A 57671-nucleotide genomic window follows, 5' to 3' on the forward strand; every position below is an offset into this window, starting at 1 on the left:
AAATCAGCCCGTCCGGCGTTTGAGGAGCGGGGTTCGGGGGTTGGCCCCCCGGGGGGCGAGGAAACGCCCGGGGTCAGGCGGACGGTTCCGGGGCCGGGGCCGGGGAAGGGTCCGTGGCCCGGACCCGCCGGCGCCGGCGGCGCTTGAGGAGGGCCCAGGGTCCGCGCGGACCCGTGGGCATCGCGGCCGTGACCTCGGTGCCGGCCTCCGACGCGGCCTCCGCGGCGGCCCGGGCCACCGGAAGGAAGCCCTCGCGACGGGAGACGTCCGGACGCTCCTCCTCGGCCGGCCAGAGGCCGAGCGTCGCGCAGACCGTGGGCAGCACCGCCATGGCCGCGGTCGCATAGCCCTCCGCGGAGGGGTGGTAGTTGTCGGGGCCGAAGAGCTCTCGGGGGTTCGCCGCGAATTCAGGACCCAGCAGGTCACCGAGGGACACCGTCCGCCCTCCCTGCTCGACCGTCCCGATGGTCTGCGCCGCCGCGAGCTGCCGCGACGCCCGCCGGGCCAGCCAGCGCAACGGCTGCTGCACGGGCTCGATGGTCCCCAGGTCGGGACAGGTGCCGACGACCACCTCGGCGCCAGCGGTACGCAGACGGCGTACCGCTGCCGAGAGGTGACGGACCGAGCGCGTCGCGGGCATCCGATGCGTGACGTCATTCGCGCCCACCATGATCACGCATACGTCAGGGGCCCCGTCAGGGACCCCGAGAGCCAGCGTGACCTGACGGTCCAGGTCGTCCGACTGAGCGCCGGGCAACGCCACGTTCCGCAACCGCACCGGCCGCTCCGCCACCGCGGCGAGCCCGGACGCGAGCAGCGCCCCGGGGGTCTGACGAGCCCGGTGCACCCCCTGCCCCGCCGCCGTGGAATCCCCCAGCATCGTCAGGCGCAACGGTTCCTCTGCGCCGGCGTACACATACCCGTACAGCCCGTCCGCGCTCGGCGGATGGGGACTGTGTCCGTTGCCCACCGTCCGCTTCGCCAGCTGCACCTCGGCCAGCACCACGCCGACCGTCGCCGCGCCCAGCAACCCGATCCCGCCGCCGCCGTACGCCGCGCCCGCGGCGATCCGCCGCGCCACCCTCGCCCTCGACAACCTCGTCATGCGTAGCCGCCACCTCCTCGTACCCGTACAACCACTGCTTGCCCCGTAGGGACCGTCGGCCAATCTCAACGACACGTGCTGTGCCTTCCGAGGGATTTCCCCCGGCCCCCCGACCCGGTACGGGGCTTAGGCTGGCGGAACCACCCCGACCACCTCTTTTTCAGCTCCGGAGACAACGGTGCAATTCCACGACTCGATGATCAGTCTCGTCGGCAACACCCCGCTGGTGAGGCTCAACAGCGTGACCGCCGGCATCCAGGCGACCGTCCTCGCGAAGGTCGAGTACTTCAACCCCGGCGGCTCCGTGAAGGACCGCATCGCCCTGCGCATGATCGAGGCCGCCGAGCAGAGCGGCGCCCTCAAGCCGGGCGGCACGATCGTCGAGCCGACCAGTGGCAACACCGGTGTGGGCCTTGCCATCGTGGCCCAGCAGAAGGGCTACAAGTGCATCTTCGTGTGCCCCGACAAGGTGAGCACCGACAAGATCAACGTGCTGCGTGCGTACGGGGCCGAGGTCGTCGTATGCCCGACGGCGGTGGACCCCGAGCACCCCGACTCGTACTACAACGTCTCCGACCGGCTCGTGCGGGAGACCCCGGGCGCCTGGAAGCCCGACCAGTACTCCAACGCCAACAACCCCCTCTCGCACTATCACTCCACCGGCCCTGAGCTGTGGGATCAGACGGAGGGGCGGATCACCCACTTCGTGACGGGTGTGGGGACGGGCGGCACCATCTCCGGCACCGGGCGGTACCTGAAGGACGTCAGTGACGGGAAGGTCCAGGTGATCGGCGCCGACCCCGAGGGGTCCGTGTACTCCGGCGGGTCCGGGCGGCCGTATCTCGTGGAGGGGGTCGGCGAGGACTTCTGGCCGACGGCGTACGACCGGACGGTCGCGGACGAGATCGTCGCGGTCTCGGACAAGGACTCCTTCCAGATGACGCGGCGCCTCGCCAAGGAGGAAGGGCTCCTGGTGGGTGGTTCGTGCGGCATGGCCGTGGTGGCCGCGCTGCGCGTCGCCGAGCGACTGGGTCCTGACGACGTCGTGGTCGTGCTGCTGCCGGACAGCGGGCGCGGGTACCTCAGCAAGATCTTCAACGACGAGTGGATGGCCGACTACGGGTTCCTGGAGGACGCGGGTCCCAGTGCCCGTGTCGGGGATGTGCTGAGCGACAAGGCGGGCGGCTCCATGCCCTCGCTCGTCCACATGCACCCGGACGAGACGGTCGGCGAGGCCATCGAGGTGCTGCGGGAGTACGGCGTCTCGCAGATGCCGATCGTGAAGCCCGGCGCCGGGCACCCGGACGTGATGGCCGCCGAGGTCGTGGGGTCCGTGGTCGAACGGGAGCTGCTCGACGCGCTGTTCACCCAGCGGGCCTCGCTCTCCGACCCGCTGGAGAAGCACATGTCGGCGCCGCTGCCCCAGGTCGGCTCCGGTGAGCCGGTGGGCGACCTGATGTCCGTACTCGGCGCCGCCGACGCGGCGATCGTCCTCGTCGAGGGCAAGCCCACGGGTGTCGTCAGCCGGCAGGACCTGCTGTCCTTCCTTGCCAAGGGTGGACTGCAGTAGGACTTCCGGTGAACTGCGTTCTCCGGAGGGGAACTTCCGGGGTGAGTGATCACCGCAGAACTTCGTGGAAGTGGTACGAGCGCGTCACGTCCGCGCAGCACACGCTTAACACGGGTCCGGCACATTAGTGGATGTCGGCAAGGGCGGGAGCGGCTCCCCGCCCCGGTCGGCACCGAAAACGGCGCCAAGGACCTCCGGAGCGGCTCCCGGACCTCCATGGACGCCTAGGACGCGCAAGCCCGGCCCTGACCCGGCCCGCGTCCCTCGCGGGGACCGCCGTCGTCCCGCCCCCCGGTAACGGGGGTGCGGCGGTTCCCGCGCAAAGCTTGCGAAGGGCCCGTCACCTAGGTGACGGGCCCTTCGGCGCTACTTGTTGTGTCGCATGCTCTTCCAGTCACTCTTCCCAGTCCGACTCCGACTTGTTCTTGCGGCGGCCGAAGATGTTCGGCGTGTGGCGTGCGGCCTGGACGACGTTGACCCCCACGATGCCCGTCCAGGCGATCAGGAGGCCGGGCAGGTCCGCGACAGCGCCGCCGATGGCGGACAGAGGGATCGCGAGGACCAGCGAGACGATGCCGAAGCCGAAGCGCTCGCCCCAGGAATCGGAGGATCCCTGCGGGGCGCGCGAGCCCCGGGCCACCACCATCTGCTGTTCCGCGAGCTGTCGGCGTACCCGGCGGTCGACCGCCCCGTCCAGACGCTGCTCGACCTTCTCCAGGAACGAGTCGACCAGCGCGGACTCGTACTCTTCGCCCAGTTCCTTGCGTGCGTGCAAGGTGGCGTCGAGTTCCTTCTTGAGCTCCGCGTCACGGGCTTCCATACCGGTCATGGTGTCAACGGTAAGGAGCCGGAGCCCGCTTGGCACGGGGGTTAGCCCCCTTATCCGCGCTGGGCTGTTCCCCACCACTCCCTATCGCGTCAGGCCCTTCTCCTTCGCGTACGCGTTCGCCACGTCCTCCGGGTCCTTCTTGTCCTTGTCGACCTTGCGGTTGAGTTCGGTGAGGTCCGCCGTGGTGAGGACGTTGCCCAGCTGGGCGAGGGCCTTGCGGACCGTCGAGTCGGCCTTGCGGTCGGCGATGAGGGGGACGACGTGCTGGCCGGGGATGAGGTTCTTGGGGTCGGTCAGGACAACCCACCTGTTGGCTTGGATGTCGGTGTCGGTGGTGAAGAGATTGGCCACGTCCACGTCACCCTTCTTCAGGGCGCCCTTCACCAACGGGCCCGAGGAGTCGAGGGACTTGAACTCCTTGAACTCCACCCCGTACACGTCCTTCAGCCCGACCACCCCGACCTCGCGCTTCTTCACCTCGGGTGCGGCGCCGATGACGAGCCTGCCGTTCTGCTTCCTCAGGTCGGCGAGGGTGGCCAGACCGTACCTGTCGGCCGTCTCCCGGGTGACCGCGAACGCGTCGGAGTCCTCGGCCATGCCGTACGGCAGCACCTGGAGGCCGACGGGCAGGGACATCGCGAGGGCGTTCTGCATCTCGCCCTCCTCCGTCGCCTCCGCCTTGGGGTCGATGTAGTGGAGCAGGGCGCCCTGGTACTCGGGGAGCAGGCCGATGTCGCCGCCCCTGAGCGCGGGGATGAGGATCTCGCGGGTGCCGAGGTTCGGGCGGACCTTCGTCTGCACTCCGGCGGCTTCGAGTACCGCCGCGTAGAGGAAGCCGAGGACCTGGTTCTCGGTGAAGTTGGCGGTACCGATGGTGACGCCGTCCTTGCTGGACCCGCCACCACCACTCGCACCGCCCTCGCCGTCGAGCGAGGTGATACCACTGCTGCACGCGGCGAGCGCGGGAACGGATGCGGCGGCGAAGAGCCCGCCGAGGAGAGTACGACGATTCATGAGTGAAAGCTCCTGGGTGGGAGTTGCAGAGATCGGGGGCGCCCCGTAAGGGGCGCGGGGAACTGCGCGACCAGCCACAACGGACCCGCAGATTCGGAACTGCAGCCGGCGCGGAGCGCCTACGCGGGGCGATGACGGAACAGCACCCGCTGCAGGCCGCTCAAGGCGAGGTCGAGAACAACGGCAACCACGGCCACAAGCACCGCACCCCCCAGCACCTGCACAAGGTCCCGCTGAGCAAGCCCGTCGAACACATACCGCCCAAGCCCGCCAAAAGACACGTACGCGGCGATCGTGGCCGTCGCCACCACCTGGATCAGCGCGAGACGCAGGCCCGTCATGATCAGGGGGAGCGCGAGAGGCAGCTCGACCTGGAACAGGACTTGGTGCCAGCGCATGCCCTGGCCGCGGGCGGCGTCCTTCACGTCCGGGTCGACGGCGTTCATGCCCGCGTACGTGTTCGTGACGATCGCCGGGACCGCGAGGGCGACCAGCGCGACGTACACCGGCCACATCGACAGGCCGCTGGCCAGGAAGACGAGCACGACCAGGCCGACGGTCGGCAGGGCGCGGCCGAAGGACGCGAGGTTGATGGCGAGGAACGCGCCGCGGCCGGTGTGGCCGATCAGCAGGCCCAGCGGGAGGGCGATCGCGGCCGCCACGAGGGTGGCGAGGAGCGAGTACTGGAGGTGTTCGGCGAGGCGGTGGCCGATGCCGTCGGGGCCGGTCCACTGCTCGCCGCTGACCAGCCAGTCGCCGAGGTTCTTGAAGAGTTCGTACATGTCAGGCTCGCCGCCTCGTCCACGGGGTGAGTACGTACTGAACGGCGACCAGCAGCGCGTCCGCGACCAGGGCCAGCAGGAGCGTCAGGACCACGCCGACGATCACCGGGGTCGGGAAGTTGCGCTGGAAGCCGTCCGTGAAGAGCTGGCCGAGGCCGCCGTCGCCGATGTACGTCGCCACGGAGACCAGGGAGATCGACATGACCGTGGCGATACGGACGCCCGCCATGATCACGGGGAGTGCGAGGGGGAGCTCGACGGTGAGGAGGGCGCGCAGGGGGCGCGTGCCCATGGCCTTCGCCGCTTCCTTCGTCTTCGCGGGGACCGAGTCGAGGCCCTCGACCGTGTTCCGGAGGAGGACGACGAGGGTGTAGATCGTCAGACCGATGACCGTGGTGGTGCGGGTCAGGCCGGAGACCGGCAGGAGCAGCACGAAGACGGCGATCGACGGGATTGTGAAGAGGACGTTCGAGAGGCCCAGGAGGAGGCCCCGAAGGGGGCGGATCCGGTGCGCGACCACGGCCAGCGGGAGGGAGATCAGCAGGCCGAAGAGGACGGCGGAGAGGGCCGCCTGGAGGTGGGAGAAGGTGAGGGTGGTCAGGTCGTCGGTGTGGTCGCCTATCCACGACCAGTCGATGGTCATCAGGCGACCCGGGCTTCCGCGTGGGCCAGGCCGGCGTGCTCGTGGATCTCGTCGCGCGACGTCACGCCGGTGAGGGCGCCGTCGGCGTCGACGCGGGCCACGAGTCCGGTCGGGGAGGCGATGGACTCGTTGAGGGCGGCGAGCAGGGAGTCGGCGTCGCTCAGCGGCCGTACGGGGAGTTCGGTGTCCTCGGTGCGCCAGTGCAGGGGCCTGCGGGCGCCGTCCAGGACCAGTTCCCAGGTGCCGCCCTCGGGGGCCGGTGCCTGCGGTATGCCCTTGAGCGGCGTCAGCGACAGGAGCTTCAGGCCGCGCTCGGCGCCCAGGAAGTCCGCGACGAAGTCGTCCGCCGGGCGGGCCAGCAGCTCCGACGGGGTCGCGCACTGGACGAGATGGCCGCCCGTGCGGAAGATCGCGATCTGGTCGCCGAGCCGGACCGCCTCGTCGATGTCGTGCGTGACGAAGACGATCGTCTTGCTCAACTCCTTCTGGAGCCGGAGCAGTTCGTCCTGGAGCTGGGTGCGCACGACCGGGTCGACCGCGCCGAAGGGCTCGTCCATCAGGAGCACCGGCGGGTCGGCGGCGAGCGCACGGGCCACACCGACGCGCTGTTGCTGGCCGCCGGAGAGCTGGTGCGGGTAGCGCTTCCCGGACTCGGCCGTCAGGCCGACCGTCTCCAGGAGCTCCGCCGCCCGGGCCCGCGCCTTCCGGCGGCCATGGCCGAGGAGCAGCGGTACGGTCGCGATGTTGTCGAGGACCGTGCGGTGCGGGAAGAGGCCCGACTGCTGGATGACGTAACCGATGGAGCGGCGGAGGTCCGCGGCGTCCTGGTCCAGCACGTCACGGCCGCCGACCCGGATGGTTCCGGAGGTCGGGTCGACCATTCGGTTGATCATTCGCAGTGTCGTCGTCTTGCCGCAACCGGAAGATCCCACGAGGACGGTCACACCGCCTTCCGGCATCTCCAGGGAGAGGTCGTGGACCGCTGTCGTGCCGTTCGGGAAGCGCTTGTGGACCGCGTCGAACTGGATCATGAGGTGTCCCTTGCCCGGCTGCATATCGTCATGCAGAGTTCTCTGTATCTGAATAGCTTGTCAACGGCCCGGTGTTAATCGCTGGTTACTTATGGCCGCCAGGCAAGATCCGACGTCCGGATTGAGAGGAGTTCGCGCTCTATGTCGTCTCAGGATGTGGACGTACCGGGTGCGGTGACGACCGGCCTCGTGGTGCTGGACGGGTACAGCACCCGCGTCGCCGACGTCGTACGCCTCGCCGACGGGCTCGCGCGGCCCGTCCCCGGCACCGACGCGATGAAACGCGTCGAGGAATCCTGGGACGCGGCCCGGCTGATCGCCGCGACCGGCCGCGTGTACGGCCGCTCCACCGGCGTCGGCGCCAACCGGAACGAGGATGTGCCGACCGAGGCGGCCGCCGAGCACGGTCTGCGCCTGCTGCGCAGTCACGCCGGCGCCATCGGCGAGGAACTGCCCGCCCGGCAGGTCCGGGCGATGCTCGCCGTCCGCGCGAACCAGCTCCTCGCGGGCGGGGCGGGCCTGCGGCCCACCGTCGTCACGGCGCTGTGCGAGGCGCTGGAGACCGGGGCGTACCCCGTCGTGAACGAGTTCGGCTCGGTCGGGACCGGGGACATCGCGGCGTTGTCGCAGGTGGGGCTGGCGCTGGCGGGCGAGCATCCGTGGCGAGGCGTGGGCGGTACGTCAGCGGGTGCGGGTGCGGGTACGAAGGGTGTGGGTGCGGGCGCTTCGGAGGGCTGGATCGCGGGTGCGGTGGAGGGTGTGGGCGCGCCCGAGCCCCAGCCGCTCGACAACAACGACGCCCTCGCGCTCATCAGCAGCAACGCCCTCACTCTCGGGCAGGCCGCGCTCGCGCTGCACGAGCTGCGGGGGCTCATCGGAGCCACGCAGGTCGTCGCCGCGCTGTCGCTGGTCGCGGTGGACGGGTCGCACGAGGCGTACGCGGCGCCCGTGCACGCCGCGCGTCCGCACCGCGGGTCGGCCGAAGTGGCCCGGCGGATGCGGGAGTTGGTCGGTGCGGCCGACCATCCGACGCCGCCGCTCGGCCGGATCCAGGACCCGTACGGATTCCGCTGCCTGCCGCAGATCCACGGGCCGGCGCACGACGCGGCCGATGCCCTGGAAGAGGTCCTCGCCGTCGAGATCAACGCGGCCGCCGAGAACCCGCTGATCTGCCCCGAGGACATGGCCGCCTACCACCACGGCGGCTTCTACCAGGCCCAACTCGCCCTCGCTCTCGACCACTTCAGGCTTTCCCTCACCCAGGTGGCCCGCCTGTCGACCTCCCGCCTCTCCACCCTGAACGAACCCGCCTACACCCGTCTGCGCCCCTTCCTCGCCGACCACGAGCCCGCCTCCTCCGGCGTGATGATCCTGGAGTACGCCGCCGGAGCCGCCCTCGGCGATCTGCGGGCCTTCTCCGCGCCCGCCTCGCTCGGCCACGCTGTACTCTCCCGGGGCGTCGAGGAGCAGGCGAGCTTCGCGTCGCTCGCCGCCCGTCAGACACTGCGCGCGTGCGATGCGTACCGTCTCGTCGTCGGCTGCGAACTCGTCGCCGCCGTACGGGCGTTGCGCCAGCGCGGCCTGCGGCCGGACCCGGAGCTGCCGGTCGCGCGGGCGCTGGAGCTCGCCGAGTCGGTGCTCGACGCGGACCCGGCCGACCGGCCGCTCACGGACGACGTGACGGCGGCGGCCGCACTGCTCGACCGGTTCACGGACATCTGGAGGGGGAGCACGGCATGAGCGTGGACGGGAGCAGGGACGTGAATACGGGCATGGACGTGAATACGGGCAGGGACGTGTTTACGGGCGAGGAATCGAACGGTGACGGGAAGACGAGCGTGGACGGGAGTACGGGCGTGACCGACAGTCCTGCCGGGCGCCTGCAGGCGCTCTTCGAGGGGCACCGGCTGACCCCCACCCAGCGGCGCATCGCGCACAGCATGGTGCGGCGGGCCGCGGAGGTGCCGTTCCTGTCGAGCGTGGAGCTCGCCGAGCTCGCCGGTGTCAGCCAGCCGTCCGTCACCCGCTTCGCCGTGGCCCTCGGCTTCGACGGCTACCCGGCCCTGCGCAAGCATCTGCGCGAGGTCGCGCCGGCCGAACCCGCGGCGGACACGGGCTCGTACAACGAGTACCAGCAGGCCGTCGAGGCCGAGATCGAGAACCTCCGCCATCTCGCCTCCGTGCTCGCGGATCCGCGCCCCGTGGAGCGGGCGGGGCGGCTGCTCGCCGCCTCGCGGCCGCTGCCGGTGCTCGGACTGCGGGCGGCCGCGTCTCAGGCGTACGGGTTCGCGTACTTCGCCGCCAAGGTCCATCCGGACGTACGGCTGCTGCACGAGGGCGGGACGATGGTCCACGACCGGATCGACGCGGCCGTGCGGGCCGGGGCCAGCACCTTGCTGTGCTTCGCGCTGCCCCGGCATCCGCGGGAGGTCGTGGACACGCTGGCATACGCGAAGGAGGCCGGGCTGACCGTCGTCACGGTCGCGGACTCGGCGTTCGCACCGGTGGCGAAGGTGTCGGACCTGCTGTTGCCGGCAGCCGTCGGGACCGGGCTCGCCTTCGACACGGCCTGTGCGCCGATGCTGCTCGGGCGGGTGCTGCTGGAGGCGATGTGCGACGGGCTGCCGGATGCGCAGGCGCGGCTGGAGGAGTTCGATGCGCGGGCCGCTGCGCGCGGGCTGTTCGTCGAGTAACGGTCGGTCGGGGAGCCGAGGAGCCGAGTAACAGTCTGTCTAGTAACGGTCTGGGGTCGCTCTAAGACTCGTCTCACCTTTGCTCGCTAACCTGCATGCCCAAAAGATGCGTCGGCGAGTCTGTGAGGAGGCGGAACGTGACGCGCGGAGGGCAGGGACTGGCTCGGGTGGCCGTCGTAGTGCGGGCCGGGGCGGCACCGTTGTGGTGGCTCGGAGTGATCTCGGCGGGTGTCGGGATGCTCGTGCCGGGGGTTACCGGGCGGCGGATCGGGGTGCTGGCCGGGGCCGCGCTCCTTCTGATCACGGTGGCCGTGGTGGTCCTGGTGCGGCGGAAGCGGTACGCGGAGCTTGTCCGTGGCGCGGCCCGGGCCGGAAAGCACGATGTGCTCCAGGACCGGGCGGTGACGGTACGGAACTGGCGGCGGGGGCATCGGTGGTGGTTGCTGCTCGCGTTCGTGGCCGCGCTGGGGTCCGCGTTCGCCGTGCCGGCGGCCGGGGGGATGCTCCTTGCGGGCGTCGGAGTCGGGCTTCGTCTCAAGGCGGTCTGGATCGGGCGGCTCGAGCGGGCGGCCGAGTCGCTCGTGTGGGTCCGTGTCGACTGGCTCGGCCGCGGGGCGGGTGTTCCGGCGGGCAAGCGGGTCAAGGCCTACCGGTCCACGGGTATCGCGGCGGGCGACGCCGCGCCTGGTGGGGCGCGGCGTCGGGGGGACGTGCTGGTGTAGTGGGCGGGTGCGGGTTGTGGGTGGTTGTCTTTCCCGCCCGCACCGCCCGTAAGGCGCATCTTGGACCGTGCGGGTTTCCCGTGGGGGTTCCCGCCGTTGGCGGCTGCGGGTGGGGGATCAGACCTCCTGGTCCGCCTCGAATTTTCTTCAGGTGGTGCATTTCTTCAGGTGGTGCCTGGCCTTTCGAGACTCTGTCGTCTCAGTCCTCGTGCTGTACCCGGAGCACCAGCTTGTTGACCGCCCACAGGCCGACGCCGATGGCGAGGAGCACTGCCGCGCGGATGTAGACGTCCGCCGGGCGGTCGGCCAACGGGCTGGCGAGGATCAGGGCCGTCACCGCGCCGAGCACCGGGAGCGCGGTCGGCGTACGGAAGTGCTCGTGGTCGACGGGGTCGCGGCGGAGTACCAGGACCGTGACGTTGACCACGGCGAACACGCACAGCAGCAGGAACGCCGTGGTGTCGCCCAGGCCCTCGATCTCGCCCGTGGAGACCAGGCCGATCGCGAGGACCGTCACGAAGATGATCCCGACCACGGGTGTGCGGCGGCGGCGCAGGACGCGGCCCATACCGCGCGGCAGGATGCGTTCGTTGGCCATGCCGTAGCAGAGGCGCGAGGCCATCATGATGTTGATCAGCGCGGAGTTGGTGACGGCGAACAGGGCGATGAGCGCGAAGAGTTTGTGCGGGAAGTCGACGCCGCCGGCCTTCACGACCTCGAGGAGCGGGCCGCTCGAACCCTCCAGCACCTTGTAGTCCACGAGGAGTGACGAGACCAGCGCCACGAGCACGTAGATCGTGCCCGTCACCGCCACGCCGATGAAGATCGCCCGCGGGAAGGTGCGGACGGGATCCTTCGTCTCCTCGGCCATGTTCACCGAGTCCTCGAAGCCCACGAACGCGAAGAAGCCCAGTGCCGTCGCGCCCAACACCCCGGTGATCAGGGCGTATCCGGTGCCGCTCGCCTCGAACTCGCCCAGCCTGGACGGCTCCCCGTCGCCCGTCAGCACCGCGTACGCGCCGATCGCGAGGATGATCAGCAGACCCGTCAGCTCGACCAGCGTCAGGATCACGTTCGTCTTCACGGACTCCGACACGCCCCGCAGGTTCAGCGACGCGAGGGCGAGGATGAAGCAGATCGCGATGAGCGTGGGCGGCAGCGCGTCGCCCGTCAACTCGGCCAGATAGTCGCCGCTGAACGCGCGGGCCGCCGCGCTCGCGGACGACAGGCCCGAGCACATCACCATGAACGCGATGATGAAGGTGAGGAAGGGGACCTTGAACGCCTTCTGCGTGTAGAGGGCCGCTCCGGCCGCCTGTGGATACTTGCCGACGAGTTCGACGTACGACGCCGCCGTCAGGATCGCCACGACGAAGCCGATGACGAAGGGCAGCCACAGCGCCCCGCCGACCTTCCCGGCGACGCTGCCGGTGGTGGCGTAGATGCCGGTCCCGAGAATGTCGCCGATCACGAAGAGGATCAGCAGCTTGGGGCCGATGGCCCGCTTGAGCCCCGGTTCCTCGGCGGGTGCCGGGGTGCCTGCGGTGGTTTCGGTGGTGGACAAGAGAACCTCCCCCGATCGGTGATCCGTCCGGGGGAGTTCTTCCCGATGGTGCGCCGGGGATGCCTGTGCGGCCGCGTCTCAGAGCTTCATCAGAGCTTCACCCCGGCGCGGGCCCGTCAGAACGTGTCCGTCAACGCCCCCGCGTGCGCCCCTCCCGACTCCGCCACGATCTCGTCGAGCGTCTGCGGCGTCCGGACCACGGCGAACCGCACCCCGCCCGCCCCGTCCGGACCGAACCCGTAGATCCCGGGCCGCGCGAGCGAGTTGTACGTGTAGTGGTGCGCGAAGTAGTACGCCCCCGTGTCCAACGCGGCCGCGTAGTCGCCCTGTTCGAGCAGCGGCATCGACCGCCCCTCCGCCAGCAGGTCACCCGCGAAGCACGCCGGACCCGCCACGTCCTGCACCACGTCGGGTCCCGTCTTCGGCCGCCCCTTCGTGTCGTACGCGGCCACCCGCAGCGGCCAGGACACCGGCGCGTACACCGTACGGGCCGCCACCTGCACTCCCGCGTGCGTCACCGCGATCGCCCGCCCGCCGGCCGACTTCGCGTACTCGACCCGTGCCAACACCACCCCGTGCTTGGCGAGCAGCGACCGGCCGAACTCCGTGACCAGCCCGTACCGCCCGTCGAAGAGCCCCGGCACGGTCGCCGCCAGCAGTCGCGCGTACTCCGCGTGCGTGGGGGTCTCGGTGTCCGACCCGAAGTTCACCGGCAGCCCGCCGCCGATGTCGAGCGTGTCGATCTGCCGCCGCCCGGCGCGTTCGTTGATCTCCTCCGCGATCCCGTACGTCTCGGCCACCCCGCGTGCCATCAGTTCGAGCGGCATCCCCTGCGAACCGGAGTGCGCGTGCAGCCGGGTCAGCCACGGCCGGTCCAGATACGCCCGTACGACCCACTCGCGCGCCCCCTCGTCCCGCAGCGCGACCCCGAACTTCGAGGTTGCCGTCGCCGTCGACAGCGCGCTGATCGAACCCCCGCCGACCTGCGGATTCACTCGGATCCCCAGAGGTGAGCGGGTCGACGCCGAGCGCACGAGCCCGTCGATGCGGTCCAGCTCCTGCGGGTTGTCGGCGTTGACCGCGATGCCCAGCGCGAGCGCCTCCCGCAGCTCGGCCGGGGTCTTGGCGGGTGAGTCGAGGACCGTGCGGGCCGGGGGCACCCCGGCCGCCCGGGCGAGAGCCAGCTCGCCCGGGCTCGCGACCTCGGCGCCTATGCCCTCCCGGTGCAGCAGCCGCAGCACCGGCACCAGCGGGGTCGCCTTCACCGCGAACGCGTGCAGCACGGGCGTGCCCGGCGCCACCACCGTGTCGAAGGCCGCCCGCAGGGCCGCCGCCGAGGCCCGGATGCCGGTGATGTCGAGGAGTCCGATGATGGGGGTGGCGGGGCCGACGAGCCCCTGTTCCACGGCCGCGCGGACGGCCTCGTCCCGCCGCGCGCCCCCGTCCGGAACCCTGATGGGAGCCCCGTCCGGTTCTTCACCCGTCGTGTCCGCGTCGCCTGTGCCTGTGTATGCCGCCATACATCCAGCCAAACACCCGCGCCGGGCCCGCGCTGGCGCAAGAATGTATTGACTAGTTCTATTCAGGCAGCCAGGATGTGAATATCAGCTGCATGACCGGCACCGTCCCGGAGTACTCACCAGTCGCCAGGAGGCAGACCATGTCAGGACCCCGCCCTGTCCGAGCACCGCGAGGTACGGAACTGAGCGCCCTGGGATGGCAGCAGGAAGCCGCTCTGCGGATGCTGCAGAACAACCTCGACCCCGAGGTCGCCGAGCACCCCGACAAGCTCGTCGTCTACGGCGGCACCGGCAAGGCCGCCCGCGACTGGCGCTCCTTCGACGCCATGGTCCGTACGCTGCGGACGCTCAAGCAGGACGAGACGATGCTCGTCCAGTCCGGCCGGCCCGTCGGCGTCATGCAGACCCACGAGTGGGCACCGCGCGTCCTCATCGCCAGCTCCAACCTGGTGGGCGACTGGGCGAACTGGGAGGAGTTCCGGCGCCTGGAAGCCCTCGGCCTCACCATGTACGGGCAGATGACCGCCGGCTCGTGGATCTACATCGGCACGCAGGGCATCCTGCAGGGCACGTACGAGACCTTCGCCGCCGTCGCCGCGAAGAAGTTCGGCGGGACGCTCGCCGGGACCATCACCCTGACGGCCGGGCTCGGTGGCATGGGCGGTGCCCAGCCGCTCGCCGTCACCATGAACGACGGGGTCGCGATCTGCGTCGACTGCGACCCGCGCGCCATCGAGCGCCGCATCGAGCACCGGTACCTGGACGTGAAGGCCGACTCCCTGGAGCACGCCCTCCAACTCGCCGTCGAGGCCCGCGACGCCCGGCGGCCCCTGTCCATCGGGCTGCTCGGCAACGCGGCCGAGCTGCTGCCGCGCATGCTCGCCGAGGCCGCACCGATCGACATCGTGACCGACCAGACCTCGGCCCACGATCCGCTGGCCTACCTGCCCCTGGGCGTCGACTTCGACGACATGGCCTCGTACGCCGCGAAGGACCCGGCCGGGTTCACGACGCGTGCGCGGGAGTCCATGGCCCGGCATGTGGAGGCCATGGTCGGCTTCATGGATGCCGGGGCCGAGGTCTTCGACTACGGCAACTCCATCCGGGGCGAGGCCCAACTCGCCGGCTACGACCGGGCGTTCGCCTTTCCCGGCTTCGTGCCCGCCTATATCCGGCCGCTGTTCTGCGAGGGCAAGGGGCCCTTCCGCTGGGCCGCCCTGTCCGGTGAGGCCTCCGACATCGCCAAGACCGACAAGGCGATCCTCGATCTCTTCCCCGAGAACGAGTCGCTGCACCGTTGGATCAAGATGGCCGGTGAGCGGGTGCACTTCCAGGGGCTTCCGGCTCGGATCTGCTGGCTCGGGTACGGGGAGCGTGACAAGGCGGGGGAGCGGTTCAACGACATGGTGGCCTCGGGCGAGCTGGCGGCTCCCCTGGTCATCGGCCGCGACCACCTCGACGCCGGTTCCGTCGCATCCCCGTACCGCGAGACCGAGGCCATGCTCGACGGCTCGGACGCGATCGCCGACTGGCCGCTGCTGAACGCCATGGTGAACGTGGCCTCCGGGGCGTCCTGGGTCTCCATCCACCACGGTGGTGGTGTGGGGATGGGCCGCTCCATTCACGCCGGTCAGGTGACGGTGGCCGACGGCACGGCTCTCGCCGGCGAGAAGATCCGGCGTGTGCTGACCAATGACCCCGGCATGGGGGTCATCCGGCATGTGGACGCGGGGTACGACATCGCGGAGTCAGCGGCGGACGAGCGTGGTGTGCGGGTGCCCATGCGGGAGGGCGAGTGAGCCTGCCGTCCGGTGGGGAGCGGGATTCTTCCCCCACCCCACCCCTTCCCGCTGCATCAGACATGCGGCTGCCGCCGCGTGGCAGGGGCGCTGCCCCTGGGCCCCGCCGGGGGCAGCGCCCCCAGGCCTCCGATCGGCCTGAACGGCCTCGTCCTCAAGCGCCGGACGGGCTGGAAATGCCTGGACCGGGCTCGAAGGCTCAGCCACGTTCAGAGTCTCCCTCCTTTCATGAGATGTGGCGGCAGTTGGAGCCCATCGGGCGGCACCCCGACTCCGGCGGTTATCGGCGGTTCGCCTGGACCGGGGCCGATGCCGAGTGTCGGGCCTGGTTCGAGGAGCAGGCCCGGGCGCGCGGGCTGGCGTACGAGGTGGACCGGAACGGGAACCAGTGGGCCTGGCTCGGGGACCCCACCGCCGGGGATGCCGTGGTCACCGGGTCCCATCTCGACTCGGTGCCCGATGGCGGCGCCTTCGACGGTCCCCTCGGCGTCGTGTCCTCCTTCGCCGCGCTGGATGAACTGCGGAGCAGGAACGTGCAGTTCGGCAAGCCCCTCGCCATCGTGAACTTCGGTGACGAGGAAGGTGCCCGCTTCGGGCTGGCCTGTGTGGGGTCGCGGCTCGCGGCCGGGGAGCTCACCGTGGAGCAGGCGCATCGGCTCAGGGACGCCGACGGGGTCAGCCTGCCGGAGGCGATGGAGGCCGCCGGGTTCGACCCGGACGCCATCGGGGCGGACCCGGAGCGCCTGGCCCGTATCGGCGCGTTCGTCGAGCTGCATGTCGAGCAGGGGCGTGCCCTCGATCTGTCCGGCGACCGGGTCGGCATCGCCAGTGCCATCTGGCCGCACGGGCGGTGGCGGTTCGACTTCCGGGGTGAGGCCAACCACGCGGGGACCACTCGGCTCGTGGACCGCCGCGACCCCATGCTGTCGTACGCGCAGACCGTGCTCGCGGCCCGGCGGGAGGCGCAGCTCGCGGGGGCCGTGGCCACCTTCGGCAAGATCTCGGTCGAGCCGAACGGTGTGAACGCCATCCCCTCCCTCGTACGCGGCTGGCTCGACTCCCGTGCCGCCGACCAGGCGACCCTCGACACGGTGGTCTCCGGCATCGAGAAGGCGGCCCGCGAGTACGCCGACGCGCACGGCATCCAACTGGACGTCGTCCGCGAGTCGTTCACCCCTGTCGTCGAGTTCGAGCACGCCCTGCGGGACGAGATCGCCGGCATCCTGGGCAGGGAGAAGGAGGCCGGTCTGACGGTCCCCGTTCTGGGTACCGGGGCGGGACACGACGCCGGGATCCTGTCCGGCTCGATTCCCACCGCCATGCTGTTCGTACGCAACCCCACGGGCGTCTCGCACTCGCCGGCCGAGTACGCCGCCGAGGACGACTGCGTGGCCGGGGTGACCGCACTCGCCGACGTACTGGAAGGGCTGGCCCGCAAGTGAGCGCGCAGGGGAAGCACGGGAAGCAGGGGAACCAAGGCAACCGAGGGAAGACGTACTGGCTGGAGCATGCCTGGCTCGACTCCTTCGTCGAGCCGGGCGTGGCCCTCGACGTGGACGCCGACGGGCGGATCGCCGCCGTCCGCACGGGCGTCGACACCCCGCCCCCCGGCGCCGAGATTCTCCGCGGCCTGACGATCCCCGGCCTCGCCAACGCCCACAGCCACGCCTTCCACCGTGCCCTGCGCGGCACCGTCCAGGTCGGCTCCGGCACCTTCTGGACCTGGCGCGAGGTCATGTACTCCTTCGCGGACCGGCTGACCCCGGACACGTACCATGCGCTCGCCCGCGCGGTGTACGTCGAGATGGCCCTCGCCGGGGTCACGGCGGTCGGCGAGTTCCACTACGTCCACCACGCGCCGGGCGGCACCCCGTACGCCGACCCGAACGCCATGGGTGAGGCGCTCATCGAGGCCGCCGCGGAGGCGGGCATCCGCATCACGCTCCTCGACACCGCCTACCTCGCCGCCGGCATCCTGAACAAGAGCAGCGGGCAGCCGCCGAACCGGCACCAGCTCCGCTTCTCCGACGGCACGGCGGAGGCCTGGGCCGAACGCTGTTCAGTTCTCAAGGACCGGGATCACGCGCGGATCGGGGCGGCCATCCACTCCGTACGAGCCGTGCCCGCGAGGCAGTTGTCGACGGTGGCGCGGTGGGCCGAGGAGCGGCGGGCCCCGCTCCATGTGCATCTGTCCGAGCAGAAGGCGGAGAACGACGCCTGCCTGGAGGCGCACGGCTGCACGCCCACCCGGCTGCTCGCCGACCACGGGGTGCTCGGCCCGCGCACGACGGGCGTCCACAACACCCACCTCACCGACGAGGACATTTCCCTGCTCGGCGGCTCCACGACCGGCACGTGCATGTGCCCCACCACCGAACGCGATCTCGCCGACGGCATCGGACCGGCCGTCGCCCTTCAAGGTGCGGGCTCTCCGCTCTCCCTCGGCTCCGACAGCCACGCCGTCATCGACCTGCTCGAAGAGGCCCGCGCGATGGAGCTGAACGAGCGCCTGCGCACGCGCACCCGCGGCCACTGGACGGCGGCGGCGCTCCTGCGCGCCGCCTCCGCGGGCGGCCACGCGGCCCTCGGCTGGGACGACGTGGGCACGCTCGAACCCGGCGCGCTCGCCGACTTCACGACGATCGCGCTCGACTCGGTCAGGACAGCGGGGCCGCTGCCGCGGCTCGGCGCCGAGACGGCCGTATTCGCCGCGACAGCGGCGGATGTGCGCCACACGATCGTGGGCGGCCGACACGTCGTACGCGACGGGGCGCACACCCTCGTACCGAATGTGCCGCAAGCCCTCGCGGACGCCGTCGAAGCCCTGCGCGCCTGACCTCCGCCCCCGCTCCCGCCGCCCCGACCGCCCACGAGGACGCCATGACCAGCACCGGCAGCACCACCAACGGCACGACGACCGTCATCACCAACATCGCCAGTCTGGTCACCAATGACCCCTCCCTCGGTGACGGATCCCCTCTCGGTCTGATCCAGGACGCGGCCGTCGTCATCGACGGCGACCGCATCGCGTGGACCGGTGATTCAAGAGAAGCACCCGCCACTGACAATCGGGTCGACGCCGGTGGCCGGGCGGTGATCCCGGGCTTCGTCGACTCCCACTCGCACCTCGTCTTCGCGGGCGACCGCACCCAGGAGTTCAACGCCCGCATGTCCGGCCGGGCCTACAGCGCCGGCGGCATCCGTACGACGGTCGCCGCCACCCGCGCCGCGAGCGACGAGGAGCTGGAGCGCAATCTCACCCACTACCTGGCCGAGGCCCTCCGCCAGGGCACGACCACGTTCGAGACGAAGTCCGGGTACGGGCTCACGGTCGAGGACGAGGCGCGGGCGCTGCGTATCGCGTCCGCGCACACCGACGAGGTCACCTACCTCGGCGCGCACATCGTCTCCCCCGACTACGCCGACGACCCGGCCGCGTACGTCGCCCTCGTCACCGGCGAGATGCTCGACGCCTGTGCCCCGTACGCCCGTTGGGTCGACGTCTTCTGCGAGAAGGGCGCCTTCGACGGGGACCAGGCCCGCGCGATCCTCACGGCGGGCAAGGCGAAGGGCCTGCACCCGCGCGTCCACGCCAACCAGCTCTCGTACGGCCCCGGCGTCCAGCTTGCCGTCGAGCTCGACGCGGCGAGCGCCGACCACTGCACCCACCTCACGGACGCGGACGTCGACGCGCTGGCCAGTGGCAACACGGTCGCCACCCTTCTCCCCGGCGCAGAGTTCTCCACCCGTGCCGAATGGCCCGACGCCCGACGCCTTCTCGACGCGGGCGTCACCGTCGCCCTCTCCACCGACTGCAATCCGGGCTCGTCCTTCACGTCGTCCGTGCCCTTCTGCGTCGCCCTGGCGGTACGGGACATGCGGATGACACCGGACGAGGCGGTGTGGTCGGCCACGGCGGGGGGAGCGCGGGCCCTCCGCCGCACCGACATCGGCCGCATCGCCCCGGGCGCCTACGCGGACCTGGCTCTGCTGGACGCCCCGAGCCATGTCCACCTGGCGTACCGTCCGGGCGTACCGCTGGTCGGCGAGGTGTGGCGGCGGGGCGTACGCGTGGTCTGAGGCGAGCCGAGTGCCCAGCCAATCAGCCCGTCCGGGACCCGTACATCAGCCGGCGCAGCACCGCCTCGGCAGGACCCCGGCGTCCCGCGCGCTCCAGGGCGTACGCCCCGGCCACTGTGACCAGCCAGACGCCGATCGCGAAGAGTGCCATCGTCGCGCTGGACAGGTGCTCGCCGAGGCCGAGACCCCAGGCGGCCAGCAGTGGGGCGAAGATCAGTGAGTGCGTGAGGTAGCAGGACAGGGACCGCTTGCCGACCGCGGACACCGCCGACATCGCCGCGACGGCCGTGGCACCTCGACGGGCCTCCCTGTTCGTCCACCAGTGCGCGAACAGCGCGACGGCGGCCACATAACCGAGTCCGGCGGCGTTGCCGGTGATGTCCCGGAGCAGCGTGAGCGCTCCCGACTCGCTCTGGGCGTCGTCCGGTACGTCGAGGGCGCCGATGTGGGCGAGCGCGGCGGGCAGCGCACCGAGCCAGCCGACCGTGATGCCGATGACCGCCGTGCGGCGCAACAGAGTCCGATGGCGTCCGGGCTCCTCCAGGACGCGTCGGCGGGCCGCCCAGAAGCCGAGCAGGAAGACGACGTATCCGCCGCCGATCAGCGACAGCGCGGACGCCAGGAACGTGATGTACAGCCCCGTTTCCAGCCGGGTCTCCGCCGCCCCGAGCCAGCTCTCCTCCTGCGCGCCGTACGCCATGAAGCCGGGCTCCGCCCCCGCGTCGCCGAGCGTGCCCAACTCGCCCTGGAGCAGGGCCGATACGACGGGCTGAGCCGCGAAGAAGACGAGCAGCGCGGCACCGATGCAGATCCACCACTTCAGCGCGCGTTCGCCGCGCCGCAGGAAGACCAGGCCGAGGACGAGGCTCAGCACTCCGTAGTAGCCGACGATGTCGCCCGCCATCAGCAGAGTGGAGTGCGTCAGGCCGATGGCGATCAGCCAGAAGCTGCGCCGGCGCAGGATCCTGACCGCGTCCCGCTCGGAGGTGCCGGCGGTGGTCTGCCGGAGATAGAGCTGCATCATCCCGTAGCCGAACAGGAACGCGAAGAGCGGGTAGATCCGCAGGTCCAGCACGGTGATCATGGTGAACTGCACCGCGTGGTCGAGCCACGAGCCGTCCACGGGCTGCCATCCCGAGGGCCCGTGCCGGGCCGCCCAGAGATGGAAGGCGGTGTTGGAGAGGACGATGAGCAACAACATGATCCCGCGCGCGAAGTCCGGCGCGAGCGCCCGCTCCTCGGCCCGCACGCCCCCGCGCCGCAACGGTTTCTCTTTGCTCGTGATCGTCATGGCTCCACGCTAGGAAGCCCTGACCTGGCCGGACATCGGTCGGCGGTCGAGAGGCGGCAGACCAAGGGATGACGTGAACTCGAGGGACGCCGACCAAAGTTGATACGAGAGTCAGTGCGGGAGAGGCCTCAGGCCGGGCCCGCACCCGCCCGCCACCGCTGATCCGCCCGCGGCCCCGCGTCCGGGGCGAGGTCAAGGCCGTCGCCGTCGTGCGGTGTCACCGCGTGGTCCGGGGCGATGGCCGGGCGGAGCACGCCGTCGGCGGTGACCGCGAACCTCAGGTTCTTGCCGTTGGGACCGTCGACCGAGTCGCACTCCCAGATGCCCACGCCGTCGTCGGTCGCGCCGCGGCTGTCCAGGCAGAAGTCGGGGTCCGCGTAGGACTGGAGGACGTCCCGGCCGGCGTCGAAGCGCCAGCGCTGGGTGCGGGCCGTGGTGCAGGTGGCAGTGATGACGTCCGTGCCCTTCTCCATGTCACCGTTCAGGATGTCCAGACAGCGGCCGGAGGCGAGGTTGACCACCTGGGCGTAGGCACCGTTCGGCGGTGGAGCGGGGGCGGACGGCGTGTGGGACGGCCTCGGGGACGCCGACTTCGACGGGGTCGAACTACGCGTCGGGGACGGGGTCGGGGATGTGGCCGTGGCCGTGGGGGAGGGCGACGGGGACGTCGGGACCGTGGCCGTCACCGTGACCGCCGGTGGGCGTACCGGAGTACCCGAGCTTCCCGCCTCCTCGGGCTGTGAGCCGCCCGAGGACAGGAGGAAGAGCAGCAAGGGGGCCAGCGCCACCCCGAGCGCCGCCGAGGCCAGGACGAAGCGGCGGGACGGCGGCCAAGTCCCCAGGACTCCCCAAGTGCCCGACTCCGCATGGGAGTTGGCGCGCGAGTGGGATGCGGTGCCGGTGCCGTATGCCGTGCCGCCCCACGGCAGCAGGCCCTCGGCCAGTGCCGTGCGCGGGTCGTCCCGCAGGGCGGACAGCTCCTCGTACGCGGTGGCGCAGTGCGCGCACTCGGCCATGTGGGCGCGCAGGTCCGCGCTGTGGCGGGGGCTGTCGGGGCGTACCGACTCCTCGATCAGCCGGCGGAAGTCCTGGCAGTGCGGATCTCCGGAGGCGGCGAGATGGGTCTTCAGGAAGGCCGCGCGGAGCGCCTGGAGCGCAGGCTCCGTTCCGTACGTCACGTCTTCGCGGGTGAGTCCCAGCAGGCCGGCCGTCTCGTCCTCGGGCTCCTGCTCCACGATCCCGTACCAGACGAGGCCCTGGACCCGGGAGGGGAGCGACTGGAAGGCGTCGAGCATCGGCGGGACCGGCCCCTCCGGACCGCTCGCGCGCAGTCGCGTGAGCAGCCCGGGGTCGAGCCGGTCGGCCCGCTCGTCCCCGGCCCATGCGACGGCCACCCGCGCGGCGAGCAGCAGGAGCTGGTGCCGCCACGGTCCCCGCGGGTCGGTGCCGCGCGCGGTCTCCTGGGCCGCGAGGGCGAACGCCCGGTCCGTCAGCTGCCGTGCGGCGGAGTCGGCGGTGGTGCACAGGCGGGCGTACGCGAGGACCGCGGGCCGATGGCGCACACGCAGTTCGCGCAGTGCCGCGTACGAGGTCGCGGTGTCCGAGCGCAGCAGCTCGGTGAGCCGCGCGTCGGACGCGCCGGCGTGCACACCGCCCCCGGCCCCGGCGCCATCGCCGGTCCCCTCGCCCCGAGCCATGCACCTGCCTCCCCTGCACCCCGTGCCGTCTCCGGCCGTCTCCTGACGTACCAGCCAGTTTGGCGGGTGACCATAGTGGTTGAAGGTGAACTGAGGGGAAAGGGGTTCCCGTGAGTAACTCAGGTGTGGGCCATGGGTAGTCCGCGAATGAACTACGGGCAGTGAACGACTGTGAGCAACGCGCTCGGGGCCGGGCCGGATTGTCCGGCCCGGCCCCGAGCGCACACCTGTGGCACCGATGTGGTGAAGACCGTCACTCCTCGACGGTCAGGCCCCTCCGCAGTCGCACCAGCGTCCGCGACAGCAGCCGCGACACGTGCATCTGCGAGATGCCCAGCTCATCGCCTATCTCCGACTGCGTCATGTTGGCGACGAAGCGCAGGGACAGGATCTTCTTGTCGCGCGGCGGGAGTTCGGCGATCAGCGGCTTCAGCGACTCGACGTACTCGATGCCTTCGAGCCCGTGGTCCTCGTAACCGATCCGGTCCGCCAGCGCGCCCTCGGAGTCGTCCTCCTCGGGCTGGGCGTCAAGCGAGCTGGCCGTATAGGCGTTTGACGCCGCCATGCCCTCGACGACCTCGTCGTTCGACAGGCCCAGTCGATCCGCCAGCTCTCCCACCGTCGGAGCGCGGTCCAGTTGCTGCGCGAGTTCGTCGCCCGCCTTGGCCAGGTCGAGACGGAGTTCCTGAAGCCTGCGCGGAACACGCACCGACCACGACGTGTCGCGGAAGAAGCGCTTGACCTCGCCGACGATGGTCGGCATCGCGAAGGTCGGGAACTCGACGCCACGGCTGAGCTCGAAGCGGTCGATCGCCTTGATCAGGCCGATCGTGCCGACCTGGATGATGTCCTCCATCGGCTCACTGCGGGAGCGGAACCGGGAGGCGGCGAACTTCACCAGGGCGAGGTTGAGTTCGACCAGCGTGTTGCGTACGTACGAGTACTCGTGGGTGCCTTCTTCCAGGGACTCGAGCCGCTCGAAGAGGGTCTTGGACAGGGCCCGTGCGTCCACTGGCCCCACCTCGTCATAAGGGGGGATCTCCGGAAGTCCGGCGAGGCCGACATTGTCGTCGGCGGACTCTTCTTCCAGGCACTCCAGAGGGGGTGTCGACGTCGCCCTCTGGGTCTGCGATGCGTCGAGCCGGGGTGACATGATGTCCTCCATCGTTCTCGGCATATGGCTGCCGATGCCAATACGTGCACTGCGGTGTGCGGCGCCTCCAAAGCCGGCCGTGTCGAAAACTGTCTCTACTAGCCCTACCCGCTATCGCGACTCCCCCGCAAGTGCGTTTCATTCACAAATGTCCGTTTTTTGGCGGTTGTTCGGGTGTCCGACGGCGTAGGGAGGGCGTAGGGTTCGAGGGCGTCAATCAACAGCCACGACGGTCGGAAGAGAGAGACGGCATGGACCGCGGGACGGTCGGCAGCGCACAGTCGGGCCGGCTACTGGTCGAGGTGCGGGAAGAGGGCACTAGTGCCGTCGTCACCCCCGCGGGTGAGTTGGATCACCATACGGCGGATCTGCTTCGAGAACCGATCGAGGACTGCCTCGACCGCGGGTTCGCTCGCCTCGTCGTGGACTGCTCGCGGCTCGAGTTCTGTGACTCCACGGGCCTGAACGTGCTGCTCGGCGCCCGGCTGAAGGCCGAGGCCGCGGGCGGCGGGGTTCATCTGGCCGGGATGCAGCCGGTGGTGGCCCGGGTCTTCGAGATCACCGGGGCCGAGGCCGTCTTCACCGTGCACGCCTCGCTCGCGGCGGCCCTGGCCGACAAGGCGGCGCCCGGCAAGGTCGCGCCCGACAAGGCCGGGCCCGGCGGGTCCGAAGCGGGCAGGCCCGGGGAGGGCAAACCCGGAACCGGTCCCTCCAGGGCCGGCCGACCCGCGGCCGACCGGGGCGATCAGTCACCTTGAGGTGGCGTCCCGCGGCAAAGTTATGCCTCAGTTGTCTCCGTGTGATCAGCGCGTTACCAGGGTCACAGTAACCGTGCCGAATAAGTGGGTGTTCTGACGGTTCGGTCGGGCAGGAGACATCCTGAATATGCAACCGACCGAATGGCGAGCGCGCGACAGTCCCGGACGACCCCCCGGATCTTGAGTGTCCTGAGCTTTCCGAATGTGCTGAATGTGCAGAGTACTGAGTCTTGAATCGTGAACTGGTGAATCGGTGAGGTGAAGCGCTGATGAGCACCACCCGGCCTTACTCGCCGGGCGACCGCGGCCCGGATCCGGGCGACGGCGGCGCTTCCGGGACGTCTCCGGGCGGCGCGCCCGCCGGGCGTCGGGCCCGTCGGCTGAACTTCGACGGCGAGAGCGGTGTCGTCCCGCTCGCCCGCGACTTCGCCCGCCAGGCGCTGTACGAGTGGGGCTGGCTGCCGGCGGCCACCGCCGACCAGCGGGCCGCGGCCGAGGACGTCCTGCTCGTCGTCTCCGAGCTCGTCACGAACGCCTGTCTGCACGCCGAGGGCCCGGACGAGCTCTGGATCACCTGCGACACCAAGGTGCTCCGCGTCGAGGTCTCCGACCGGGGCACGGGCCAGCCCGCCCCGCGCACCCCGCACAGAGCCGGGCGCCCCGGCGGTCACGGCATGTTCATCGTGCAGCGGCTGTGCCTGGACTGGGGCGTGATCCGCACGGCCGGGGTCGCGGGAAAGACGGTCTGGGCGGAGCTCGGAGCACCGGCGTAAGCCCTGTCTGACGTCCACCTCGGGTTACCCGCGGTTCGAACCCTTCTTCGTTCATCACCCGACGCGCGCCGGATCCCCACGGATCCGGCGCGCACTTTGTCTTCCCTCGGCAAGGCCCCGGGCGTACCTTGACGGCCGATCTGATGTGCCGTCAGGAACGCCTTCAGGAATGAGGGGACCGTGTCATACCGGATGTACCAGAAACGAACCGCCGCGCTCGCGTCCGCCGCGGCCCTGGCCGGCTCGGCGGTGCTGATGGCCGCCCCCGCCGCCCAGGCCGACGTGGTGGACGTCAACTACCAGTGCAAGACCCCGATCGGCGACAAGTCCGCCGTCTCGCCCATCGACATCAAGGGCGTCAAGAGCGGCAGCGGCTACAAGCTCACGATGTCCTGGCAGAAGGGCGTCTCGTCCAGCCCGGTGGAACTGGGCAAGGGCGCGATGAGCCCGAGCGCGGTCATCGAACTGGGCGGCGCGGACAGCGGCACGGTGAAGGTCACCGGACCGCCCAACGCGGAGGCCATCCCCGCCAACACACCCATCAAGATCAGTGACCTGAGCGGTACGTACACGCCGGGGAAGACCGGCGAGGTCACCTTCACGGCGGGTGTGCTGACCATCAAGGCGCTCGGTACGACGACCACCTGCACGCCCACGAACGACCCCAAGCCCGCGCTGACCCTCGACGTCACGGCCGCGGGCGGCGGCTCGGGTTCGGGTTCGAGCTCGGGCGGGACGCAGACCGGCTCGGGCTCCGGCAGCGAACTCCCGCAGACCGGCCCCGAGGACTCCGCGATCGCGCTCGGCACGCTCGGCGGCACGGTGCTGCTGGCGGGCGCGGCGGGAGTGCTGTGGCTGACCCGCAGGAATCAGGCACCCCGCTGACCTGACCCTTCTCGCCTGATCGTCCTCGCGTGATCGTCTGGAGCCGCCGATGCCGTTCGCCGTCCGTGCCCTCTGCCTCGCCTCCGTCACTCTGCTGACCGTCGCCCCCACCGCGACGGCCGACGACGGCTGGTCCGTCGTGCCCTCGGCGGTCGGGCAGGACGGCCGCCCGTACTTCTACGCGGAGGGCGCGCCCGGCGCGGTCATGGAGGACACGGTCTCGGTGCTCAACCCGGGCGGAAAGCCGCTCACCGTACGGCTCCGGGGCGCCGATGCCGACAACAGCGAGACCGGCGGACTGTCCGTGCGTGCGCGGGCGAGGGACACCGGTGCGTGGATCACCTTCGCCAGACGGACGGTGAAGATCCCGGCGCGCACGCGTGCGGACGTGCCGTTCACCATGAGCGTCCCGGTGGGCGCCACGCCCGGAGACCACCCCGGCGCGATCGTCGCGGAGGCGGGCGGCCGGTCCAAGGCCGTACGCGTCCATCTGCGGGTCGGCGGCCCGACCCTCTCCGCACTCACCGTCGAACACGTACGGGTCCACGCCGGCCGTATCTCGTACGAGCTGGTCAACCGCGGCACCACCGTGCTGACCCCGAAGCTCGCCGTACGCGCCGAGGGTCTGTTCGGCGAGGTGCTCGACCGCGCCCCGCGCACCCTGCCCGTCGAACTGCTCCCCGGCCGCCGCGTCACGCTCAGCGAACCCTGGCCCGATCCGCCCGCGCTCGACTCGGTCGACGTGAAGCTCACGGTCACGGCGGCGGGCGGGGCGCACGACGAGCAGGGCGCGTCGGCGCGGTTCGTGCCGTGGGGTGCGGTGGCGGGCACGGTCGGCGGGCTCGCGGTGTGTGCGGGCGGCGGCTACTGGTTCGTACGACGTCGTAGGCGGCCGCAGAAGAACGAGGTCGCCGAACAGCCGCGTACGGAAGTCGAGTTGACGGGAGCGGTGACGTGAGCGGCAAAGTGCGGATTCCGGTGCTGGTAGTGGTGCTCGCGCTCGTCCTGTTCCCGCTGGCGGGGGCGGGCGCCTCCGCGGCGGAGAAGGGGAAACAGAAGGTCGAACTGTCCAAGTCCCAGGCGGGGACGGGCGGTTCGATCACCGTGAGCGGGACCGGATGGCGGCCGAACGCCCTCCTCATGATGCTGATCTGCGGCCAGTCCTCGACCGACCGAGGCGTGATCGGCGGGACCAACTCCTGTGCCAACGCGGACGGCAGGGCCGTCACCACCGACGCGAAGGGCACGTTCAGCAAGAAGCTGCCGGTCGCCGAGCCGCCCAAACCGTGCCCCTGCGTGGTGCATGTCGCCACGGTAACCGGGGAGAAGGCGGAGGCCGACGCCCCGTTCCTGGTCGCCGGGCACGAAGTCGAACCGCTGCCGAAGCAGAACACCAGCGGGCGGCTCTCGGTGCTCACCGACACCCGGCTCGACGGGTCGAGCGGCCTGCTGACCTGGTTCGGCGCGCCGCCGTCCCGCAAGCTCGTCTTCACCGTCGGCAACGTCGGCACCACCGCCGTCAAGAATCCCGTCTTCCAAGTCGGCACCTCCCACGGCGTGTTCGCCCCGCAGTGGGAGGAACAGCAGTGGCGCGGCACCATCGGGCCGGGCAAGAAGGCACGCATCACCCTGCCGGTCGAGCTGACGGCCGGTGCGCACGGCGACTACACGGTCTCGCTGAAGTTCGGCGGCAAGGTGCTCGCCGAGCAGCCGTGGGGCGTGGGGCGCCCGTGGGGCGTGACGCTCTTCTGGATCCTGGTGGGTGTCGTCGTACCGGCCGCACTGTTCCGGATCGGGATGGCCGTGGTGGACCGGGTGCGGCCGCGGAGGTCCTCCGGACGCGGCGGGAGCTTCGGCGCCGGCCGTGCCGGGCGCCCGGGGCGTCCCGGCCGCGGCGCGCACGGCGTGCGGCGTGGGGGACTGCGGCTGCCCGAAGTCACCGTAAAGCTACCGAAGTTGAGCCTTCCGTCGGCGCTCACGCCATCGAACGCCACAGCCGATGCCGAAGCCGATGCCGACCGCGGCACCCCTGCTCGTACGACTCCGACCCTGCCCTGGTTCACCCCCGACAGCGATCCGGGGGCACCCGAGGCCGATCAGCTCTCCGCACCGCACGAGAACAGTCCGACGACCCCCACCAGGAAGGGAAACACGTGAGTACGCAACGGAGAGTCCGGCCGGGAGCCCGACCGAGAGGCGGCCGGAGAGCGAGCGCGGCCGGGGTCGCGATGATGTTCGGCGGTGCGGGAGTCCTGCTGGGCGTGGCCGCGGCGCCGGCCCAGGCCGCCGAGGTGTCGTACGCGACCGAGTGCGTACCGCCCGCGATCTCCGGACTGCCGCCGGTCCAGGGCACCACGAAGGTGGAGATCAGCGCGCCCGCCGAGGCGAAGGTCGGGGACGAGGTGGAGATCACCTGGAAGTTCGTCCAGGCCGCCTCCAAGAACCCCGACGTCCTCGACCTGGAGAAGGACACGGTCAAGCCGACCGGGACGCTGAAGGCGGGCGGCGCGCAGAGCGGGAACATCGCGATGGAGGGGCCGCGGGAGAACCCCGCCATCCCGAAGAACAGCGCCATGAAGCTGTCCGACATGAAGGGCAAGCTGAAACTCACGGCCGCGGGTGATGTGTCGCTGACTCCTGACGCGTACAACATCAACGTCAGCAAGCCGGTGTCGACGGACACGAAGTGCACGCCGAAGGAGACGGTGAAGTCGGCGGCGACGATCAAGGTGAGCGAGGCCGGGGGTGGCCCCGGCGGGACCACGGGCGGTCTGCCGACGTTGCCCACCGGTGTGCCGACGGGCCTGCCGACGGGGTCGGCGTCCGCCACGCCGAGTGCCAGTGCGAGTGAGACCGGCACGTCCGGTGGCAGTGCCGCCGGGGGATCGGACACGGGCGGGTCGAGCACGGGTGGATCGGGAGGCCAGACCGACTTCACCGGTGAGGAAGTCGAGATCCCCTACGCATGCAAGACGCCGATCGGGGACAAGAACGCGACCTCTCCCGTGCAGATCAACGCCAAGAAGGACGGCGGGAGTTACGGCCTCACCGTCCAGTTCAAGGGGTCCGTGATGGACAGCCCCGCCGACATTCCGGCGGACTCGGTCAAGCCGTCGATGGAGGTCGCCCTGGGCGGTGCCGACAAGGGCACGGTCCATGTCGAAGGGCCGACGAACTCCAAGCCGATCAAGAGCGGGGATCCGATGGTGATTCCCGATCTGACGGGTACGTACAAGCCGGGGGCGGACGGGAAGTCGACGCTTTCGCCCGGTGTGCTGACGGTGAAGGCGCTCGGCACGACCACGACGTGTACGCCGACCAAGTCCGCGGTGTCGCTGACGCTGGACACGTCGGCGCAGGAGGGTGGCGCGGCGGGTGGCTCCGCCGGTGGAGCAGGTTCTGGTTCCGGTACGTCGGGCAGTGGCGGGTCCGGTGGTGGGCTCGCTGACACGGGGGCCGACGACAGTGGTGTGCTGCGGGCGCTCGGGCTTGTTGCCGGGACCGCGATTCTGCTGGGTGGGGCCGTGTTCACCTTTATGCCGCGGCGTCACGCTTCGCGTAGGACGTAGGACGCCGTAGGGGAGCATCGCGGGGAACTGCGGGCCGGCTGTGGCTGGTCGCGCAGTTCCCCGCGCCCCTGAAGGGGCGCCCTCAGTGGACGTCGCCCATCAGTGACTTGACCTTGTTGCGGTACATGTAGACCGCCACGCCGGCGATCACGGCGAGTGTGGCCTCCACGGCGACGATGCTCATCTTGTTGAGGTCGACGCCCGCGATGGAGAGGAGGCCGGTCGTGGCGTCGCCGGCGGTGACGGCGAGGAACCAGACGCCCATCATCTGAGAGGCGTACTTCGCGGGAGCCATCTTCGTGGTGACGGAGAGGCCGACCGGGGAGAGCGTCAGCTCACCGACGGTCTGCACGAAGTAGATCGCGACCAGCCACATCGCCGCCGCCTTGTGACCGCCGTCGACGATCGACAGCGGGGCGAGGAAGAGGAAGAAGGACGCGCCGACCAGGACCAGGCCCGACGAGAACTTCACGATCGTGCTCGGCTCCTTGCCGCGCTTGTTCAGCGCCAGCCAGAACCAGGCGAAGACCGGGGCCAGCGCCATGATCAGCACCGGGTTCACCGACTGGTACCAGGAGACCGGGAACGTCCAGCCGAGGACGCTGTTGTCGGCCGAGCTGTCGGCGAAGATCGACAGGGTCGAACCGCCCTGGTCGTAGATCATCCAGAAGACGGCCGCGGCGACGAAGAACCAGATGTACGCGGACATCTTCGACTGCTCGGCGCCGTCCAGGTCCTTGTCGCGCTTGATGCGCGCCAGCACCATGACCGGGATGATCACGCCGAGGAGGGTCAGCGGGACCAGGATCCAGTTCAGGGTGTAGTGGCCGGAGAAGCCGACGATCGCGTAGAAGACCACGGCGATGCCCGCCCAGATCGCGGCCTTGCGCAGCGTCGAGGCCTTCTCCGCGGCGGACAGCGGCGTCGGTACGACACTGGAGCGCGTGTCGAGATGACGGCTGCCGATCAGGAACTGGCCGAGGCCGAGCGCCATGCCGAGCGCGGCGAGCGCGAAGCCCAGGTGCCAGTTGACGTTCTCGCCGACCGTGCCGATGATCAGCGGCGCGGCGAACGCGCCGAGGTTGATGCCCATGTAGAAGACCGTGAAGCCACCGTCGCGGCGCGGGTCGTCCGGGCCGTCGTAGAGGTGGCCGACCATCGTCGAGATGTTGGCCTTCAGCAGACCGGAACCGATCGCGACCAGGCCGAGGCCCGCGTAGAAGGTGCCCGACGAGGGCAGGGCCAGCGTCAGGTGGCCGAGCATGATCACCGCGCCGGCGACGGCGACGGTCTTGCGGGGACCCCAGACCCGGTCGCCGAACCAGCCGCCGGGCAGGGCGAGCAGGTAGACGAGCGAGACGTACACGGAGTAGATCGCGGTCGCGGTGGCCGCGTTGAGGTGGAGGCCGCCCGGTGCCACCAGGTAGAGCGGGAGGAGGGCGCGCATGCCGTAGTAGGAGAAGCGCTCCCACATCTCGGTCATGAAAAGTGTGGCCAGTCCGCGGGGGTGGCCGAAGAAGGTCTTCTCGGTGCCGGGGGTGCCCGGGGAGACCGAGTCCTTCGTCAGGCTGGACGCCATGGTCGTTCCTTGCTGGTCGGGACGCGCTTCGCTGGGGGAGAGTGCGCGCCCGTGGGGGGAGGCGGCCGGCACCGGCGGAACGGCCGTCCGCCCCACGCCCACGGGGAGTCCGCTCCGGGTCTCGGAGCGGTGGACGGCGACCACCGGGATCCACGCCCCGCACGCGTCCTCGCGCTCGGGGCCCGGCCACAGGTCATTCCTTTCAAGGCCGGCGAGTGCCGGCCCGCACACAAAAGAGACCTTCAGCGTCACGTCGCAGCCAAAGGTCCCTGCGTGGTGCTACAGGCGTCCGGTCACCATAAGGCCACACCGCATGTCAATGCGGCATATGGCACGACTTGAGAGATGGATCACAGGTATGGATGGAACTATGCACCTGAATCGAAGGTCGTTCATAGATTTTCATCCCTGAGTCACAGGGTCGCATGGTCGGAGATGTGAGTGCGGACCACAGGTGTCGATCACCCTCACTGCACTGGTCCGCAGCGGACTACCATCACTTCATGACCCGAGTACTGCTCGCCGAGGACGACGCGTCCATCTCGGAGCCCCTGGCCCGCGCCCTGCGCCGGGAGGGGTACGAGGTTGAGGTACGCGAGGACGGACCCACCGCGCTCGACGCGGGTATCCAGGGCGGCATCGATCTGGTCGTGCTCGACCTCGGGCTGCCCGGGATGGACGGTCTGGAGGTGGCCCGGCGGCTGCGCGCCGAAGGCCACACCATCCCGATCCTCATCCTGACCGCGCGTGCCGACGAGGTGGACACCGTCGTCGGCCTGGACGCGGGCGCCGACGACTACGTCACCAAGCCGTTCCGCCTCGCCGAGCTGCTGGCCCGCGTCCGGGCCCTGCTGCGGCGCGGCGCCGCCGAACCGCAGCAGCCGCCCGCCACACACGGGGTGCGCATCGACGTCGAGTCGCACCGCGCGTGGATGGGTGACGAGGAGCTCCAGCTCACGGCCAAGGAGTTCGACCTGCTGCGGGTCCTTGTCCGGGATGCCGGGCGGGTCGTCACGCGCGACCAGCTGATGCGCGAGGTCTGGGACACCACGTGGTGGTCGTCCACCAAGACGCTCGACATGCATATCTCCTGGCTGCGCAAGAAGTTGGGCGACGATGCGGCCAACCCTCGGTATATCGCGACGGTACGAGGTGTGGGTTTCCGCTTCGAGAAGAGCTAGGCAGTTGGCGCCGGGCTGCGCGTCATCGCCGTTGTGCCTTGTGACGGGTGTGCGGCTGCCGCTCCGTTGTGGCTGGTCGCGCAGTTCCCCGCGCCCCTTACGGGGCGGGGCGCCCCGAACCCGGTAGCACCGTGCGCGGGGCACACTGGTCGTATTCATCTGCCCGGAGGGCCCCGTGCGTCGCCGTCTCATCAACTCCACGCTGGCCGTCGTGCTGGTCGTGATCGCCGTGTTCGGTGTCTCGCTCGTCATCGTGGAGACCCGCACGATCAGCAACAGTGCCCAGGAGCGGGTGGAGCTGGAGGCGGCGCGGCTGGCCAGCATCGTGGACAGCCGGCTCCTCGGTTCGGGCACCGTCGACGCGGAGGTACTCGAGGACCAGGTCACGCAGGACCGCTACGCCGTGATCCGGATCCCGGGGGAGCGGGCCATCGAGGTCGGCGTCAAGCCCACCGGTGACGTCATCCGCGGCGAGGCCGAGGGCGAGGAGGGCGAGACCGTCATCGTCCAGGAGCCCCGCTCGTCGGTGACCCGCGAGGTCGGCCGCACGCTGCTGATCATCGGGCTGGTGGCGCTGCTCGCGGTGATCGCCGCCGTGCTCCTCGCGGTGCGCCAGGCCAACCGGCTCGCCTCCCCGCTGACCGACCTCGCCGAGACCGCCGAGCGGCTCGGCTCGGGGGATCCGCGGCCGCGCCACAAGCGGTACGGCGTCCCGGAGCTGGACCGGGTCGCGGACGTCCTGGACAGCTCCGCCGAGCGCATCGCCCGGATGCTGACGGCCGAGCGCCGCCTGGCGGCCGACGCCTCGCACCAGCTGCGTACGCCGCTGACCGCCCTGTCCATGCGGCTGGAGGAGATCACCCTCACCGACGACCCGGACACGGTGAAGGAGGAGGCGACCATCGCGCTGGGCCAGGTCGAGCGGCTCACGGATGTGGTCGAACGGCTCCTGACGAACTCCCGCGACCCGCGCACCGGCTCCGCCGTCACCTTCGATCTCGACGAGGTCATCAAGCAGCAGCTCGCGGAGTGGCGCCCGGCCTACCGCAACGCGGGCCGCGCGATCGTCACCTCGGGCAAGCACCACCTCCGGGCCGTCGGGACGCCCGGAGCCGTGGCCCAGGTCCTTGCCGCGCTGATCGAGAACTCCCTGATGCACGGCGGTGGCACGGTCGCCCTGCGCACCCGCGTCACGGGCAACCAGGCTGTGATCGAAGTCACCGACGAGGGTCCCGGTGTTCCGGCCGATCTGGGCGCCCGTATCTTCGAGCGGGCCATCAGCGGCCGCAACTCCACGGGCATCGGCCTCGCCGTGGCCCGCGACCTCGCGGAGGCCGACGGGGGCCGCCTCGAGATGCTCCAGGCCCAGCCCCCGGTCTTCGGCCTGTTCCTGTCGCGTACGCCGCTGAAGCGGCCGCAGACGGGAGAGGAACCGGAGACGGTCAGATAGTCGGGGCCGGGCAGGGCGGATCAGGTAGCCGGGTGCAGGGCGGAACGGGTGGCCGGGTGCAGGGCGGAACAGCGCTCAGCGCACGCGCTGGAACTGCCGGGTCGGGCGGTCCTCCTGCAGGTACGCCCGCGGCTGCTCCAGGAACGATTCCGCACTGGCCACGGCCTCACGGGCGGGCAGTGAGCGAAAAACCCAGGTGCGGTACGACCAGAAGCGGAAGAGGGTCGCGATACCGATGCCGACGAACTTGAAGACGTTGCTGGCCAGCGGGCTGTCGAGCCCCAGGCCGTAGGTGGCGGCGTAGAGGAAGCCGTTCTCGATGACGAGGCCGATCGCGCTGAACAGCGCGAACAGCATCAGTTCCTTGGTGCGGCCGCTCTTGTCGCGATCGCGGTACGTGAAGTACCGGAAACCGATGTAGTTCGACACGATCGCGACCACCGTGGCGATCACACTGGCGCGCACGACCTGCAGATCCGTGGTACTGCGCACCAGGTTGAACGCGACCAGGTTGACGAGCAGACCGGCCCCACCGACCGCGCCGAACTTGGCGACTTCCTTGGTCAGCCGGTCGATTCGCTGGCGTACGGCGCTGGGCGGTCTGGCATGAGCCCTGCGTTTACCACCTTTGCCCATGGTGTCGCCCAGCCCCCGTCTCGTCGGATACGTCATTTTCGTCAACCTTCGTCGACTCAGCCATGCTAACCAGCGGCTCCCTTCGGCGCCTGTGTTGGCCTACAAGATGTGGCCGGGATGTGATGAACATGCGGAACTTTCGATGATCATGCGTGCGACGGAGGCTGCCCTGTATGGCCGATACCCTGGGGGTGTGACGTTCCCGGTAGTCGGCATGGTCGGCGGGGGGCAGCTCGCTCGTATGACACACGAGGCGGGCATCCCGCTCGGCATCAAGTTCAAGCTCCTCAGTGACACCCCCCAGGATTCCGCGGCGCAGGTGGTCAGCGATGTCGTCATCGGCGACTACCGCGACCTCGACACGCTGCGTGCCTTCGCGCGGGGCTGCGACGTGATCACCTTCGATCACGAACACGTACCCACCGAGCATCTGCGGGCACTGGAGGCGGACGGCATTCCCGTACGCCCCGGGTCCGACGCGCTCGTCCACGCCCAGGACAAGGGCGTGATGCGCGCGAAGCTCGACGAGATCGGCGTGCCGTGCCCGCGGCACCGGATCGTGAGCGATCCGAAGGACGTGGCCGCGTTCGCGGCGGAAGGGCTCCCTGAGGGAGCCGAGGGGGACGGCTTCCCGGTCGTCCTCAAGACCGTCCGCGGCGGCTACGACGGCAAGGGCGTGTGGGTCGTACGGTCCGTGGCGGACGCCGAGGACCCCTTCCGCGCCGGAGTCCCGGTCCTCGCCGAGGAGAAGGTCGACTTCGTACGGGAGCTGGCCGCCGACGTCGTACGGTCGCCGCACGGCCAGGCCGTCGCGTACCCCGTCGTCGAGTCCCAGCAGGTCGACGGCGTCTGCGACACGGTGATCGCGCCCGCGCCCGGTATCTCCGACGTGCTCGCGCTCCAGGCCGAGGAACTGGCCCTGCGCATCGCGAAGGAACTCGGCGTCGTCGGCCACCTCGCCGTCGAGCTCTTCGAGACCCGCGACGGCCGGATTCTGGTGAACGAGCTGGCGATGCGCCCGCACAATTCCGGCCACTGGACCCAGGACGGTGCGATCACCTCCCAGTTCGCCAACCACGTCCGCGCGGTCCTGGACCTGCCGCTGGGCGACCCGCGCCCGCGCGCGAAGTGGACGGTCATGGTGAACGTCCTGGGGGGCGACTACCCCGACATGTACTCCGCGTACCTGCACTGCATGGCCCGCGACCCGCAGCTCAAGATCCACATGTATGGAAAGGACGTGAAGCCCGGCCGCAAGGTGGGCCACGTCAACACCTACGGCGACGACCTGGAAGACGTCCTTGAGCGTGCCCGTCACGCAGCCGGTTACCTGAGAGGCACGATCACCGAATGAGCACGTCCGCAGAGCCGCCCGTCGTCGGCATCGTCATGGGCTCGGACTCCGACTGGCCCGTCATGGAACTGGCGGCGCAGGCCCTCGATGAGTTCGAGATCGCGTACGAGGTCGATGTGGTCTCCGCGCACCGGATGCCGCGCGAGATGATCGCGTACGGCGAGGAGGCGGCCGAGCGCGGCCTCAAGGTGATCATCGCGGGCGCGGGCGGGGCGGCCCATCTGCCGGGCATGCTCGCCTCGGTCAGCCCGCTGCCCGTGATCGGAGTCCCGGTCCCGCTGAAGTACCTCGACGGCATGGACTCGCTGCTGTCGATCGTCCAGATGCCGGCGGGTGTCCCGGTCGCCACGGTCTCGGTCGGCGGCGCGCGCAACGCGGGCCTGCTGGCCGCCCGCATCCTCGCCACCCAGGACGAGGAACTCCTCGGCCGGATGCGCGAGTTCCAGCAGGAACTCAACGACCAGGCCACCGAGAAGGGCAAGCGCCTGCGCACCAAGGTCGAGGGCGCGGGCAACGGCTTCGGCTTCGGGAAGTGACGCGTCATGCCGTCTCTCGATGAGGCCCGTGCCCTTCTCGCCGAATTCCCGGTCGTCGACGGGCACAACGATCTCCCCTGGGCGCTGCGCGAGCAGGTCCGCTACGACTTCGACGCCCGCGACATCGCCACCGACCAGAGCGCCCACCTGCACACGGACCTGGCACGGCTGCGCGCGGGCGGCGTCGGCGCGCAGTTCTGGTCGGTGTACGTGCGCTCGGACCTGCCCGGCGCGGTGACGGCGACGCTCGAACAGATCGACTGCGTACGGCAGTTGATCGCGCGGTATCCGGCAGATCTGCGCGCCGCCCTGACGGCCGCCGACATGGAGACGGCGCGCGGCGAAGGCCGTGTCGCGTCGTTGATGGGTGCCGAGGGCGGCCACTCGATCGACAACTCCCTCGCCGCACTGCGGGGGTTGTACGGGCTCGGCGTCCGCTACATGACCCTCACCCACAACGACAACATCGCGTGGGCGGACTCGGCGACGGACGAGCCGGCCGTCGGCGGCCTGTCGCCCTTCGGCCACGAGGTCGTACGCGAGATGAACCGTCTGGGCATGCTGGTGGACCTCTCCCATGTGGCCGCCTCGACGATGCGGGACGCGCTGGACACGTCCGTCTCGCCGGTGATCTTCTCCCACTCCTCCTCGCGCGCGATCTGCGACCATCCGCGCAACATCCCGGACGACGTGCTGGAGCGTCTGCCGTCGAACGGCGGCGTGGCGATGGTGACCTTCGTCCCGAAGTTCGTCCTCCAGGCCGCCGTCGACTGGACGGCCGCCGCCGACGAGAACATGCGCGAGCACGGCTTCCACCACCTCGACACGACCGCCGAGGCGATGAAGCTCCACCGCGTCTTCGAGGAGTCCAACCCCCGCCCTGTGGCGGTCGTTTCGACGGTCGCCGACCACCTCGACCACATGCGCGAGGTGGCGGGCGTGGACCACATCGGCATCGGCGGCGACTACGACGGCACGGCGTTCACACCGGACGGCCTCAGCGACGTCTCCGGCTACCCGAACCTGATCGCCGAGCTCCTGGACCGTGGTTGGTCGAGGGCGGACATCGCCAAGCTGACCTGGCAGAACGCGGTACGGGTGCTGGGCGCGGCAGAGGACGTGGCACGCGACGAGCAGTCCCGCAGAGGCCCGTCGAACGCGACGCTGGAGCAACTGGACGGCTAGTTTCCGTCCAGACTCTCCCGAGGGGTTCCGTATCCAGGGGCGCGGGGAACTGCGCAGTCTTTTAGGGGCGCGGGGAACTGCGCGACCAGCCACGACGGGGCCCGCAGCCGACGGACAACCCGAGGCTGTCGTCAGGCCCGGCGCCCCACGAGCATCGTCGGGGCGCCCCGCACCCGCGTCAGGAACACGGTCGCGGAATTCGGCCCCTGCGGTTTGACCTTGCGCCGCAACTCCTCCGGCTCGACGGCCGAGCCTCGCTTCTTGACAGTGAGGACGCCGACCTCGCGCTGCCGCAGCAGGGCCTTCAACTTCTTTACGTTGAAGGGAAGTTGGTCGGTGATCTCGTAAGCGGTGGCGTACGGAGTGGACTTGAGCGAATCCGCGGTGATGTAGGCGATCGTTTCGTCGATCAACCCTCCGCCGTCCATTTCCTCGGCGACCTCCGCGACGAGATGGGCGCGGATGACGGCCCCGTCGGGTTCGTACAAGTACCGTCCCAGCGGCCGGACTTGAGGGTCGGGCAACCCACGCCCGAGGAGGGCGCGCGGCCCGGGCAGCAGGGTCGCGCGGACGAGCCCCGGCGCTCGCGTGCCGAACCACAGCACGGCCTCCTTCACGTCCCCGGAGTCCGAGATCCACTCGGCCTCGGCCTCGGCGGGGACGGCCTCGTGCGGGATGCCGGGCGCGATCTTCAGCGCGGCGACGGGCGCTTTGAGCGCGGCTTGGACCGCCCACGACAGAGGCGGCGAGTACGCCTCGGGATCGAAGATCCTCCCCCGGCCGCCGCGTCGGCCCGGATCCACGAAGACGGCGTCGTACGCGGACGTGTCCACCTCGGTGACATCCGTCTCGCGCACCTCGATCAAGTCGGCGAGCCCGAGCGCGTCGGCGTTGGCCCGGGCGACCGCGCAGGTCAGCGGGTCACGGTCGACGGCGAGCACGCGGATCCCGGCGCGCGCGAGCGCGATCGCGTCACCTCCGATGCCGCAGCACAGGTCGGCGGCGGAACGCACGCCGAGCTCCTGGAATCGCCCGGCCCGGTACGCGGCGACGGTCGCCCGGGTCGCCTGCTCCACCCCGTTCGTCGTGAAGAACATCCGCTCCGCGTCGGCCGCACCGAACTTCACGACGGCCCGCTGCCGAAGCCGTGCCTGCGTGAGCGCCGCGGAGACTAGTTCAGCGGGGTGCTCACGCCGCAGCCGGGTCGCGACGGCCAGCTCCTGGGCTGGTTCGGTACCGCGCACCTCGTCGAGCAGGCCGCGGCCGCGGTCGGTGAGCAGGGCGGCGAAGGAGGCAAGCCGATCGAGGTCGTTCACCGCCCCATTGTGGGCCAGTCGGTGGACGGCATGCGCGGCACGGCGGTGTCGAGGGTGCGTAAGGGGTGTGACCTGTGAGGATCCGGTTCTATGCGACTTGTGCGACAAAATGACAGTAATGATGTGACAAAGGGTGGCGGGAGCGCCCCGTCAGGGGCGCGGGGCGTGACATTGTGCGGCTCCGCCGCGTGGGCGCGCTCAGCCCCCATCGACCCGCAGGTCGCAAACCGGCCATTCCGCAGAGCGCAAAGCGCTCTCGCGCTACTGACCGTCACTGCACTAACCGTCGGCTGCGCAGGAGAATCCGACGACACCAACGTCAAGCCGGCCGCAGGCCAACAACTCCTCAAGGCCCCACCCGCCCAAGCCCTGGACGAATACGCCACCAAACTCCGCCAGAAGCACAGCGCACGCGTCACCGCGGTGAAGCGCTGGGGCCTGCCCGAGCTCCCGCTGTCCGCACCCCCGCCCCCCAAGAAGAAGCCACACATCAAGACCCGCAAAGGCTTCGAGGTGGACGACCACGAGGGTCTGCCGCCGGTCTTCACGACCATCCCCACCAAGGACAAGGTCGTCTTCCTCACCATCGACGACGGCGCCGAGAAGGACCCGGCGTTCCTGCGGATGATGAGCGAGTTGAAGATCCCGTACACCGCCTTCCTCAGCGACTACCTGGTCAAGAAGGACTACGGCTACTTCAAGAAGATGCAGGACAGAGGCGTCGTCCTGAACAACCACACCCTCCACCACCGCTACATGCCCCGCCTCTCGTACGCCGCGCAGAAGCGCGAGATCTGCGGCATGCAGCACGTGATCGAGAAGAGGTACGGCAAACGCCCGACCCTCTTCCGCCCGCCCTTCGGCAACTACAACGAGGACACCCTGCGCGCCGCCAAGGCCTGCGGCATCAAGGCGGTCCCGCTGTGGAACGAGGAGGTGTTCGCCGACCGCTGGGACTACCGGGAGTGGGACCGCGACCTGCACCCCGGTGACATCGTTCTCAGCCACTTCCGAGGCAAGGAGCACTGGAAGGGCACGATGCCCGACATGGTCCGCCGCTTCATGAAGCTGGTCACGGACAGGGGGTACGCGGTGGCGCGTCTCGAGGACTACCTGTGAGGAAGTGGGGGGTCGCCACGCTGCTCACAGGGTTCCTCGCCGGGGCGGTCGGCCTCACCGGCTGTGCCCAGTCCGTCGACCCCATCGAACGGCTCGGCAACAAGGGGGCGCAGAAGGTACGCCCGCACGGTCCCACCATGGACACGTACCGCCGCTGGGGCCTGACCGCCCCGCTCGCCCCGGCTCCGAGCCGACCCGCCCGGCGGCCCGCCGTACGCGACGCGGGCCCGGGCCTGCCGCCCGTCGTGGACCGTGTCCGGACCCGCGACAAGGTGGTCTTCCTGACCTTCGACGACGGCGCTGAGAAGGACCCGCGGTTCGTCGACATGGTCCGTGAACTGCGGCTGCCGGTCAGCATGTTCCTCACGGACAGTGTCGTCGGACCGGGGTACGCCCACTTCGGGCGGCTGCGCGCGGTCGGCGCGAGCGTGCAGAACCACACGCTCGACCACCCGTACCTGCCGGGCCTCCCGTACGCGGGCCAGCGCGCCGAGATCTGCGGCCAGCAGGAGAAACTCAGGCAGCGCTTCGGCATCCGCCCCCGCCTCTTCCGCCCGCCCTACGGCGACTACAACACCGACACCCTGCGGGCGGCCGCCGACTGCGGGATCGCCGCGATCGTCCTGTGGCGCGACCAGGACCGCCTCCGTCCGGGCGACATCCTCCACTTCCCCGAGGGCGAGGACGGCACCACCCTCACGGAGGCGACGACCAGAGTCCTGAACCGCATCCAGAGACAGGGCTTCACGGTGGCGCGCCTGGAGGACTACCTGTAGCCAAGCAGCCCGTCCGGGGGCACCTCCCAGCGGTAGCTGGGGGAGTTCGAGGACGAGGCCCTCAGGCCGACTAGCGGGGGTCTGGGGGCGGCGGCCGCCAGGGACGACACCCCGATTCCGGCCGCCGGATTTCCCCCGCCCGCCGGAGGCAATTGGCACTCCGCTTGACCGAGTGCTAATCACGGTCATAGTCTCGGCTCTGGCACTCACCACAGGAGAGTGCCAACTACGCGACGGGCAGGTCCGGCACCCGCGACGACGGATCCACCTGGTCGCCACCTCAGACAGTTAACCCCGTGAGATCTCCGAAGGGGGAGGTCGGATCGTGACGACCACCAGCTCCAAGGTTGCCATCAAGCCGCTCGAGGACCGCATTGTGGTCCAGCCGCTGGATGCCGAGCAGACCACGGCCTCTGGCCTGGTCATCCCGGACACCGCGAAGGAGAAGCCCCAGGAGGGCGTCGTCCTTGCCGTGGGCCCGGGTCGGTTCGAGAACGGCGAGCGCCTGCCGCTCGACGTGAAGACCGGCGACATCGTGCTGTACAGCAAGTACGGCGGCACCGAGGTGAAGTACAACGGCGAGGAGTACCTCGTCCTCTCGGCTCGCGACGTACTCGCGATCATCGAGAAGTAATTCACCTCAGCATTACTGCTTTCAGAGCTGCGCCCCTGGCCCCCGCGACCAATAAGAAGCCGGGCGTCGGGGGCGTAGTTCGTTCACTCCGGGTCTGGATCCATCTGGACCCATTTCCAGACCCACCTCTAGATTTCCGAGAGGGCCAACGCTCCCATGGCGAAGATCCTGAAGTTCGACGAGGACGCCCGTCGCGCCCTCGAGCGCGGCGTCAACAAGCTTGCCGACACGGTCAAGGTGACGATCGGCCCCAAGGGCCGCAACGTCGTCATCGACAAGAAGTTCGGCGCCCCCACCATCACCAACGACGGTGTCACCATCGCCCGCGAGGTCGAGGTCGACGACCCGTACGAGAACCTCGGCGTCCAGCTGGTGAAGGAGGTGGCGACCAAGACCAACGACGTAGCGGGTGACGGTACGACCACCGCCACCGTGCTGGCCCAGGCGCTGGTCCGCGAAGGCCTGCGGAACGTCGCCGCGGGTGCCTCCCCGGCCGCCCTGAAGAAGGGCATCGACGCCGCGGTCAAGGCCATCTCCGCGGAGCTCCTCGCGACGGCCCGACCGATCGACGAGAAGTCCGACATCGCGGCCGTCGCCGGTCTGTCCGCCCAGGACAGCCAGGTCGGCGAGCTCATCGCCGAGGCGATGGACAAGGTCGGCAAGGACGGTGTCATCACCGTCGAGGAGTCCAACACCTTCGGTCTGGAGCTGGACTTCACCGAGGGCATGGCCTTCGACAAGGGCTACCTGTCGCCGTACATGGTGTCCGACCAGGAGCGTATGGAGGCCGTCCTCGACGACCCGTACATCCTGATCCACCAGGGCAAGATCGCCTCCATCCAGGACATGCTGCCCCTGCTGGAGAAGGTCATCCAGACCAACTCCTCCAAGCCGCTGCTGATCATCGCCGAGGACGTCGAGGGCGAGGCCCTGTCGACCCTGGTCGTGAACAAGATCCGCGGCACGTTCAACGCCGTGGCCGTGAAGGCCCCCGGCTTCGGTGACCGCCGCAAGGCGATGCTCGGCGACATGGCCACCCTCACCGGTGCCACCGTCATCGCCGAGGAGGTCGGCCTCAAGCTCGACCAGGTCGGCCTGGACGTGCTGGGCACCGCCCGCCGCGTCACCGTCACCAAGGACGACACGACGATCGTCGACGGCGGCGGCGACAGCGCCGACGTGGCCGGCCGTGTCAACCAGATCAAGGCCGAGATCGAGTCCACGGACTCCGACTGGGACCGCGAGAAGCTCCAGGAGCGCCTCGCGAAGCTGGCCGGCGGCGTGTGCGTGATCAAGGTCGGCGCCGCCACCGAGGTGGAGCTGAAGGAGAAGAAGCACCGTCTGGAGGACGCCATCTCCGCGACCCGCGCCGCGGTCGAGGAGGGCATCGTCTCCGGTGGTGGCTCCGCGCTCGTCCACGCCGCCAAGGTCCTCGAGGGCAACCTCGACAAGACCGGCGACGAGGCCACCGGTGTCGCGGTCGTCCGCCGCGCCGTCGTCGAGCCGCTGCGCTGGATCGCCGAGAACGCCGGCCTGGAGGGCTACGTCATCACCTCCAAGGTCGCCGAGCTCGACAAGGGCCAGGGCTTCAACGCCGCGACCGGCGAGTACGGCGACCTGATCAAGGCCGGCGTCATCGACCCGGTCAAGGTCACCCGCTCCGCCCTGGAGAACGCCGCCTCCATCGCCTCCCTGCTCCTCACGACCGAGACCCTGGTCGTCGAGAAGCCGGCCGAGGAGGAGGCCGAGGCCGGTCACGGCCACGGTCACGGCCACTCCCACTAGGCGTCAGCCACTTCGGGCAGCGACTTGGGGCGTACGTCCCTGTAGGCGCCCGACGAAGGCCCGGTCCCCCACGCTTCGGGGGACCGGGCCTTCGCGTTGGGCAGCCAGAGCTCGGTCCGAGTTCGATCAGAGTCCGAGTTCGATCAGAGTCCGAGGGGCGGTCAGAGTTCGAGCTGGTCCAGAACCCCGAGCTGGGTCATCAGCCCCAGCCGGTCGTACTGCCACCAGCCCTCGGCGATCTTGCCGTCCTCACGGCACCGGTGGATGGTCGTGCCGGTCATGGTGACCTGCTTGCCGCTGGCCGGTATCCCCAGGAAGTCGCCGTGGTGGGTGCCGTTCCAGGTCCAGCGCGTGCAGACCCGGTCGCCGTCGGCGACCTGGTCCTCGATGGTGAACGTGAAGTCGAACCCGGTCCGCCACATCTCCGCCTCCCGGCGAAGGGCGTCCATCCCGATCACGTCCTGCTCATTGGACGGGTCGTGGTCGTGGTAGTTCTCCGCGACGGTCTCGTCCCACGACGGCAGCGCGCCCTTGGCGGCGAGCAGCCCGTAGAAATTGCGGACGCTGGCCTTGTAGAGCCGCTCGTCACGGACCACTTCCAGATCGGTGAACGTCGGTATCTCGTCGCAGAGCGCGACCATCTCCCGGAAGATCCTGTCGGTCTCCGGAAGGTTCGAGTTCCGCATCGCCTCCTCGTACGACGGAAACTCCACGATCTCGATGAAGTGCGAGGCGTCGGACCGGTCCTTCCCGATCACACTGTGCGTCGCGGTCCGCTTGCCCTTGGTCTGCTCGACCCATGTGTCCATGAGCCGATTCATCTCGTCGAACCGACTGGTCTTGCAGTCGATCAGCTGTACGAATGTCATGGCGCCGCCTTCCGGCCCCCCTGGTCCGGTGGAATACGCCCATTTTAGTGAAAATCCCCTTCAGCTGTTTTAGTTGAAGGGGATCCCATGTGCGCCGGCGCCTATCGGCACGCCGCCGCTTAACGGCAGCACCGCAGTCACTGCGGCCCGTACTTCCGCCCGGTCTTCGAACTGACCCCGCCGAGCAGCCGTCGAGGCGTCACCTTCACCACACCCATCAGGGCCTTGTAGCGCGGGTCCGGAATGGACAACGACTTGCCCCGCGCCAGGTCGGCGAGCGCGGACGTGACCAGTTTGTCCGCGTCGAGCCACATCCAGTTCGGGATGTTGTCGGTGCCCATCCCGGCCCGTTCGTGAAACTCGGTCCGCACGAACCCGGGGCACAACGCCATCAGCCGTACGCCACTGCCGGCCAGGTCCTTCGCCGCACCCTGCGTGAACTGCACGACCCACGCCTTCGACGCCCCGTACGTACCGCGCGGCACGAAGGCCGCCACCGACGCCACGTTGACGACACCCCCGCGGCCGCGCGCCCGCATGGACTCGACCGCCGCCGAGGTCAGCCGGAGCACCGCCTCGCAGTGCACCTTGAGCATCTTCAGCTCGTCCGCCATCGGCACCTCCAGATAGAGGCCCTTGTTGGCGAAGCCCGCGTTGTTGATCAGCAGGTCGACCGCATTCTTGCGGTCCGAGAGGCGGGCGGCCACCGCCTCGATGCCGTCGTCCGTCGCCAGATCCGCCGTCAGCACCTCCGCCTCGATGCCGTGCCGGTCGTGCAGTTCCGTCGCCTGCTCGCCGAGCCGCTTGGTGTCACGCGCCACCAGCACGAGGTTGTGCCCGTCGGAGGCCAGCCGCCGCGCGAAGGCGGCACCGATGCCCGCGGTCGATCCCGTAATCAGAGCCGTTGTCATGGCCCAAGATTAGTGACCTGTCTCATGGTCTCCGTGCGCAGAGCTACCCGAAAGAGGACCCGCCCGCTGTTCCTTCTCCACAACCACGAACTGCCCCATCATCCCTTCGTCCTCGTGGTACAGCAGATGGCAGTGGTACATGTACGGAGTGTCGGGATCGGCCGGGCCGTCGAAGCGGAGCGCCAGCTTCATCGTCGCCCCGTTCGGCAGGAACACCGTGTCCTTCGGGCCGCGCAGCTCGGGTGGCGGCGGGGCACCGTTCACCTCCAGCACACGGAACTGGACGTCGTGCACGTGGAAGTTGTGCGGCATGCCGTTGGAGTTGCGCACCGTCCAGGTCTCGGTGGTGCCCCGGGTGGCGGTCTCGTCGACACGGTTCATCGCCATCGGCCGCCCGTTGATACCGGACCGCTTCAGGTCGAAGTGGCGTCCCCGCGTCGCGTCCTTGCCGTCGGGTATCTCCAACTCGCCCAGCCGGGACGGCAGTCCGGCCGACGGCCGCAGTCGCTCGGCCGCCCGCAGCTCCAGTACGTCGAAGGAGTCGTCGCCCCCGCCGAAGCGCCGCTGCCACGCGTCCCCGTAGTTGTCCTGCGGGAAGCTGCGCAGCATCGTGCGCTCGCCCGGCCGCATCCGCACGACGATCTCGGCCCGCTCGCCCGGCGACAGCTGGATCCGCTCCATCGACGCCGGCCGCTCCAGCAGACCTCCGTCCGTACCGATCAGCGAGAAGGCGCGGCCGTCGGGGAAGCCGAAGGCGTATGTGCGCGCGGTCGATGCGTTGAGCAGTCGCAGCCGTATCAGTTCGTCGGTGACCTCCCGGTACGGATTGAGCGTGCCGTTGACCATCGTCCGGTCGCCGAGGAAGCCCACGTTCTGCATGATCTTGCGGCCGTGGTCGAACTTCGCCCCGTCGAAGCGCACATCCTGCACGATCACGGGCAGGTCGTCGACGCCGTACCTCTTCGGCAGGGCAAGGCCGGCCGACCGCTCGTCGTCGAGGATGAACATGCCTGCGAGCCCCTGCCCCACGTGCCGCTCGGTCTCCCCGTGCGGATGAGGGTGATACCAGAGCGTCGCGGCCGGCTGGTCCACGGTCCAGTGCGGACTCCACTGCGCGCCGGGCTCGATCATCTGGTGCGGGCCGCCGTCCATGCGCGCGGGCAGATGCATGCCGTGCCAGTGCACGGTCGAGGCCTCGCCCAGCCCGTTCCGTATCCGCACACGGACCTTCTCATCGCGCTCCGCGCGCAGTGTCGGGCCGAGATACGACCCGTTGAAGCCCCAAGTCGGCGTCTTCCGCCCGTCCTTGAACTCCGTCTCGCCCGCCTGCATGCGCAGGTCGAACACGCGCGTGCCGTCCTTCTCCACGCGGGACTCCGCGAGTGGCGGTATCGCCAGCTCGTTCTGGAACGACGCCTTGCCGACCGTGCTGACGTCGGCGCCGGTCCACAGCCATGTGAACAGGCCGCCGACCGCCAGCGCCGCGACGGCGACGACCGAGCCGAGAACGATGAGGACGCGCTTGAAGCGGGACATGCTTCGAGCGTCGTGGATCATGCCCTCGCCGGGCATCGGGGACGGCCCCGGATCCACCCCCGATTCAACCCCCGTTCCCCGCCCGGGTTTCCCCCTACGTGAGCTGTACGAATACCGGTTGAACCGGGCGCACTAGACCGGACGGACGGTGCTCGCCCCGCTCACTCCGCACCCCCGCCGTACTTCGCCACGTACTTCCGCGCCGTTTCCAGCGCATCCGGATGCAGCGCGTCCCCCGCCGCCAACACCTGTGGCAGCAGCCCCCGTTCGGTCGTCACCGCGCGGAACTGGAGCGCGACCGTCACCTCGTGGTCCGGCCGGTGCACGATCTCGATCGGGTCGCCCGCCCGTATCTCACCGGGCTCGATCACCCGCAGATACGCGCCGGGCGTCCCCTTCTGGGTGAACCGCCTGACCCACCCTTTCTCACCCATATGGCCCTGGAAGGTGAGACAGGGAATCCTGCCCGAGGTGACCTCGAGAACGACCTCGGGCCCGATGCGCCAGCGCTCCCCGATCCTTGCGCCGGACACGTCGAGCCCCTCCGTCGTGAGGTTCTCCCCGAACATCCCACTGGCCAGCGGCCGCCCCAACTCCCGCTCCCAGTCGTCGAGATCCTCGCGCGCGACGGCGTACACGGCCTGGTGGTCCCCGCCGTGGTGGCGCATCTCGCAGACGGCGTCCCCGGCGAGACCGCTCGCGCCGACCCCCTTGGGCCCCGGCGCGGCCACCCGCACCGGCCCCTCCACCGGCCGTTTGTCGATCCCGGTCACGCCCTCCGCCTGGTCCGTGTAGTCGACGGCCTTGGGCCGGCCCAGATTCAGAGACAGAAGCTTCATGAGCGGCACGGTAGGCGATATGAGCCAAAGCGTCGACGCAATATTCGTCGTCGTGTCCAAGATTCGCTTATGCTCGAAGGGTGATCGAAGCCCGTCATCTCCGTGTGCTGCGCGCCGTCGCCGCCACCGGCTCCTTCTCGGCGGCGGGGCGTGAACTGGGCTGCACCCAGCCCGCCGTAAGCCAGCAGATGAAGGCCCTCGAAGCCTCCGTCGGTACGACGCTGCTGATCCGTACGGGCCGCGAGATGCGCCTGACGCAGGCCGGCGAGGCCCTCGTGCGTCACGCGGCGGGCATCATCGCCGGGCTCACCGCCGCCGAGGAGGAGGTCGCCGCGATCGCGGGCCTGCGCGCGGGTCGCGTACGCCTGGTCTCGTTCCCCAGCGGCAGCTCCACGCTCGTACCGACCGCGCTCGCCGCCCTGCGCGCCGCGCACCCGGGCACGCGAGTCTCCCTGGAGGAAGCCGAACCGCCGCGTTCGGTCGAGATGCTCCGCGAAGGCGACTGCGATGTGACGCTCGCATTCCGGTACGAGGGTGCGGCGGGCGCCGAGGAGTGGGACGACCTGGTGGTGCGTCCCCTGCTGAAGGACCGGCTCGTCGGTCTGGTCCCCGAAGGGCACCGGCTGGCCCGGGCGCGGGCGGTCGCCATCGGCGAACTCGCCGACGAGCCGTGGATCGCGGGCTGCCCCCGCTGCCGTGGCCAGCTGATCGAGGTCTGCGAGAGTGCGGGCTTCACTCCCCGCATCGACTTCGCGACCGACGACTATCCGGCCGTGGTCGGCCTGGTCGGAGCGGGGCTCGGAGTCGCGGTCCTGCCGGAGTTGGCCATCGAGTCCGTACGCCCCAAGGGAGCGCGCATGGTGACGGTGGAACCCGCGCTGCGGCGGGAGATCGTCGCGCTCACGCTGCCGGACCTGGCACAGGTGCCCGCGGTGGCGGCCACGCTGGACCAGCTGGCCCGGGCCGCGGCGCGCTGAGTCGCCCAAAAGACGCTGAGTCACCAGAAAAGTAGGGGCACGCGTGCGCGTGCCCGTCTGCAGAAACGTTCCTTCAATTGTGCGGCGGAGGGGCACCGCTCGCCGCCGATACCAGGCGGTTGCGTGCCCGTCCCATGAGTTCCTCGCGCTCGTCCTCGGTCAGCCCGCCCCACACGCCGTACGGCTCGCGCACCGCCAGGGCGTGCGCCGCGCACTCCGCGCGTACCGGGCACCTCATGCAGACCTCTTTGGCCGAGTTCTCACGAGCGCTCCGTGCCGCACCGCGCTCGCCCTCAGGGTGGAAGAAGAGCGAGCTGTCGACCCCGCGGCAGGCCGCGAGGAGCTGCCAGTCCCACAGATCCGCGTTCGGTCCGGGAAGGCGGGAGAAATCTGCCATTGCGTTGTCCCCTTGTAGCCGTTCTGGGCGGTTACGTGCCCATGATCGTACATCTACGATCTAAGGAGATGAAAATATGACTCATTGCGAATCTAGCCTCAGATGCTAGGAAATGGGAAGAAAAGAGGCTAAATGGGGCATGGCTTGTGATGAAACCTTGAGGGTCCGTTGCGGGCATCTGCACCGTGTCCGCGCCCTCACGTAGAGTGCCGAACGTGGCTCACCGCCCCGTAACTCTTTCGGGTGACCGTCGTTGAGAAGGCGGAGGCGGTTGAAAGAACAAGCGCTCGGGCAAGCGTCCGAGAGCGTCGACCGCACAGGTGACGATTCGTACCAGCCTGGAGGCTCAAGGTGACGCGCATCAGCTGCGGAGGGCGGCCATGACATCCGTCCTCGTCTGCGACGACTCCCCGCTTGCCCGAGAGGCGCTCCGCCGCGCGGTGGCGACCGTGCCCGGCGTAGAGCGCGTGACCACGGCGGCCAACGGCGAGGAAGTCCTCCGCCGCTGGGGCGCCGACCGTTCGGACCTGATTCTGATGGACGTACGCATGCCCGGTCTGGGCGGCGTGGAGACGGTCCGGCGGCTGCTGTCCGCCGACCCCGGTGCGCGCATCATCATGCTCACCGTCGCCGAGGACCTGGACGGTGTCGCGCTCGCGGTCGCCGCCGGTGCCCGTGGCTATCTCCACAAGGACGCCTCCCGCGCGGAGCTGCGTGCGACCGTCACCCAGGCTCTCGCCGACCCGACCTGGCGGCTCGCGCCGCGCAGACTGCGGTCGGCCGAGATGGGCGCCGCGCCGACGCTCACCGCGCGTGAGATCCAGGTCCTGGAGGGCATGAGCCACGGCCGGTCGAACGCGGAGATCGGCCGTGAGCTGTTCCTCTCCGAGGACACCGTCAAGACGCACGCCCGGCGGCTCTTCAAAAAACTCGGCGCCTCGGACCGCGCGCACGCGGTGGCGCTCGGGTTCCGATGGGGCCTGGTCCGCTAGGTGAACTGCCGCGGGGGGTACGGGTGTCCCCGCCCGCTGCACGGCGGGTGGGGCCGGGCCCGACGGGGGATCGAAATCGGCCGTTCGGGCGCCCGATCCCCGTTTCCCGGCGGATGCCGCATCCTTGAGGTGTGGAGTTCCTCGGGAACGAGTCGGTCGAGCGGGAGGGGAGGGCGCAGGAGATGAGTTCCGGCGCACCTGCTCATAACGCTTCGGTGCACAACATTGGACGCGGTGCCACGGATCAGACGACGCCAAGGCACCATGGACCGATGCGCGACGACGAGGCGGCTAATGCCCAAGGGGCGGTTGGTGCGCTCGTTCATCGTGCTGTCGAGGGCGACGAGCAGGCCACGCACGACCTCCTCGCCCATGTCCATCCGCTCGCGATCCGCTACTGCCGTACGCGTCTGTCCCGACTTCCGGGTGACGCACGGCACTTCGTGGAGGACCTCGCGCAGGAGGTCTGTGTCGCGGTGCTTCTCGCACTGCCTCGCTACAAGGACACGGGTCGCCCCTTCGAAGCCTTCGTCTTCGCCATCGCCGCGCACAAGGTCGCCGATCTGCAGCGCGCCGCGATGCGCCATCCCGGCTCGACGGCCGTGCCGTCGGACGAGATGCCCGAGCGGCCGGACGACTCGCTCGGCCCCGAGGAGCGCGCTCTCCTCAGCAGTGACGCCGAGTGGGCAAAGAAGCTCCTGGCCAACCTCCCCGAGAACCAGCGGGAGCTGCTCCTGCTGAGGATCGCCGTGGGCCTCACGGCCGAGGAGACGGGCCAGATGCTGGGAATGTCACCGGGCGCGGTCCGGGTGGCCCAACACCGGGCCCTGAGCCGCCTGCGGGCACTGGCGGAGCAGTAGCGGGGCCCTTCGACCGGCTGCCGCCCCAGGTGGGGTCGGCCGCCGGCCGGAACGGCACACGTGCCTTCTGGTCGGCATCTCGTCACGTGAGCTTCCCGACAGGCCTTCTCCTCGGTACGGCAAATTTTTTCTGCCGCCAGGGCGGCGTGCGCGGCGGTCGTGGGCGATCACAGCCCACCCAAAGCCCGTGTCCCCGAAGGGGTGCGGTACCGGATGAACAGAGAAGCCACCCCGGCCGTACGAACCTACGAAGCCGAGGGGCACCCGTCACCGTGGAATGAGAGAGCCATGCTTCCCGTTAGCATGGACATCCGCACCGATCAAGGCCATTTGGGGAAGGTGTCATGACTGCCAACGTCGACGGAGTGCCCGAGAAATTCGCGACACTCGGGCTGACCTACGACGACGTGCTGCTGCTGCCGGGCGCATCCGAAGTGCTGCCGGGCGCGGTCGACACCTCGTCCCGCATCTCCCGCAACGTGCGTGTGAACATCCCGCTGCTGTCGGCGGCGATGGACAAGGTGACCGAGTCGCGCATGGCGATCGCCATGGCCCGCCAGGGCGGTGTCGGCGTACTGCACCGCAACCTCTCCATCGAGGACCAGGTCAACCAGGTCGACCTGGTGAAGCGCTCCGAGTCCGGCATGGTCACCGACCCGATCACGGTGCACCCGGACGCGACGCTCGCCGAGGCCGACGCGCTGTGCGCCAAGTTCCGCATCAGCGGCGTGCCGGTCACCGACGGCAACAAGAAGCTGCTCGGCATCGTCACCAACCGGGACATGGCCTTCGAGACCGACCGCTCCCGTCAGGTGCGCGAGGTCATGACGCCGATGCCGCTGGTCACCGGCAAGGTCGGCATCTCCGGGCACGACGCCATGGAACTGCTGCGCCGCCACAAGATCGAGAAGCTTCCGCTGGTCGACGACGCGGGCGTCCTGAAGGGCCTCATCACGGTCAAGGACTTCGTGAAGGCCGAGAAGTACCCGAACGCCGCGAAGGACGGCGAGGGCCGCCTCCTCGTGGGTGCCGCCGTCGGCGCCAGCCCCGAGGCGCTGGAGCGGGCCCAGGCGCTCGCCGAGGCCGGTGCGGACTTCCTGATCGTCGACACCTCGCACGGACACAACAGCAACGCCCTCAACTGGATGGCGAAGATCAAGTCGAGCGTCGGCGTCGACGTGATCGGCGGCAATGTGGCCACCCGTGACGGCGCCCAGGCCCTGATCGACGCCGGTGTAGACGGCGTCAAGGTCGGCGTGGGCCCCGGCTCGATCTGTACCACCCGTGTGGTCGCCGGCATCGGCGTCCCGCAGGTCACCGCCATCTACGAAGCCGCTCTCGCTGCGCGCGCGGCGGGCGTCCCGGTAATCGGCGACGGCGGTCTGCAGTACTCCGGAGACATCGGCAAGGCGCTGGCAGCCGGCGCCGACACAGTGATGCTCGGCAGCCTCCTCGCGGGCTGTGAGGAGTCGCCCGGCGAGCTGCTCTTCATCAACGGCAAGCAGTTCAAGTCGTACCGCGGCATGGGCTCCCTCGGCGCCATGCAGTCCCGCGGCCAGGGCAGGTCGTACTCCAAGGACCGCTACTTCCAGGCCGAGGTGGCCTCCGACGACAAGCTCGTGCCCGAGGGCATCGAGGGCCAGGTGCCCTACCGCGGCCCGCTGGCCAACGTGCTGCACCAGCTCGTCGGCGGCCTGCGCCAGACCATGGGCTACGTGGGCGCCGCCTCCATCGACGAGATGGAGTCCAAGGGCCGCTTCGTACGGATCACCTCGGCGGGCCTCAAGGAGAGCCACCCGCACGACATCCAGATGACCGTCGAAGCGCCGAACTACAGCCGCAACCAGTAGCCGTAAACGATGTCCCCAGGGCTGTGAACAGTCGTAAATGACATCCACGCGCGCGTGAAGCACGTCCAAGGGCGGTCCCGGAGCCTCCGGGACCGCCCTTGTCGTGGGCGTCGGGGATACTGGAAGGCGCAGAAGCGAAGAGGGAAAGGCCACACACGTGACTGAGATCGAGATCGGGCGCGGCAAGCGCGGCCGCCGGGCGTATGCCTTCGACGACATCGCCGTCGTCCCGAGCCGCCGTACGCGAGACCCGAAGGAGGTCTCGATCGCCTGGCAGATCGATGCCTACCGCTTCGAGCTGCCCTTCCTGGCCGCTCCCATGGACTCGGTGGTCTCCCCGCAGACCGCCATCCGCATCGGGGAGCTCGGCGGCCTCGGCGTCCTGAACCTCGAAGGCCTGTGGACGAGGTACGAGGACCCGCAGCCGCTCCTCGACGAGATCGCGGAGCTGGACGCGGACACCGCGACCCGCCGCCTCCAGGAGATCTACACGGCTCCCATCAAGGAGGAGCTGATCGGGCAGCGCATCAAGGAGGTGCGCGACTCGGGCGTGGTCACCGCGGCCGCGCTCTCCCCGCAGCGCACCGCCCAGTTCTCCAAGGCCGTCGTGGACGCGGGCGTCGACATCTTCGTCATCCGCGGTACGACGGTGTCGGCCGAGCACGTCTCCGGCGCCTCCGAGCCGCTGAACCTGAAGCAGTTCATCTACGAGCTCGACGTCCCCGTGATCGTCGGCGGCTGCGCCACGTACACGGCGGCCCTGCACCTGATGCGTACGGGCGCGGCCGGTGTCCTCGTCGGCTTCGGCGGCGGCGCCGCGCACACCACGCGCAACGTGCTGGGCATCCAGGTCCCGATGGCCACCGCGGTCGCCGACGTGGCCGCCGCCCGCCGCGACTACATGGACGAGTCCGGCGGCCGGTATGTACACGTCATCGCGGACGGCGGTGTCGGCTGGTCCGGTGACCTCCCCAAGGCCATCGCCTGCGGCGCCGACGCCGTGATGATGGGCTCCCCGCTCGCGCGCGCCACCGACGCGCCCGGCAGGGGCCACCACTGGGGCATGGAGGCCGTCAACGACGAGCTGCCGCGCGGCAAGAAGGTCGACCTCGGCACGGTCGGCACCATCGAGGAGGTCCTGGCCGGTCCCTCGCACACGCCTGACGGTTCGATGAACTTCTTCGGCGCGCTGCGGCGGGCCATGGCCACGACCGGGTACAGCGAGCTGAAGGAGTTCCAGCGGGTCGAGGTGACGGTGGCGGATTCGCAGCACAAGCGGTGACGTGACGCTGCGCTTGGCTTGAGCCTGACTTGACGAAGGGGCCCGGGCACTCACTTACGTGGGTGGCCGGGCCCCTTCGCGTGTCCAAGTGGCCCTGGTGGGGCGCGTTTTGCGGCAGGGGGCGCACGGTTGCGTTCGGGGCGAATGCGCGCTGGACGGCCGTGTCGAGGCGATAGCGTCCGTGTTCGGCGCCCCAGTTGTCTGGGGCGCCCCCTTCCAAGGAGAACGTTCCGGACCCCGGCCCTCGGGGCCCGGCCCGAATTCCAACGAGCCGCCTACCGGGCCTCTGGGTGGCGTCGTGGAAGGGGGCGCCTATGGGCCGCCACCGCAAGCCCACCCGCTGGGACCGGATCCGTCTGTGGATGGTGAAGTGCCAGAGGAGGTGGATCTTGCGGATTTTCGGATGGTGAGCGGCCACCCCTACGTCAACTAGGGGTGGACACTCTGTGAACCATCCAGGAGCCTGCCGCAGTGCCATCTGCGGTGGGCTCCACCTTTTCGTACGGTACCGGATCCGCATTCGGGCGGCACGGCACCGTAGGAGGCGGATCTTCGGATGGTGAGCGGCCGCCCCTATACACAGTAGGGGCGGACTCTCCATTCACCATCCAGGATCCCGCCGCCGGGTCGGCGGGATCCGCGCTCGTACGCTACCGATGCGAGGGCGTCGCGCGCCACCAGCCCCAGAGGCTCGTCCACCCGCACGCGCCCCCCTTCACAACCGATGCGCCGCCCCCGTAGGCGTAGCCCCCCGCGTATCCAGCAGCAACTGCGCCTTCACCGAAAGCCCCTGGAGGTCGTACGTGCGGTGCTGCTGGAGCAGGATCGTCAGGTCCGCGTCGGCTGCCGCCTCGTAGAGGGAGTCCACGCGCGGGACCGGGCGGTCGAGGATGCTCCAGGACGGGACGTGTGGGTCGTGGTAGCTGACGGCGGCGCCCAGTTCCATCAGGCGGGTCGCGATCTCCTGGGCGGGAGAGCCCTGTTGGTCGGCGTGGTCGGGCTTGTAGGTGACGCCGAGGAGCAGGACGCGCGCGCCGCGGGCTGACTTGCCGTGTTCGTTGAGGAGTGTGGCCGCGCGCTGGATGACGTACTGGGGCATGTGGTTGTTGACCTGCTGGGCCAGTTCGACCATCCGTAGGGAGCGGGTCCTCGGGCCCGCGAGGTCCCGGGGGACGGCGTGGCCGCCCACACCGGGGCCCGGTCGGAAGGCCTGGAAGCCGAACGGCTTGGTCTCGGCGCAGCGGATGACGTCCCAGAGGTCGACGCCCAAGTCGTGGCAGAGGACGGCCATTTCGTTGACCAGGGCGATGTTGACGTACCGGTAGTTGGTCTCCAGGAGCTGCACGGTTTCCGCTTCGCGTGGTCCACGCGCGCGTACCACCTTGTCGGTGAGGCGGCCGTAGAAGGCGGCGGCCGACTCGGTGCAGGCGGGGGTGAGGCCGCCGATCACCTTCGGGGTGTTGGCGGGGGTGTGGTCGCGGTTGCCCGGGTCGACACGGCTGGGCGAGTACGCGAGGTGGAAGTCGCGGCCCGCGCGGAGTCCGGAGCCCTCTTCGAGGAGCGGGCGGAGGAATTCCTCGGTGGTGCCCGGGTATACGGGGGACTCCAGGATGACCGTGGTGTGCGGGCGCAGGCGCCCGGCCAGGGTGCGGGCGGCGTCGGCGACTTGACTCAGGTCGAGCGCGCCGTCCGCGCCGCGCGGGGTCGGCGCGCAGATGACCGCGGTGCGGACGCGGCCGAGTTCGGCCGGGTTGGTGGCCGGCCGGAAACCCGTCGAGAGCATCCGGCGCAGGTCGGCGGCGGCGAGTGGTGCGGGGTTACCGCACTGGTAGCCGAGTGTGGAGATTCCGGCGGTGACGGCGGCCTGGGCCAGGGGCAGGCCGAGCTGGCCGAGGCCGATGACGGCGAGATCTGCGGGCATGGCGGTGGGCCGTCCTTCCCAGTAGCCGACGGGGGACAAGGGCGCAAGCCCTGTGGACAGAACGGACGAGCGCAATGTCAGACTAGGAGTAAATATGACCGATTTGCGGGATTGTTGGTCTGTGTTTCTTCGGAAGTCACCGGGAGATATCCACAGGCGGACGGCCGGTGGTGGCCGAAGGCGGGCAACGGGTTGAGAATTTGGGCATGGGGGATGTGAGCCGGGCGTCGCCGGACGGGTGAGCCCAGCGCGACAGACAGCGGGAGGCAACTGTGCGGACAGCGACACTGGGACCGGCGGAGCGCGCCGAGTCACTCGCGGGAATGGCCGAGCGCGAGCTGGATGTGCTGGTCGTGGGAGCGGGCGTGGTTGGCGCGGGCACCGCGTTGGACGCCGTGACCCGCGGCCTGTCCACCGGTCTGGTCGAGGCGCGTGACTGGGCGTCGGGCACGTCGAGCCGGTCGAGCAAGCTTATCCACGGTGGCCTGCGCTACCTGGAGATGCTCGACTTCGCGCTCGTACGGGAGGCGTTGAAGGAGCGTGGGCTGCTCCTCGAGCGGCTCGCGCCACACCTCGTGAAGCCCGTCCCGTTCCTGTATCCCTTGCAGTACAAGGGCTGGGAGCGGCTGTACGCCGGTTCGGGCGTCCTGCTCTACGACGCGATGTCGATGGCGCGCAGGCACGGGCGCGGACTGCCGGTGCACCGGCATCTGTCACGCCGTCACGCGCTGCGCATCGCACCCGCGCTGAAGAAGGACGCGCTGGTCGGTGCTCTGCAGTACTACGACGCGCAGATGGACGACGCCCGTTATGTGGCGACGCTGGTGCGCACGGCGGCGGCGTACGGCGCGAAGGTCGCCAACCGCGCGCGCGTGACGGGCTTCCTGCGCGAGGGCGAACGCGTTGTCGGTGCCAGGGTGCAGGATGTCGAAGCGGGCGGGGAGTACGAGGTCCGCGCCAAGCAGGTCGTCAACGCCACCGGGGTGTGGACGGACGACACGCAGGCGATGGTGGGCGAGAGGGGGCAGTTCCACGTACGGGCGTCCAAGGGCATCCATCTGGTCGTACCGAAGGACCGGATCAACTCGACGACCGGGCTGATCCTGCGCACCGAGAAGTCCGTGCTGTTCGTGATCCCTTGGGGCAGGCACTGGATCGTGGGGACGACGGACACCGACTGGGACCTCGACAAGGCGCACCCGGCCGCGTCCAGCGCGGACATCGACTACCTGCTGGAGCGCGTAAATTCGGTGCTCGCGGTGCCGCTGACGCGTGACGACGTGCAAGGGGTGTACGCGGGACTGCGGCCGCTGCTCGCCGGGGAGTCGGACGCCACGAGCAAGCTGTCGCGCGAGCACACCGTGGCGCATCCGGTGCCGGGGCTCGTGGTCGTGGCGGGCGGCAAGTACACGACGTACCGGGTGATGGCCAAGGACGCCGTGGACGAGGCGGTGCACGGCCTCGACCAGCGGGTCGCGGAGTGCGTCACCGAGGACGTTCCGCTGATCGGCGCCGAGGGCTACCGGGCGCTGTGGAACGCGCGAGCGCGGATCGCTGCACGGACCGGGCTCCATGTGGTGCGCGTGGAGCACCTGTTGAACCGGTATGGGGCGCTGGCGGAGGAAGTGCTCGATCTCGTCGCCACGGACGCCTCGCTCGGCGAACCGCTGCCCCACGCCGAGGACTATCTGCGCGCCGAGATCGTCTATGGCGCCTCGCACGAGGGGGCGCGGCACCTGGACGATGTGCTGACGCGGCGGACGCGGATCTCGATCGAGACCTTCGACCGGGGTACGCGCAGCGCACGGGAGGCCGCGGAACTGATGGCGCCGGTGCTGGGCTGGGACAAGGACCAGATCGAGCGCGAGGTCGAGCACTACGAGAAGCGGGTGGAGGCGGAGCGGGAGTCGCAGCGGCAGCCGGACGATCTGACGGCCGACGCGGCTCGGTTGGGGGCGCCGGACATCGTGCCTTTGTAGAGGTTGGGCAGCTCGGGGCGGCCCCGGCTGTGCCGAGGGCTCGTGAAGCCGAGTCGATGTCACCCGAACGAGTGTCCTGAGCTGGGATCTTTGCTCGGAACCCGGTCGTTCTACGGGGTGCGGGGGCAGAACTCGGCGGCGAGCAGGGCGGGTTCGAGATCGGGGTCTGCGATCGCATCCGTGTTCACACGGAAGGTGAGGACGCGACGACCGTCGCGGGTGGCTGCGG

49 protein-coding genes and 1 pseudogene (1 of these 50 running past the window's edge) are annotated in these 57671 nt (G+C 69.9%); 29 read left to right on the top strand and 21 right to left on the bottom strand.

Features of this window, described 5'->3' with window-relative positions; translation table 11 throughout:
• Positions 1-73: 73 nt before the first annotated feature.
• Positions 74-1105: an SGNH/GDSL hydrolase family protein gene (locus tag GAS53_RS09485; RefSeq protein WP_192583042.1), complete on the bottom strand. Its 1032-nt coding sequence runs from the start codon at positions 1103-1105 to the stop codon at positions 74-76.
• 178 nt (positions 1106-1283) lie between these two features.
• Between GAS53_RS09485 and GAS53_RS09490 the strand changes: the two genes are divergently transcribed.
• On the top strand, positions 1284-2675 hold the full coding sequence (locus GAS53_RS09490) for a cystathionine beta-synthase (RefSeq protein ID WP_151477027.1): 1392 nt from the start codon (positions 1284-1286) through the stop codon (positions 2673-2675).
• Between the two features lie 394 nt (positions 2676-3069).
• Here the strand turns inward: GAS53_RS09490 and GAS53_RS09495 are convergent, their stop codons facing one another.
• The 5 genes from GAS53_RS09495 to GAS53_RS09515 form a co-directional block, all read right to left on the bottom strand.
• Positions 3070-3495, bottom strand: a complete 426-nt coding sequence (locus GAS53_RS09495) for a hypothetical protein (RefSeq protein ID WP_192583052.1) — start codon at positions 3493-3495, stop codon at positions 3070-3072.
• 90 nt (positions 3496-3585) lie between these two features.
• Positions 3586-4518: an ABC transporter substrate-binding protein gene (locus GAS53_RS09500; RefSeq protein WP_151477029.1), complete on the bottom strand. Its 933-nt coding sequence runs from the start codon at positions 4516-4518 to the stop codon at positions 3586-3588.
• A gap of 119 nt (positions 4519-4637) precedes the next feature.
• Entirely contained in the window at positions 4638-5300 is a 663-nt protein-coding gene (locus GAS53_RS09505; RefSeq protein WP_151477030.1) for an ABC transporter permease, read from the bottom strand.
• Position 5301: 1 nt separating this feature from the next.
• On the bottom strand, positions 5302-5943 hold the full coding sequence (locus tag GAS53_RS09510) for an ABC transporter permease (RefSeq protein WP_151477031.1): 642 nt from the start codon (positions 5941-5943) through the stop codon (positions 5302-5304).
• On the bottom strand, positions 5943-6974 hold the full coding sequence (locus tag GAS53_RS09515; RefSeq protein ID WP_151477032.1) for an ABC transporter ATP-binding protein: 1032 nt from the start codon (positions 6972-6974) through the stop codon (positions 5943-5945). The genes GAS53_RS09510 and GAS53_RS09515 overlap by 1 nt, the downstream gene beginning before the upstream one ends.
• Positions 6975-7115: 141 nt before the next feature.
• Here GAS53_RS09515 and GAS53_RS09520 point away from each other — a divergent pair, with 141 nt between their 5' ends.
• The 3 genes from GAS53_RS09520 (at position 7116) to GAS53_RS09530 (ending at position 10389) form a co-directional block, all read left to right on the top strand.
• Positions 7116-8714, top strand: coding sequence for an aromatic amino acid ammonia-lyase (locus GAS53_RS09520; protein ID WP_151477033.1), 1599 nt, complete (start codon positions 7116-7118; stop codon positions 8712-8714).
• Positions 8711-9667: a MurR/RpiR family transcriptional regulator gene (locus GAS53_RS09525; protein ID WP_225858835.1), complete on the top strand. Its 957-nt coding sequence runs from the start codon at positions 8711-8713 to the stop codon at positions 9665-9667. Before GAS53_RS09520 ends, GAS53_RS09525 begins: the two co-directional genes overlap by 4 nt.
• 137 nt (positions 9668-9804) lie before the next feature.
• Positions 9805-10389, top strand: coding sequence for a hypothetical protein (locus GAS53_RS09530; RefSeq protein WP_151477034.1), 585 nt, complete (start codon positions 9805-9807; stop codon positions 10387-10389).
• 199 nt (positions 10390-10588) lie between these two features.
• Here GAS53_RS09530 and GAS53_RS09535 read toward each other — a convergent pair whose 3' ends face one another.
• Both GAS53_RS09535 and GAS53_RS09540 read right to left on the bottom strand, forming a co-directional pair.
• Positions 10589-11953, bottom strand: coding sequence for an APC family permease (locus tag GAS53_RS09535; protein ID WP_151477035.1), 1365 nt, complete (start codon positions 11951-11953; stop codon positions 10589-10591).
• A 116-nt stretch (positions 11954-12069) separates the two neighbouring features.
• Positions 12070-13473 carry a type III PLP-dependent enzyme domain-containing protein gene (locus tag GAS53_RS09540; protein WP_151477036.1) on the bottom strand — a complete coding sequence of 468 codons (1404 nt, stop codon included), beginning with the start codon at positions 13471-13473 and terminating at the stop codon, positions 12070-12072.
• Between the two features lie 140 nt (positions 13474-13613).
• Between GAS53_RS09540 and hutU the strand changes: the two genes are divergently transcribed.
• From hutU to hutI, 4 genes are all read left to right on the top strand, one after another.
• Positions 13614-15272 (top strand): urocanate hydratase, encoded by a 1659-nt coding sequence (gene hutU, locus GAS53_RS09545; protein ID WP_151477037.1) that lies wholly within the window; start codon positions 13614-13616, stop codon positions 15270-15272.
• Positions 15273-15448: 176 nt separating this feature from the next.
• Positions 15449-16714, top strand: coding sequence for an allantoate amidohydrolase (locus GAS53_RS09555; RefSeq protein ID WP_151477039.1), 1266 nt, complete (start codon positions 15449-15451; stop codon positions 16712-16714).
• Positions 16711-18108 carry a formimidoylglutamate deiminase gene (locus GAS53_RS09560; protein ID WP_151477040.1) on the top strand — a complete coding sequence of 466 codons (1398 nt, stop codon included), beginning with the start codon at positions 16711-16713 and terminating at the stop codon, positions 18106-18108. The genes GAS53_RS09555 and GAS53_RS09560 overlap by 4 nt, the downstream gene beginning before the upstream one ends.
• A 44-nt stretch (positions 18109-18152) precedes the next feature.
• Complete coding sequence (hutI, locus tag GAS53_RS09565) at positions 18153-19352, top strand: imidazolonepropionase (RefSeq protein ID WP_225858836.1); 1200 nt, start codon at positions 18153-18155, stop codon at positions 19350-19352.
• A 22-nt stretch (positions 19353-19374) separates the two neighbouring features.
• Here hutI and GAS53_RS09570 read toward each other — a convergent pair whose 3' ends face one another.
• The 3 genes from GAS53_RS09570 to GAS53_RS09580 form a co-directional block, all read right to left on the bottom strand.
• Positions 19375-20643 (bottom strand): DUF418 domain-containing protein, encoded by a 1269-nt coding sequence (locus tag GAS53_RS09570; protein ID WP_151477041.1) that lies wholly within the window; start codon positions 20641-20643, stop codon positions 19375-19377.
• 128 nt (positions 20644-20771) lie between these two features.
• Positions 20772-22340: an RICIN domain-containing protein gene (locus GAS53_RS09575; protein ID WP_151477042.1), complete on the bottom strand. Its 1569-nt coding sequence runs from the start codon at positions 22338-22340 to the stop codon at positions 20772-20774.
• 253 nt (positions 22341-22593) lie between these two features.
• A complete protein-coding gene (locus tag GAS53_RS09580; protein ID WP_151477043.1) occupies positions 22594-23493 on the bottom strand; it encodes an RNA polymerase sigma factor SigF in 900 nt (299 codons plus the stop codon).
• Between the two features lie 251 nt (positions 23494-23744).
• Between GAS53_RS09580 and GAS53_RS09585 the strand changes: the two are divergent.
• From GAS53_RS09585 to GAS53_RS09610, 6 genes and pseudogenes are all read left to right on the top strand, one after another.
• A pseudogene (locus tag GAS53_RS09585) lies at positions 23745-24116 on the top strand (STAS domain-containing protein); the annotation flags it as partial.
• 404 nt (positions 24117-24520) lie between these two features.
• A complete protein-coding gene (locus GAS53_RS09590) occupies positions 24521-25024 on the top strand; it encodes an ATP-binding protein (RefSeq protein ID WP_151477044.1) in 504 nt (167 codons plus the stop codon).
• A 192-nt stretch (positions 25025-25216) separates the two neighbouring features.
• A complete protein-coding gene (locus GAS53_RS09595) occupies positions 25217-25909 on the top strand; it encodes an LPXTG cell wall anchor domain-containing protein (RefSeq protein WP_151477140.1) in 693 nt (230 codons plus the stop codon).
• A 49-nt stretch (positions 25910-25958) separates the two neighbouring features.
• Positions 25959-26867, top strand: a complete 909-nt coding sequence (locus GAS53_RS09600; protein ID WP_151477045.1) for a COG1470 family protein — start codon at positions 25959-25961, stop codon at positions 26865-26867.
• Positions 26864-28066, top strand: a complete 1203-nt coding sequence (locus GAS53_RS09605; protein ID WP_151477046.1) for a neocarzinostatin apoprotein domain-containing protein — start codon at positions 26864-26866, stop codon at positions 28064-28066. The genes GAS53_RS09600 and GAS53_RS09605 overlap by 4 nt, the downstream gene beginning before the upstream one ends.
• Positions 28067-28140: 74 nt before the next feature.
• Positions 28141-29478 carry a hypothetical protein gene (locus GAS53_RS09610; protein ID WP_151477141.1) on the top strand — a complete coding sequence of 446 codons (1338 nt, stop codon included), beginning with the start codon at positions 28141-28143 and terminating at the stop codon, positions 29476-29478.
• An 82-nt stretch (positions 29479-29560) separates the two neighbouring features.
• Here GAS53_RS09610 and GAS53_RS09615 read toward each other — a convergent pair whose 3' ends face one another.
• Complete coding sequence (locus GAS53_RS09615) at positions 29561-31057, bottom strand: oligopeptide:H+ symporter (RefSeq protein ID WP_151477047.1); 1497 nt, start codon at positions 31055-31057, stop codon at positions 29561-29563.
• A gap of 503 nt (positions 31058-31560) precedes the next feature.
• Between GAS53_RS09615 and GAS53_RS09620 the strand changes: the two genes are divergently transcribed.
• Both GAS53_RS09620 and GAS53_RS09625 read left to right on the top strand, forming a co-directional pair.
• Complete coding sequence (locus GAS53_RS09620) at positions 31561-32238, top strand: response regulator transcription factor (RefSeq protein ID WP_037677291.1); 678 nt, start codon at positions 31561-31563, stop codon at positions 32236-32238.
• A 175-nt stretch (positions 32239-32413) separates the two neighbouring features.
• Positions 32414-33688, top strand: a complete 1275-nt coding sequence (locus GAS53_RS09625; protein ID WP_151477048.1) for an ATP-binding protein — start codon at positions 32414-32416, stop codon at positions 33686-33688.
• A gap of 75 nt (positions 33689-33763) precedes the next feature.
• Here GAS53_RS09625 and GAS53_RS09630 read toward each other — a convergent pair whose 3' ends face one another.
• Positions 33764-34324, bottom strand: a complete 561-nt coding sequence (locus GAS53_RS09630; RefSeq protein WP_151477142.1) for a GtrA family protein — start codon at positions 34322-34324, stop codon at positions 33764-33766.
• Positions 34325-34466: 142 nt separating this feature from the next.
• Here GAS53_RS09630 and GAS53_RS09635 point away from each other — a divergent pair, with 142 nt between their 5' ends.
• From GAS53_RS09635 to GAS53_RS09645, 3 genes are read left to right on the top strand one after another with little or no spacing between them, the layout of a single operon-like run.
• Positions 34467-35678 (top strand): 5-(carboxyamino)imidazole ribonucleotide synthase, encoded by a 1212-nt coding sequence (locus GAS53_RS09635; protein WP_225858837.1) that lies wholly within the window; start codon positions 34467-34469, stop codon positions 35676-35678.
• Positions 35675-36214: a 5-(carboxyamino)imidazole ribonucleotide mutase gene (gene purE, locus GAS53_RS09640; RefSeq protein WP_151477050.1), complete on the top strand. Its 540-nt coding sequence runs from the start codon at positions 35675-35677 to the stop codon at positions 36212-36214. The genes GAS53_RS09635 and purE overlap by 4 nt, the downstream gene beginning before the upstream one ends.
• A 6-nt stretch (positions 36215-36220) precedes the next feature.
• A complete protein-coding gene (locus GAS53_RS09645) occupies positions 36221-37399 on the top strand; it encodes a dipeptidase (protein ID WP_151477051.1) in 1179 nt (392 codons plus the stop codon).
• Between the two features lie 131 nt (positions 37400-37530).
• Here GAS53_RS09645 and GAS53_RS09650 read toward each other — a convergent pair whose 3' ends face one another.
• Positions 37531-38715, bottom strand: a complete 1185-nt coding sequence (locus GAS53_RS09650; protein WP_192583043.1) for a class I SAM-dependent methyltransferase — start codon at positions 38713-38715, stop codon at positions 37531-37533.
• A 90-nt stretch (positions 38716-38805) separates the two neighbouring features.
• On the opposite strand from GAS53_RS09650, the gene GAS53_RS09655 reads away from it, so the two are divergent.
• The 4 genes from GAS53_RS09655 (at position 38806) to groL (ending at position 43029) form a co-directional block, all read left to right on the top strand.
• Positions 38806-39834 carry a polysaccharide deacetylase family protein gene (locus GAS53_RS09655; protein WP_151477053.1) on the top strand — a complete coding sequence of 343 codons (1029 nt, stop codon included), beginning with the start codon at positions 38806-38808 and terminating at the stop codon, positions 39832-39834.
• The gene (locus GAS53_RS09660; RefSeq protein WP_192583044.1) at positions 39831-40610 is read left to right on the top strand and encodes a polysaccharide deacetylase family protein; all 780 of its coding nucleotides are present in this window, start codon (positions 39831-39833) and stop codon (positions 40608-40610) included. The genes GAS53_RS09655 and GAS53_RS09660 overlap by 4 nt, the downstream gene beginning before the upstream one ends.
• A gap of 325 nt (positions 40611-40935) precedes the next feature.
• Positions 40936-41244 carry a co-chaperone GroES gene (gene groES / locus GAS53_RS09665; RefSeq protein ID WP_003998759.1) on the top strand — a complete coding sequence of 103 codons (309 nt, stop codon included), beginning with the start codon at positions 40936-40938 and terminating at the stop codon, positions 41242-41244.
• Positions 41245-41400: 156 nt separating this feature from the next.
• On the top strand, positions 41401-43029 hold the full coding sequence (gene groL / locus GAS53_RS09670; RefSeq protein ID WP_151477054.1) for a chaperonin GroEL: 1629 nt from the start codon (positions 41401-41403) through the stop codon (positions 43027-43029).
• A 161-nt stretch (positions 43030-43190) separates the two neighbouring features.
• On the opposite strand, the gene GAS53_RS09675 is transcribed toward groL, so the two are convergent.
• The 4 genes from GAS53_RS09675 to GAS53_RS09690 form a co-directional block, all read right to left on the bottom strand.
• Complete coding sequence (locus GAS53_RS09675; RefSeq protein ID WP_151477055.1) at positions 43191-43898, bottom strand: ester cyclase; 708 nt, start codon at positions 43896-43898, stop codon at positions 43191-43193.
• A 137-nt stretch (positions 43899-44035) separates the two neighbouring features.
• Positions 44036-44809, bottom strand: coding sequence for an SDR family NAD(P)-dependent oxidoreductase (locus tag GAS53_RS09680; protein ID WP_151477056.1), 774 nt, complete (start codon positions 44807-44809; stop codon positions 44036-44038).
• Positions 44810-44818: 9 nt separating this feature from the next.
• On the bottom strand, positions 44819-46345 hold the full coding sequence (locus GAS53_RS09685; RefSeq protein ID WP_151477057.1) for a multicopper oxidase family protein: 1527 nt from the start codon (positions 46343-46345) through the stop codon (positions 44819-44821).
• A 161-nt stretch (positions 46346-46506) separates the two neighbouring features.
• Positions 46507-47184 carry an MOSC domain-containing protein gene (locus GAS53_RS09690; RefSeq protein WP_151477058.1) on the bottom strand — a complete coding sequence of 226 codons (678 nt, stop codon included), beginning with the start codon at positions 47182-47184 and terminating at the stop codon, positions 46507-46509.
• An 80-nt stretch (positions 47185-47264) separates the two neighbouring features.
• Here GAS53_RS09690 and GAS53_RS09695 point away from each other — a divergent pair, with 80 nt between their 5' ends.
• A complete protein-coding gene (locus GAS53_RS09695) occupies positions 47265-48161 on the top strand; it encodes a LysR family transcriptional regulator (RefSeq protein WP_151477059.1) in 897 nt (298 codons plus the stop codon).
• Positions 48162-48234: 73 nt separating this feature from the next.
• Here GAS53_RS09695 and GAS53_RS09700 read toward each other — a convergent pair whose 3' ends face one another.
• Positions 48235-48558 carry a WhiB family transcriptional regulator gene (locus GAS53_RS09700; protein ID WP_151477060.1) on the bottom strand — a complete coding sequence of 108 codons (324 nt, stop codon included), beginning with the start codon at positions 48556-48558 and terminating at the stop codon, positions 48235-48237.
• Positions 48559-48938: 380 nt separating this feature from the next.
• On the opposite strand from GAS53_RS09700, the gene GAS53_RS09705 reads away from it, so the two are divergent.
• The 4 genes from GAS53_RS09705 to GAS53_RS09720 all read left to right on the top strand — a co-directional run bounded on the left by GAS53_RS09705 (position 48939) and on the right by GAS53_RS09720 (position 53542).
• Positions 48939-49550, top strand: coding sequence for a response regulator transcription factor (locus GAS53_RS09705; protein ID WP_003948568.1), 612 nt, complete (start codon positions 48939-48941; stop codon positions 49548-49550).
• A gap of 272 nt (positions 49551-49822) precedes the next feature.
• Entirely contained in the window at positions 49823-50410 is a 588-nt protein-coding gene (locus GAS53_RS09710) for a sigma-70 family RNA polymerase sigma factor (RefSeq protein WP_151477061.1), read from the top strand.
• A 344-nt stretch (positions 50411-50754) separates the two neighbouring features.
• Positions 50755-52260: an IMP dehydrogenase gene (guaB, locus tag GAS53_RS09715; protein ID WP_151477062.1), complete on the top strand. Its 1506-nt coding sequence runs from the start codon at positions 50755-50757 to the stop codon at positions 52258-52260.
• 157 nt (positions 52261-52417) lie between these two features.
• Positions 52418-53542 carry a GuaB3 family IMP dehydrogenase-related protein gene (locus GAS53_RS09720; RefSeq protein WP_151477063.1) on the top strand — a complete coding sequence of 375 codons (1125 nt, stop codon included), beginning with the start codon at positions 52418-52420 and terminating at the stop codon, positions 53540-53542.
• 715 nt (positions 53543-54257) lie between these two features.
• On the opposite strand, the gene GAS53_RS09725 is transcribed toward GAS53_RS09720, so the two are convergent.
• Complete coding sequence (locus tag GAS53_RS09725) at positions 54258-55463, bottom strand: nucleotide sugar dehydrogenase (RefSeq protein ID WP_151477064.1); 1206 nt, start codon at positions 55461-55463, stop codon at positions 54258-54260.
• 272 nt (positions 55464-55735) lie between these two features.
• On the opposite strand from GAS53_RS09725, the gene GAS53_RS09730 reads away from it, so the two are divergent.
• On the top strand, positions 55736-57442 hold the full coding sequence (locus tag GAS53_RS09730; protein WP_151477065.1) for a glycerol-3-phosphate dehydrogenase/oxidase: 1707 nt from the start codon (positions 55736-55738) through the stop codon (positions 57440-57442).
• Positions 57443-57552: 110 nt separating this feature from the next.
• Here GAS53_RS09730 and GAS53_RS09735 read toward each other — a convergent pair whose 3' ends face one another.
• Positions 57553-57671: the end of a serine hydrolase domain-containing protein gene (locus GAS53_RS09735; protein WP_151477066.1), read on the bottom strand. Its footprint extends 1084 nt past the window's final position; the window shows 119 of its 1203 coding nt (coding positions 1085-1203); its start codon lies beyond the right edge, outside the window; its stop codon occupies positions 57553-57555.

The organism is Streptomyces albicerus (assembly GCF_008905045.1).
GTDB lineage: Bacteria > Actinomycetota > Actinomycetes > Streptomycetales > Streptomycetaceae > Streptomyces > Streptomyces albicerus.

Coding starts and splice junctions, on each gene's coding strand:
- guaB (WP_151477062.1), top strand. CDS start 50,755: ATGACTGCCAACGTCGACGGAGTGCCCGAGAAATTCGCGACACTCGGG.
- GAS53_RS09685 (WP_151477057.1), bottom strand. CDS start 46,345: ATGTCCCGCTTCAAGCGCGTCCTCATCGTTCTCGGCTCGGTCGTCGCC.
- GAS53_RS09635 (WP_225858837.1), top strand. CDS start 34,467: ATGATCATGCGTGCGACGGAGGCTGCCCTGTATGGCCGATACCCTGGG.
- GAS53_RS09575 (WP_151477042.1), bottom strand. CDS start 22,340: ATGGCTCGGGGCGAGGGGACCGGCGATGGCGCCGGGGCCGGGGGCGGT.
- hutI (WP_225858836.1), top strand. CDS start 18,153: ATGACCAGCACCGGCAGCACCACCAACGGCACGACGACCGTCATCACC.
- GAS53_RS09495 (WP_192583052.1), bottom strand. CDS start 3,495: ATGGAAGCCCGTGACGCGGAGCTCAAGAAGGAACTCGACGCCACCTTG.
- GAS53_RS09690 (WP_151477058.1), bottom strand. CDS start 47,184: ATGAAGCTTCTGTCTCTGAATCTGGGCCGGCCCAAGGCCGTCGACTAC.
- GAS53_RS09580 (WP_151477043.1), bottom strand. CDS start 23,493: ATGTCACCCCGGCTCGACGCATCGCAGACCCAGAGGGCGACGTCGACA.
- GAS53_RS09680 (WP_151477056.1), bottom strand. CDS start 44,809: ATGACAACGGCTCTGATTACGGGATCGACCGCGGGCATCGGTGCCGCC.
- GAS53_RS09510 (WP_151477031.1), bottom strand. CDS start 5,943: ATGACCATCGACTGGTCGTGGATAGGCGACCACACCGACGACCTGACC.
- GAS53_RS09555 (WP_151477039.1), top strand. CDS start 15,449: ATGCCTGGACCGGGCTCGAAGGCTCAGCCACGTTCAGAGTCTCCCTCC.
- GAS53_RS09590 (WP_151477044.1), top strand. CDS start 24,521: ATGAGCACCACCCGGCCTTACTCGCCGGGCGACCGCGGCCCGGATCCG.
- GAS53_RS09645 (WP_151477051.1), top strand. CDS start 36,221: ATGCCGTCTCTCGATGAGGCCCGTGCCCTTCTCGCCGAATTCCCGGTC.
- GAS53_RS09570 (WP_151477041.1), bottom strand. CDS start 20,643: ATGACGATCACGAGCAAAGAGAAACCGTTGCGGCGCGGGGGCGTGCGG.
- groL (WP_151477054.1), top strand. CDS start 41,401: ATGGCGAAGATCCTGAAGTTCGACGAGGACGCCCGTCGCGCCCTCGAG.
- GAS53_RS09540 (WP_151477036.1), bottom strand. CDS start 13,473: ATGGCGGCATACACAGGCACAGGCGACGCGGACACGACGGGTGAAGAA.
- GAS53_RS09620 (WP_037677291.1), top strand. CDS start 31,561: ATGACCCGAGTACTGCTCGCCGAGGACGACGCGTCCATCTCGGAGCCC.
- GAS53_RS09485 (WP_192583042.1), bottom strand. CDS start 1,105: ATGACGAGGTTGTCGAGGGCGAGGGTGGCGCGGCGGATCGCCGCGGGC.
- GAS53_RS09655 (WP_151477053.1), top strand. CDS start 38,806: ATGCGACTTGTGCGACAAAATGACAGTAATGATGTGACAAAGGGTGGC.
- GAS53_RS09525 (WP_225858835.1), top strand. CDS start 8,711: ATGAGCGTGGACGGGAGCAGGGACGTGAATACGGGCATGGACGTGAAT.
- GAS53_RS09675 (WP_151477055.1), bottom strand. CDS start 43,898: ATGACATTCGTACAGCTGATCGACTGCAAGACCAGTCGGTTCGACGAG.
- GAS53_RS09600 (WP_151477045.1), top strand. CDS start 25,959: ATGCCGTTCGCCGTCCGTGCCCTCTGCCTCGCCTCCGTCACTCTGCTG.
- GAS53_RS09500 (WP_151477029.1), bottom strand. CDS start 4,518: ATGAATCGTCGTACTCTCCTCGGCGGGCTCTTCGCCGCCGCATCCGTT.
- hutU (WP_151477037.1), top strand. CDS start 13,614: ATGTCAGGACCCCGCCCTGTCCGAGCACCGCGAGGTACGGAACTGAGC.
- GAS53_RS09520 (WP_151477033.1), top strand. CDS start 7,116: ATGTCGTCTCAGGATGTGGACGTACCGGGTGCGGTGACGACCGGCCTC.
- GAS53_RS09710 (WP_151477061.1), top strand. CDS start 49,823: ATGCGCGACGACGAGGCGGCTAATGCCCAAGGGGCGGTTGGTGCGCTC.
- GAS53_RS09505 (WP_151477030.1), bottom strand. CDS start 5,300: ATGTACGAACTCTTCAAGAACCTCGGCGACTGGCTGGTCAGCGGCGAG.
- GAS53_RS09705 (WP_003948568.1), top strand. CDS start 48,939: ATGACATCCGTCCTCGTCTGCGACGACTCCCCGCTTGCCCGAGAGGCG.
- GAS53_RS09630 (WP_151477142.1), bottom strand. CDS start 34,324: ATGGGCAAAGGTGGTAAACGCAGGGCTCATGCCAGACCGCCCAGCGCC.
- GAS53_RS09515 (WP_151477032.1), bottom strand. CDS start 6,974: ATGATCCAGTTCGACGCGGTCCACAAGCGCTTCCCGAACGGCACGACA.
- GAS53_RS09595 (WP_151477140.1), top strand. CDS start 25,217: ATGTACCAGAAACGAACCGCCGCGCTCGCGTCCGCCGCGGCCCTGGCC.
- purE (WP_151477050.1), top strand. CDS start 35,675: ATGAGCACGTCCGCAGAGCCGCCCGTCGTCGGCATCGTCATGGGCTCG.
- GAS53_RS09610 (WP_151477141.1), top strand. CDS start 28,141: ATGTTCGGCGGTGCGGGAGTCCTGCTGGGCGTGGCCGCGGCGCCGGCC.
- GAS53_RS09725 (WP_151477064.1), bottom strand. CDS start 55,463: ATGCCCGCAGATCTCGCCGTCATCGGCCTCGGCCAGCTCGGCCTGCCC.
- GAS53_RS09700 (WP_151477060.1), bottom strand. CDS start 48,558: ATGGCAGATTTCTCCCGCCTTCCCGGACCGAACGCGGATCTGTGGGAC.
- GAS53_RS09615 (WP_151477047.1), bottom strand. CDS start 31,057: ATGGCGTCCAGCCTGACGAAGGACTCGGTCTCCCCGGGCACCCCCGGC.